At 34.0% G+C, this 49,025-nt stretch carries 39 protein-coding genes, 7 tRNA genes, 1 rRNA gene, 1 pseudogene and 1 riboswitch; of the genes and pseudogenes, 2 read left to right on the forward strand and 46 right to left on the reverse strand.

The window, feature by feature from the left end:
• From PHD84_04250 to PHD84_04260, 3 genes are all read right to left on the reverse strand, one after another.
• Positions 1 to 754, reverse strand: a 16S ribosomal RNA gene (locus PHD84_04250); the annotation flags it as partial.
• A gap of 361 nt (positions 755 to 1,115) precedes the next feature.
• Positions 1,116 to 2,336: a tyrosine--tRNA ligase gene (tyrS, locus tag PHD84_04255; protein ID MDD5637019.1), complete on the reverse strand. Its 1,221-nt coding sequence runs from the start codon at positions 2,334 to 2,336 to the stop codon at positions 1,116 to 1,118.
• A 183-nt stretch (positions 2,337 to 2,519) separates the two neighbouring features.
• The gene (locus PHD84_04260; GenBank protein MDD5637020.1) at positions 2,520 to 2,996 is read right to left on the reverse strand and encodes a QueT transporter family protein; all 477 of its coding nucleotides are present in this window, start codon (positions 2,994 to 2,996) and stop codon (positions 2,520 to 2,522) included.
• A 160-nt stretch (positions 2,997 to 3,156) separates the two neighbouring features.
• Here PHD84_04260 and PHD84_04265 point away from each other — a divergent pair, with 160 nt between their 5' ends.
• Complete coding sequence (locus tag PHD84_04265; protein ID MDD5637021.1) at positions 3,157 to 5,319, forward strand: penicillin-binding protein 1A; 2,163 nt, start codon at positions 3,157 to 3,159, stop codon at positions 5,317 to 5,319.
• Positions 5,320 to 5,329: 10 nt separating this feature from the next.
• On the opposite strand, the gene PHD84_04270 is transcribed toward PHD84_04265, so the two are convergent.
• The 32 genes from PHD84_04270 to hypA all read right to left on the reverse strand — a co-directional run bounded on the left by PHD84_04270 (position 5,330) and on the right by hypA (position 35,003).
• Positions 5,330 to 7,702, reverse strand: coding sequence for an endonuclease MutS2 (locus PHD84_04270; protein MDD5637022.1), 2,373 nt, complete (start codon positions 7,700 to 7,702; stop codon positions 5,330 to 5,332).
• Between the two features lie 126 nt (positions 7,703 to 7,828).
• Positions 7,829 to 8,350, reverse strand: a complete 522-nt coding sequence (locus tag PHD84_04275; GenBank protein ID MDD5637023.1) for a CvpA family protein — start codon at positions 8,348 to 8,350, stop codon at positions 7,829 to 7,831.
• 52 nt (positions 8,351 to 8,402) lie between these two features.
• On the reverse strand, positions 8,403 to 10,841 hold the full coding sequence (gene pheT / locus PHD84_04280; protein MDD5637024.1) for a phenylalanine--tRNA ligase subunit beta: 2,439 nt from the start codon (positions 10,839 to 10,841) through the stop codon (positions 8,403 to 8,405).
• Between the two features lie 29 nt (positions 10,842 to 10,870).
• Positions 10,871 to 11,884, reverse strand: coding sequence for a phenylalanine--tRNA ligase subunit alpha (pheS, locus tag PHD84_04285; protein MDD5637025.1), 1,014 nt, complete (start codon positions 11,882 to 11,884; stop codon positions 10,871 to 10,873).
• Between the two features lie 344 nt (positions 11,885 to 12,228).
• Positions 12,229 to 12,585 (reverse strand): 50S ribosomal protein L20, encoded by a 357-nt coding sequence (gene rplT, locus PHD84_04290; GenBank protein ID MDD5637026.1) that lies wholly within the window; start codon positions 12,583 to 12,585, stop codon positions 12,229 to 12,231.
• 70 nt (positions 12,586 to 12,655) lie between these two features.
• Complete coding sequence (rpmI, locus tag PHD84_04295; GenBank protein MDD5637027.1) at positions 12,656 to 12,853, reverse strand: 50S ribosomal protein L35; 198 nt, start codon at positions 12,851 to 12,853, stop codon at positions 12,656 to 12,658.
• Between the two features lie 187 nt (positions 12,854 to 13,040).
• Positions 13,041 to 13,538 carry a translation initiation factor IF-3 gene (gene infC / locus PHD84_04300; GenBank protein ID MDD5637028.1) on the reverse strand — a complete coding sequence of 166 codons (498 nt, stop codon included), beginning with the start codon at positions 13,536 to 13,538 and terminating at the stop codon, positions 13,041 to 13,043.
• Between the two features lie 201 nt (positions 13,539 to 13,739).
• A complete protein-coding gene (gene thrS / locus PHD84_04305) occupies positions 13,740 to 15,659 on the reverse strand; it encodes a threonine--tRNA ligase (GenBank protein ID MDD5637029.1) in 1,920 nt (639 codons plus the stop codon).
• Positions 15,660 to 15,787: 128 nt separating this feature from the next.
• A tRNA-Val gene (locus PHD84_04310) sits at positions 15,788 to 15,862 on the reverse strand.
• A gap of 25 nt (positions 15,863 to 15,887) precedes the next feature.
• Positions 15,888 to 15,961, reverse strand: a tRNA-Cys gene (locus PHD84_04315).
• A 35-nt stretch (positions 15,962 to 15,996) separates the two neighbouring features.
• Positions 15,997 to 16,071: transfer RNA gene (locus tag PHD84_04320), tRNA-Gly, on the reverse strand.
• 13 nt (positions 16,072 to 16,084) lie between these two features.
• Positions 16,085 to 16,160: transfer RNA gene (locus tag PHD84_04325), tRNA-Phe, on the reverse strand.
• 27 nt (positions 16,161 to 16,187) lie between these two features.
• Positions 16,188 to 16,266, reverse strand: a tRNA-Asp gene (locus PHD84_04330).
• 14 nt (positions 16,267 to 16,280) lie between these two features.
• Positions 16,281 to 16,356: transfer RNA gene (locus PHD84_04335), tRNA-Val, on the reverse strand.
• Between the two features lie 162 nt (positions 16,357 to 16,518).
• Positions 16,519 to 16,995 carry a single-stranded DNA-binding protein gene (gene ssb, locus PHD84_04340; GenBank protein ID MDD5637030.1) on the reverse strand — a complete coding sequence of 159 codons (477 nt, stop codon included), beginning with the start codon at positions 16,993 to 16,995 and terminating at the stop codon, positions 16,519 to 16,521.
• A 76-nt stretch (positions 16,996 to 17,071) separates the two neighbouring features.
• The gene (gene leuS, locus PHD84_04345) at positions 17,072 to 19,567 is read right to left on the reverse strand and encodes a leucine--tRNA ligase (GenBank protein ID MDD5637031.1); all 2,496 of its coding nucleotides are present in this window, start codon (positions 19,565 to 19,567) and stop codon (positions 17,072 to 17,074) included.
• A gap of 106 nt (positions 19,568 to 19,673) precedes the next feature.
• A tRNA-Ala gene (locus PHD84_04350) sits at positions 19,674 to 19,749 on the reverse strand.
• A gap of 674 nt (positions 19,750 to 20,423) precedes the next feature.
• Positions 20,424 to 22,526 carry an elongation factor G gene (gene fusA, locus PHD84_04355; GenBank protein MDD5637032.1) on the reverse strand — a complete coding sequence of 701 codons (2,103 nt, stop codon included), beginning with the start codon at positions 22,524 to 22,526 and terminating at the stop codon, positions 20,424 to 20,426.
• A 97-nt stretch (positions 22,527 to 22,623) separates the two neighbouring features.
• Complete coding sequence (locus PHD84_04360; protein MDD5637033.1) at positions 22,624 to 23,463, reverse strand: sugar phosphate isomerase/epimerase; 840 nt, start codon at positions 23,461 to 23,463, stop codon at positions 22,624 to 22,626.
• 70 nt (positions 23,464 to 23,533) lie between these two features.
• Positions 23,534 to 24,490, reverse strand: coding sequence for a thioredoxin-disulfide reductase (trxB, locus tag PHD84_04365; protein MDD5637034.1), 957 nt, complete (start codon positions 24,488 to 24,490; stop codon positions 23,534 to 23,536).
• An 80-nt stretch (positions 24,491 to 24,570) separates the two neighbouring features.
• Entirely contained in the window at positions 24,571 to 25,320 is a 750-nt protein-coding gene (mobB, locus tag PHD84_04370; GenBank protein MDD5637035.1) for a molybdopterin-guanine dinucleotide biosynthesis protein B, read from the reverse strand.
• A gap of 249 nt (positions 25,321 to 25,569) precedes the next feature.
• Complete coding sequence (locus PHD84_04375; GenBank protein MDD5637036.1) at positions 25,570 to 27,057, reverse strand: hypothetical protein; 1,488 nt, start codon at positions 27,055 to 27,057, stop codon at positions 25,570 to 25,572.
• Positions 27,058 to 27,379: 322 nt separating this feature from the next.
• Positions 27,380 to 27,673: an HPP family protein gene (locus PHD84_04380; protein ID MDD5637037.1), complete on the reverse strand. Its 294-nt coding sequence runs from the start codon at positions 27,671 to 27,673 to the stop codon at positions 27,380 to 27,382.
• Positions 27,674 to 27,900: 227 nt separating this feature from the next.
• Positions 27,901 to 28,263 (reverse strand): PEGA domain-containing protein, encoded by a 363-nt coding sequence (locus tag PHD84_04385; protein MDD5637038.1) that lies wholly within the window; start codon positions 28,261 to 28,263, stop codon positions 27,901 to 27,903.
• Positions 28,264 to 28,302: 39 nt separating this feature from the next.
• Positions 28,303 to 29,292, reverse strand: a complete 990-nt coding sequence (locus tag PHD84_04390; GenBank protein MDD5637039.1) for a PEGA domain-containing protein — start codon at positions 29,290 to 29,292, stop codon at positions 28,303 to 28,305.
• Positions 29,267 to 29,404, reverse strand: coding sequence for a hypothetical protein (locus tag PHD84_04395; protein ID MDD5637040.1), 138 nt, complete (start codon positions 29,402 to 29,404; stop codon positions 29,267 to 29,269). Before PHD84_04395 ends, PHD84_04390 begins: the two co-directional genes overlap by 26 nt.
• A 131-nt stretch (positions 29,405 to 29,535) precedes the next feature.
• Positions 29,536 to 29,709 carry a hypothetical protein gene (locus tag PHD84_04400; GenBank protein MDD5637041.1) on the reverse strand — a complete coding sequence of 58 codons (174 nt, stop codon included), beginning with the start codon at positions 29,707 to 29,709 and terminating at the stop codon, positions 29,536 to 29,538.
• Between the two features lie 376 nt (positions 29,710 to 30,085).
• Positions 30,086 to 31,021, reverse strand: a complete 936-nt coding sequence (locus tag PHD84_04405; GenBank protein ID MDD5637042.1) for an AEC family transporter — start codon at positions 31,019 to 31,021, stop codon at positions 30,086 to 30,088.
• Between the two features lie 436 nt (positions 31,022 to 31,457).
• Positions 31,458 to 32,684 carry an OmpA family protein gene (locus PHD84_04410; protein ID MDD5637043.1) on the reverse strand — a complete coding sequence of 409 codons (1,227 nt, stop codon included), beginning with the start codon at positions 32,682 to 32,684 and terminating at the stop codon, positions 31,458 to 31,460.
• A gap of 187 nt (positions 32,685 to 32,871) precedes the next feature.
• The gene (locus PHD84_04415) at positions 32,872 to 33,567 is read right to left on the reverse strand and encodes a DNA alkylation repair protein (protein ID MDD5637044.1); all 696 of its coding nucleotides are present in this window, start codon (positions 33,565 to 33,567) and stop codon (positions 32,872 to 32,874) included.
• Between the two features lie 245 nt (positions 33,568 to 33,812).
• Positions 33,813 to 34,544, reverse strand: coding sequence for a P-loop NTPase (locus PHD84_04420; protein ID MDD5637045.1), 732 nt, complete (start codon positions 34,542 to 34,544; stop codon positions 33,813 to 33,815).
• Between the two features lie 51 nt (positions 34,545 to 34,595).
• Positions 34,596 to 35,003, reverse strand: coding sequence for a hydrogenase nickel incorporation protein HypA (hypA, locus tag PHD84_04425; protein MDD5637046.1), 408 nt, complete (start codon positions 35,001 to 35,003; stop codon positions 34,596 to 34,598).
• A 559-nt stretch (positions 35,004 to 35,562) separates the two neighbouring features.
• Here hypA and PHD84_04430 point away from each other — a divergent pair.
• The gene (locus PHD84_04430; protein ID MDD5637047.1) at positions 35,563 to 37,164 is read left to right on the forward strand and encodes a Na/Pi cotransporter family protein; all 1,602 of its coding nucleotides are present in this window, start codon (positions 35,563 to 35,565) and stop codon (positions 37,162 to 37,164) included.
• Positions 37,165 to 37,601: 437 nt separating this feature from the next.
• On the opposite strand, the gene PHD84_04435 is transcribed toward PHD84_04430, so the two are convergent.
• The 11 genes and pseudogenes from PHD84_04435 to PHD84_04485 all read right to left on the reverse strand — a co-directional run.
• A complete protein-coding gene (locus tag PHD84_04435) occupies positions 37,602 to 38,150 on the reverse strand; it encodes a hypothetical protein (protein ID MDD5637048.1) in 549 nt (182 codons plus the stop codon).
• A 1,136-nt stretch (positions 38,151 to 39,286) separates the two neighbouring features.
• Positions 39,287 to 40,144: an OmpA family protein gene (locus PHD84_04440; GenBank protein ID MDD5637049.1), complete on the reverse strand. Its 858-nt coding sequence runs from the start codon at positions 40,142 to 40,144 to the stop codon at positions 39,287 to 39,289.
• 202 nt (positions 40,145 to 40,346) lie between these two features.
• Positions 40,347 to 41,114: a class I SAM-dependent methyltransferase gene (locus PHD84_04445; GenBank protein MDD5637050.1), complete on the reverse strand. Its 768-nt coding sequence runs from the start codon at positions 41,112 to 41,114 to the stop codon at positions 40,347 to 40,349.
• A gap of 101 nt (positions 41,115 to 41,215) precedes the next feature.
• Positions 41,216 to 42,421, reverse strand: a complete 1,206-nt coding sequence (locus PHD84_04450) for a hypothetical protein (protein ID MDD5637051.1) — start codon at positions 42,419 to 42,421, stop codon at positions 41,216 to 41,218.
• A 36-nt stretch (positions 42,422 to 42,457) separates the two neighbouring features.
• Entirely contained in the window at positions 42,458 to 43,261 is an 804-nt protein-coding gene (locus PHD84_04455; protein ID MDD5637052.1) for an SDR family oxidoreductase, read from the reverse strand.
• Between the two features lie 28 nt (positions 43,262 to 43,289).
• A complete protein-coding gene (locus tag PHD84_04460; GenBank protein ID MDD5637053.1) occupies positions 43,290 to 44,090 on the reverse strand; it encodes an acetoacetate decarboxylase family protein in 801 nt (266 codons plus the stop codon).
• A 366-nt stretch (positions 44,091 to 44,456) separates the two neighbouring features.
• Positions 44,457 to 44,550: riboswitch (cyclic di-GMP riboswitch) on the reverse strand.
• Positions 44,551 to 44,799: 249 nt separating this feature from the next.
• Positions 44,800 to 45,630 carry an endonuclease VIII gene (locus PHD84_04465; GenBank protein MDD5637054.1) on the reverse strand — a complete coding sequence of 277 codons (831 nt, stop codon included), beginning with the start codon at positions 45,628 to 45,630 and terminating at the stop codon, positions 44,800 to 44,802.
• An 833-nt stretch (positions 45,631 to 46,463) separates the two neighbouring features.
• Positions 46,464 to 47,330 carry a radical SAM protein gene (locus PHD84_04470; GenBank protein MDD5637055.1) on the reverse strand — a complete coding sequence of 289 codons (867 nt, stop codon included), beginning with the start codon at positions 47,328 to 47,330 and terminating at the stop codon, positions 46,464 to 46,466.
• A gap of 181 nt (positions 47,331 to 47,511) precedes the next feature.
• Positions 47,512 to 48,042, reverse strand: coding sequence for a GrpB family protein (locus PHD84_04475; protein ID MDD5637056.1), 531 nt, complete (start codon positions 48,040 to 48,042; stop codon positions 47,512 to 47,514).
• A gap of 23 nt (positions 48,043 to 48,065) precedes the next feature.
• Positions 48,066 to 48,842 (reverse strand): annotated as a pseudogene (locus PHD84_04480) (MFS transporter).
• On the reverse strand, positions 48,841 to 49,025 hold a 185-nt coding region (locus PHD84_04485; GenBank protein ID MDD5637057.1), incomplete at its 5' end, for a PEP-utilizing enzyme. The gene PHD84_04485 and the pseudogene PHD84_04480, both read right to left, overlap by 2 nt.

Below are 49,025 nucleotides of genomic sequence, written 5' to 3' on the forward strand. Positions count from 1 at the left end.
AGCGTCAGGGGTAGACCAGAAAGCCGCCTTCGCCACTGGTGTTCCTCCCGATATCTACGCATTTCACCGCTACACCGGGAATTCCGCTTTCCTCTTCTACCCTCAAGTCCTGAAGTTTCAGCTGACCCTACCAGGTTGAGCCTGGTGATTTCACAGCTGACTTTCAGGACCGCCTACGAGCGCTTTACGCCCAATGATTCCGGACAACGCTTGCTCCTTATGTATTACCGCGGCTGCTGGCACATAATTGGCCGGAGCTTTCTGCTGGGGTACCGTCAAGGCAAAAAGGTATTGTCTTTTTGCTGTTTCTTCCCCCAGAACAGAACTTTACGACCCGAAGGCCTTCATCGTTCACGCGGCGTTGCTGCGTCAGGGTTTCCCCCATTGCGCAAAATTCCCCACTGCTGCCTCCCGTAGGAGTCTGGGCCGTGTCTCAGTCCCAGTGTGGCCGTTCATCCTCTCAGACCGGCTACCCATAGTCGCCTTGGTAAGCCATTACCTCACCAACTAGCTAATAGGACGCGGGCTCATCCGGAAGCGATGGCATTAGAAAGAGGCCATCTTTACCCCGTAGGACTTATGCGGTATTAGCCCCCCTTTCGAGGGGTTATCCCCCGCTACCGGGTAGATTCCCACGCGTTACTCACCCGTCCGCCACTGTACTCGTCTCCCGAAGGAGACTTTCCCGTCAGACTTGCATGTGTTAGGCACGCCGCCAGCGTTTGTCCTGAGCCAGGATCAAACTCTCCGTTCTCTTTAAGGGGATGAAAAAGAGATGAACCGAAATCCGCCTCTTTCCTCTCCCCTTAAAATTGACACCGAAATAGGCTGCCTCTGTGAGTGAGGGCAACCTGATAAAGTTAGATCAAAGCATCTGGCTGGGTGCTATTTGTTTATCAAAGTACAGGACCCCCCGGTTTAAACCAAAGAATGGTTCAACCTTAAGAAGGGCAAATAAGATAGTAACAGAGATAGGGGGAGTTGTCAAGAATTTTTCTAAAAAAATAGATATTTTTTAACTTTAATAATGCTATAGATATTTTAAAGTTAAAACTCTGATGACTAAATTATAATATAAAATCAATATTTTTTCAAGTAGACAAATGCTATAGTATTTAAACTATTTTAATGCGATAAAAATATAATTTACCTATTCTGAGAATATCTCCATCCTTAATTTCTATATCAATATTAGTATACAACACCTTCTCATTGTTGATTTTAATTCCACCCTGTTCAATAATTCGTAAAATATCACCAGTACTTTTAAATAACTTGGTTAGCTTGATAAGTTTTACAATCCACACCTTATTTTCTTTTAAAATTTGATTAGGTAACAACAAATTTTGGATATTTTTTGGAGTTTTCTTTTCCTGAAATACCTTTTGAAAATGTTGTTCTGCTTCATTTGCCTGATCATATCCATGATACATTTTTACTATCTCTTTTGCTAATCTTTTCTTGATAATAAGGGGCGAAACAACATTATCCCTTAATTCCTGTTCAATTTTAGCTATATCAGTATAAGAAGTATCTGTTAATAACTCAAAATAAGCCAATAATAATTTATCAGGTATAGACATTATTTTCCCATACATATCAAAAGGATGCTCATTAATCCCTATATAGTTACCCAGGCTTTTACTCATTTTTTCTACACCATCAGTTCCCTCAATAATAGGCATGGTAATAATAACCTGTGGTTCCTGATGGTATTCTCTTTGCAGTTCTCTTCCTACCAATAAATTAAATTTTTGATCGGTACCACCTAATTCAACATCAGCGCTTAAAGCAATAGAATCGTAGCCCTGCATGAGAGGGTATAAAAATTCATGAATACCAATGGGTTTTTTCTCTTGAAAACGATTAGCAAAATCATCTCTTTCTAGCATACGGGCTACAGTATATTTAGAACATAATTTGATTACCTCTACAAAAGATAATTTCCCTAACCAATTACTATTAAATTCCACTATAGTTTTTTCTGGATTTAGTATCTTAAATACCTGCTCTTTATAAGTTTCAGCATTTCTTTTCACTTCATCTGGTGTTAGCTGTTTTCTGGTAGCAGAACGACCACTTGGATCACCAATCATACCAGTAAAATCACCTATAAGAAAATATACCTCGTGTCCCAGGTCTTGAAAATGTCTTAATTTTCTTAATCCCACTGTGTGACCTAAATGAATATCTGGTGCACTGGGATCAAAGCCTTGTTTAATACGTAAGGGGATTTTGGTCTTTTTAGAATTAACTAATTTTTTTTCTAATTCTTCTTCTGAAATAATCTCTTTTGTTCCTCTTTTAATTATCTTCATTTCTTCAGACAGGTCCATTTTATGTTATTTCTACTCCTTCCTTCTATAAATAATATAGTTAATTAACATCACAGTTGCATAGTGTATGTTGTTAGGAAAATATCCTCCACTAATATCCTGATTTTGAGAACTTTTGGTAAAAAAATAATGTTTAATTAACATATCTTAATCTTTAATGTTAAACCACCTTAGTTCTTATACTCATTTATTATTATTAGTATAAATCCATATTTTTCTCTTTAATAAAATCAACAATAAAGGGTAACCTAATAAATAACAAGCAATTAATTGTCCTAAAAAAATATAACTAACAGTTAACCAATAAGGCAGTTTAAATAAAATATGAATATATAGGCTTACTCCCAGAGAATTTACCACTACCGGTGGAAGAGGTGCAAAAAGTGGCTTTTTCATTTTATAGGTTAAAACTGCTGCTATTAGAGTACATAAACTCCCTCCTAAAACATCAGTAATGCCAAGCCCTCCCCATAAATTTGCTAAAATACATCCTAAGAATAATCCACCAATCGCTGCTGGATCAATAAAGGGCAATACTGCCAATGCTTCAGCAATCCTGACCTGTACTGGACCATAACTAATTGGCGCAAATATTATATTTATGGTAGTATATATTGCAGCAATTAACGCAATACGAACCAGGTAATATGGCTTTAACAATTAAGATTCCTTAAATTTAATAAAAAGTTTTTTTAATTATAGCATATTTCCCTAGAAGTAAAAAAGTTTGACAAATTATAATACAATATATAATGGAGATTAATATCTGTCTTACAATTTTCACAATAATCAAGGATTATAATATTTTTAGGATAATGTTATGAATTCCAGAAAAAAGAATAAGAAATCAAAAAATCACTCACTCTTTCCAAAAATATTCTCCCTATCTCTATTTTTATTGATTTTATCCTTTGTATTATCTCTCACCTTCTTAATCTCACTTTCCAGCCAAAAAATGGGTGAAATAGTAAAAAGTAGTAATTTTATGAGTCCTGTTACCAGTAAGGTATATGATATCAATGGAAAGCTTATCACTGAATTTTTTCAGGAAAATCGTACACCTATTTCTTTATCAGAGATACCATCAAATCTTATTAATGCCTTTATAGCGATTGAAGATACTAATTTTTATAAACACCATGGAATATCAATTCGTGGTATCATCAGGGCTATGGTTGAAAATTTTAAAGAAAGCGGAAGATTTTTCCAGGGTCAGGGTGGCAGTACAATCACCCAACAATTAGCAGTCAACACATTCTTAACCAGAGAAGAAAAATTATCTCGAAAAATAAAAGATGCCCTGCTGGCTTTACAGATTGAAAGAACTTTTACTAAAGATGAAATTCTGGAAATGTATCTGAATCTTATTTACTTCGGTCATGGAGCCCATGGTATAGTCTCCGCCGCAACATTATACTTTGATAAGCCGGCCTCAGAGCTTTCACTTGCTGAAAGTGCTCTAATAGCTGGAATTCCACGAAGACCTTACTTTTATTCTCCATTTATAAATTTAGAAGCTTCTTTAAAAAGGAAAAATATAATCCTAAAAAGAATGTTTGATCTGGGATATATCAAAGAAAATGAATATCTCCAAGCGAGAGAAGAAGAAATAATATTAAACCATAATAGAGATTCTCAGGAGATTGCTCCTCATTTCTCCAGTTACATAAGAACAATATTATTAGATAAGTACGGAGTTAATATGGTATTTAAGGGTGGTTTGAAGATTTATACCACACTTGATCTAAGCTTACAGGAAAAGGCCAAAGATGCTTTCTTAAAAAGTGGACGGGAGGGAGCCTTAATTGCTATTGAACCTTACACTGGCCATATAAAAGCAATGGTGGGTGGGAAAAACTATGAAGAAAGTGAATTTAATAGAGCTACTCAAGCTTATCGTCAGCCTGGATCTTCTTTTAAAACCTTTGTTTATCTGACTGCTATAGAAAAAAGGATTTCTCCTAGTTTAATAATGGAAGACTCCCCGGTTGTATACGAAAATGGTTGGTCTCCTAAAAATTATGAAAAGGAGTTTAGAGGTCCAGTTACCTTGAGAGAGGCTTTTGAAGATTCTATAAATGTAATTGGAGTAAAATTATTAGAAAGAGTTGGGGTTAGAGATGTAATACAAAATGCTCAAAAAGCAGGAATAAAAAGTACCCTACGGCCAGATCTTTCTCTAGCTCTTGGTACTTCGGAAGTAACACCTTTAGAAATGGCTTCGGCTTATGCAACTATCGCTAATATGGGTACCTATATTGAACCAACTGCCATAATCAAAGTTGAAGACTATAATGGAAAGATACTGGAACAGAATCAAATTATTAAGAAAAAGGTTTTTTCAGAAGACATATGTTATACCCTAATTAAATTAATGGAAGGTGTCATTGTAAGAGGTACTGGTTTTAATGCCAGAATTGGTAGACCTGCCGCAGGAAAAACAGGCACAACTGATGAATTTATCGATGCCTGGTTTGTTGGATTTACCCCGGAATTGGTATGTTCTGTCTACATTGGTAATGATGATCGAAAACCTCTTGGCAACAGAATTACTGGTGGCATAGTAGCTGCTCCTATCTGGCATGATTTTATGGCTAATTCACTACAAGATAAACCAATAAGTGAATTTCCCAGACCAAAGAATGTTACAGAAATGTTGGTATGTGCCAAAACTGGACTAATACCCAGCAACAAGTGTGCCAACACTGTTTCAGTGACATTTCTTTCCGGCACCGAACCCACTCAAACCTGTTATGAAGGTGCCGGTTTACTTCCTGAATATGTTGTTGAATCAAGCCCACCTGTAGAGGAAGTGCCAGTTATCTCTGGTGAAAAGAATTTTCCCTTGCTGGAAGAAATAGAAATACTGCAAAAAGATGGTATGGATGATGGAATTACTAAGCCCGAGGAAACAAAAAAAGAAACATTACAGTCATTAGTTAATGAGTTAAGAAAAAGATTAGAGCAAAGAAGTAAAGATTAAACCACTAATTTTAAAAATAAACCACTGTTACTCCATTCCCGCCTTCATAATTTTCTCCATAACGGTAATTTTTTATATATTTAAGCTTTTCCAGGAGATGAGCGACTGTTTTCCTCAAAATACCTTTCCCCTTACCGTGGACAATGTATACAGGGGATATATTCAAGAGAAAAGCATCATCAAGGTATTTTTCCAGTCTAACGCTGGCTTCACCAGCATTCATATGACGAATATCTATTTCATTTTTAAAATAAGCTTTTTTCTCAATATGATCTTCCTGCAGCGAAACTGTTTGTTTACTAAATTTATTCTCTTTTTCTCTTTGTTCTAAACCAGTTTTATCTAATTTTTTTATATCGTCAACAGAAACTCTTAATTTTATATTACCCGCCTGCACAGTATATTGGTGCTTCTTATCATTCTTCTCCAGAATAATCCCTTCCTTCTGCAAACTCTTAATAACAACATAATCGCCTTCCTTAAAAAATCTGGCTTCTTCAGGAATTAAATCATATTTTTCAACCTGATTTTTAATCTCTTTTTTTACATTCTCTAGAGCAATGATTTGCTTTGTATATTTTCCCGGTATATCTTTATTTTTCCTTAGAGCAGAAATTATTTCTCTTGCTTTGGTTTGAGCAGTGGCGATTATCTTCTCGGCTTCTTGATAAGCTGCCAGCTTTATTTTGATCTTCTCTTTGTCCAGAGCATTAATCCTTTCTTCCAGTTCTTTCTTTAACTTTTTTATTTCTAGCTCTTCTGCTTTCATATATTTCAAACTTTCGGCAATTTGGATTCTATCTTTTTCCATTCTCTTAATTAAATTTTCCAGATCTAATTTTTCTCTTTCTAAATATCCCTCTGCATTCTTTAGAACAAGATCGGGTAACCCTAATCTTTGAGCAACAGCAAAAGCACAGCTTTTACCTGGAAGACCAATAGATATTTTAAAAGTTGGTTGCAGTGTTTTTTCATCAAACTCTACTCTAGCATTCCTTATTCCCTCGGTAAGATAGGCATATGCTTTTAGACTATCATGGTGGGTAGTACTTAAGACCTTACTTCCTTTCTCTCTTAATAAATCAAGAAAAGCCATAGCTAAAGCTGCGCCTTCAGAGGGATCAGTCCCGGCTCCTAATTCATCCAGTAATACCAGAGAGCATTGATCAACACTATCCAATATATTTATTATATTTCTCATATGGGAAGAAAAAGTACTTAAATTCTGTTCTATGCTCTGTTCATCGCCAATATCAGCAAATATCTGCTTAAAAATAGCTATTTCACTATCTACTGCTGCAGGAATATGCAATCCTGATTGGGCCATCAAATTCAACAACCCAACCGTCTTAAGAGTTACTGTCTTTCCCCCAGTGTTGGGTCCGGTAATTATTAAAGTATCAAACTTGTCACCTAATTCAATATCAATAGGAACTACCTTATTTTTCAAAAGAGGATGCCTTGCTTGAAATAGACGTATTATACCGTTAGTATTTATTTTTGGCTCAATAGCATTCATTTTTTTACTTATCTCCGCTTTAGCATTTATCAGATCTAATTCGCCTAAATATTTCAGATTAGATAAAATATCCTCTCCACTCTCTCCCACTAAAGCAGTTAATCTTTGTAGTATTCTGTATTCTTCCTTTTTTTCTTCCTGAAATAGCTCTCTTAACTCGTTATTGAATTCCACTACAATTAATGGTTCCACAAAGACAGTGAGGCCGCTTTCAGACTTATCATGTATCACTCCCGGAAATTTACTTTTTTCTTGCTGTTTCACCGGGATAACATATCTTCCCTGACGAATAGTAATAATATCATCCTGAATAAGGGAGCGGTTTTGAGGGTCCCTAATAGTATTCTCTAATCTATCTCTTATTTTCTTTTCAATACTACTTATTTTTTGTCTTATCTTTTTCAGCAAAGGACTGGCATCATCTACAATCTCTGCTTCTTCATTGATACAATCTTTAATTGTTTTTTCTAATACTCGAAAATACTTTAGAGCAAAAGCTCTTTTCTTAATTAAGGGAATTTCTTCTGCAGAATATTTTTCAAAAAACTCCTTCGTTTGATGAAAGCATTCCAGGATTTTAACAATATAAGCTAGAGTTTTGGCACTTAGAATGCTATCCAGTATTTCAGCTTCCTTTATATACGCTTCAATATCTTTTTCTAAAGGGATAATAGGGAAACGACCAAACTGTTCTAACACATTCTTCATCTCAGTTGTTTCTTTTTGCCACTGTTTTATTATAGTAATATCTGAAGATGGCTGAAGTTCTTTTAATTGTTGTTTCGCTAAGAAGGTAAAAAGCTCTTTCTTTAATAATTCTTTTATCTTAAAATAATCTAACACTTCAAAAAGATGTTTATTCATAAAGATCTTCAGGGAAACAATACCCTTTAATCCTTCTATCTATTTTTTGATCCATTTTAATTTTTATAAATCCTATCTGATAATTCTGTTAAAATTTATTGCTTTTAAAAAACTCATTTCCAATTTTTAGATATTAATATTTTGATATAATCTTTCTCTTAAATATTCAGTTTCAAACTGAAAATGTCCTGGTAACCATTCTCGTACAGAATTATATATAATTATTAAGCTATCCAGTAGAGGCTTAGCTAAAATAGAATCCGATATCTGAGTTCTCATTTCTAATGGTAACGGAATAAAATTTACCAGGAATAATAACAAGCTTACTATAATTGCACCCCTGATAAATCCGAATAATGAACCACCTAAATTGTTTATCCAATTTAAAAATAATAACGCTACAATTCGGCTTAATATTGTTTCTAGTATTCTAAAACATAATATAACCACAATAAAAATAATAATAAAACTAATTATATTAGATAAGGCTTGATTCCACTTGAATTGCTTTATGAGAAAAACGCTTAGGTCATGATACCAGAATATTGAAATAAAAATGGCAGAAACTAATCCTATCAATGTTAATATTTCCGCAATAACACCTCTTTTAAAACCTAGACATACATTAAATAAGACAATTATAAGAATGATTAAATCAACTAAGTTAATGATTTCTAAAAGCCTCCTGAAATCAATTAAATTATTGTCTTAAGTTTGCCTGAAAGAGTGCATTCAATCTTATTGTAACATTTTCCATTATTTTGTCGACTTCAATATCCGTTAAAGTTCTATCATCAGCCTGAAAAAATATTGAAAAAGCTATGCTTTTGTTACTTGGTTTAATCTTTTCCCCTCTAAAAATATCAAATAATTCTACTCTCTTAATAATATCCTGTCCTACTTCTAAAACTTCCTTTTTTATCTGGGTAAAATTTACATTCTCAGGAACTTCTATTGCTATATCTCTTTGGGTATAAGGATATTTAGGTAAAGACCGAAAAGTGACTTCTCTATTAATCAATGGATACAGTTCTGCATAATCCAACTCGAATAATAAAATATTCCCTGGTACATCTAAACATTTGGCAATATCCTGATGCAACTCACCAAAAAAGGCTATCCTCTTGTTTCCACTCTTTATTAAGCCATTCTTTTGGGGATGAAAAAAGGGTAGATTCCCGGGTAAATAATCTATATCCCTTATCATTAATGCATCAAAGAGGGATTCTAAAATTCCTTTCAGGTAAAATATATCCCAGTTTTCTGATTTATCCCATATATTCCCCCTGCCTATTTTAGCTATTCCCCCAGCTATCATTAATTTTTCAACAGGCAGAGAATCGCCCTCAAGCTTACTTTGAGGAAAATAAATCCTTCCGATTTCAAATAATTTTATTTTTCCCATACTATGATTTACATTCCATTGAATTGTCTTAAGTAAACCTGGTATCAAAGTGGTTCTCATGATGGTTTGCTCTTGAATTAGTGGATTAGCTAATTTGACTGTCTGACGAAAATAGTGAGAAGATGGTAATTTCAGCCAATCAAAACATTTTGGAGTAATCATACTATAGCTAATTATCTGATGCATACCGCAACCAACCAGAAAACTCCTTATTTTATCCACAATTTTTTGTCTATTGCTTTTACCTTCCTGTATCACCGTAGATTTAAACAAAGTAGAGGGAATGTTTTCATAACCAAATATCCTGGCAATTTCTTCAATAACATCTACATCTCTTTGTACATCACTCCTAAAACTGGGAGGTGTAAGTTCTAAATAATTATCAATCTCATGATTGATTTTAAATTCCAACTTAGTTAAAATATCAACAACTTTTTCTGTAATCTCACTATTGTTGTTAGCGATTGTGGTTCCTAAAACCCTACTTATTTTAGGCAGATAAAGTTTGATTGGCTTTGTCCTGCTCAATTGTTTACTGTATTGGTTTATGACTCCAGAAAGAAGCTTGCCTGAGGTAAGTTGGGTTATAAGATAAGCAGCTCTATTCAGAGCAAAAACCTGGCCAAATGGATCTATGCCTTTTTCAAAACGATTAGAAGCATCTGTCCTCAAAGTAAAATAGTGACTGGTTCTTCTATTATTAACTGCATCAAAATATGCTGATTCCAAAAATACGTCTTTTGTAGTAGTCTTAATTTCAGAATTCTCACCTCCCATAACACCCGCTAAGGCAATAGCTCGATCGCAATCAGCAATAACCAGATTATCTTTTGTTAATATCCGTTCAATGCCATCTAAAGTCCTAAATTTTTCCCCGGGATTAGCTCTGCGAATGATTATTTTCTGACCATGAATAAAATTAAGGTCAAAGGCATGAAGAGGCTGTCCCGTCTCCATCATAACATAATTAGTCACATCAACTATGTTATTAATTGGTCTGATGCCCAGTAAAAATAATTTCCATCTTAACCAGAATGGTGAATGTTTCACCTGCAATTCCCTAATTATTCTGCCAGCATAGCGAGGACAAAGATCTTCATCCTCTACTTCCACTGATATACAATCGGTTATCAATTCCTCTGTTTCTACTAACTTTATCTCCGGTAATCGTAAGGTTTTCCCGGAAAAAGCTGATATTTCCCGAGCAATCCCAATTATACTCAATAAATCAGGGCGATTGGAGAAAATTTCAAAATCAAAAATTACATCATCTACCATTCCTGTTAAATTTTCAATCCTTTCTCCTAAAGGTAAGTTCTTATCTAAGATTAATACACCGGGTGATTTGCTCTTCTCCAATCCCAATTCGGAAGCTGAACAAATCATCCCCTGTGAATATACTCCTTGAATTATTTTCTCTTCAATCTTTCCTAATCCTGGTAAAGCACCACCTTCCAATACTACCGGAACATAATCTCCTACTTTCATATTTCTTGCACCACAAACAACTTCTAATGTTCTACTTTTAATATCTACTGTACAAACCAATAGATTACTATTGTTATGGACAGGTTTAATATCAGCTATTTTCCCTACCAATACTCCCTGAACCTCTTTAAATATTGGAGTAGTATGTTCAGCAACAATACCATTCATAGAAAGCCGTTCAGCTAGTTCTTCCGGTGATAAATTAATATCTACATACTCTTTTAATAAATTATATGAGACCTGCATGAAACCCATCCTCCCTATAAATTTCCATTCTATTTAAATTGAGTTAAGAAGCGCAAATCATTTTCAAAAAATAAACGAATATCATTAATACCATATTTAAGCATGGCAATTCTTTCAGCACCCATTCCAAAGGCAAAACCAGTATATTTTTCAGTATCATAGCCAACCATCTCTAAAACATGTGGATGAACCATACCGGCACCCATAATCTCTAACCAGCCGCTATAGCCACAGGATGGGCAACCTTTACCCTTACACAATCCACAAGATACATCAACCTCAGCTCCTGGTTCTACAAAAGGAAAATACCCCGGTCTAAATCTAATAATTCTATCTTTTCCAAAAATCTGCTTACAAAATTCTGCTATTACACCTTTTAAATCAGCCAGAGAAATATCTTTGTCTACTGCTAATCCCTCTATCTGATGAAACATTGGAGTATGAGTATTATCTATAGAATCCCGGCGATAACATTTTCCGGTGGAAATTATTCTTACTGGAGGTGACTGATTCTCCATTGTTCTGACCTGCATTGGAGAGGTTTGAGTTCTTAAAAGAATATCCGACGTAATATAAATGGAATCCTGATCATCCCTTACCGGATGGTCTTTAGGTATGTTTAATGCTTCAAAATTATAATAGTCAAGTTCAATTTCGGGACCATCGACTATACAAAATCCCATTCCTAGAAAAATTTCTTCAGTAGCTTTCAGGATTAGTTCAATTGGATGAATAGTTCCTGATATAAAGTTTCTACCGGGAATGGTAATATCAATCTGCTCATCTTCTTTAGATTCCTCTTTTAATAATTCCCTATCTTTTTCTGTTATCATTATTTGAAAGTCTTCTTTTATTTGATTGAGCAACATACCAGCCTTGGGTTTATCTTCTGCTGGTAAGGAAGCAATTCTTTTTAACATTTGAGTCACCAAACCTTTGCGACCTATATATTCGTTTTTAATACCCTTCAATTCTTCCTTATTATTTATAGCAGCAATTCTTTTATTGAATTGTTCTATTAAATTTTTAATTTCTTTCTCCAAAGATATCCCTCCTTATAAAAAAAAGAAGTCTATAATTTTTCCCATTAAAGGGACGAAAATTATAAACTTCTCCGCGTTACCACCCTTTTTGACTTATTACTATTCAAGTCCAAACTTATTTTATCTGTAACGGAATAACCCGTCCTGACCTATTCTTCAATTTTCAGTCGGCTTTTTAAAAGTGAAATTCGACAAAGCCAGCTATTTTATGTTCTTAAATAAAATAACACAGGCTTTCTCTACTATCTTTTAATTTTTTTCTTTATATTCTTCCCATACTTTCTCTTTATGGTTGCCATAAATCTGCTTGTTATAAATACATCATCGATATCATAAAGAAATAATTATTTGCTCTCCGCTGTTGATAGTTTTACCAGCTGGCTAAAACCTTCATAATGATGAACAGCTATTTCTGCTAACATTTTTCGATTTATTTGTATGTTAGCTTTCTTAAGTCCATTCGTAAATTGACTATAGGAAATGCCTTCCTTTTTAGCAGCAATACCAATACGGGTAATCCAGAGACGCCGAAAATCTCTCTTTCGAGCTCTTCTATCACGATAAGCATAAGATAAAGACTTTCTAACTGCATCTTTGGCTGAACGTAATAACTTGCTCTTGCCACCCCAGTATCCTTTAGCAGACTTAAGAATCTTTTTTCTTCTATTTCTCGAAGCAACACTACTACTTACTCTTGGCATGACTTTCTCCCCTCATTTAACTCTTGATTCATTTTAAAAATATTATTTTTATAAAGAATAAAGACAAATTTTATAAATAAGGCAATAAATGTTTTATTCTTTTACTATCACTTTGATCAACTACGGTCGACTTAGCTAATTGTCTCTTTCTCTTAGCTGATTTTTTGGTCAATATATGACTTTTATAAGCTTTAGAACGTTTGATTTTCCCTGATTCTGTTATTTTAAAACGTTTTGCAGCTCCACGATGTGTTTTCATTTTTGGCATGAATATTATTCCTCCATCTAATATATACAAGGGGAAAAGGGGGATTCTTCTCCTTGAAAATTGCTTGAATTAAGCTTATTTAATATTTATTTATCCCACCAATTTTAAATATTTTTTAAAATTCCTTTTAAGACAAATGATTTTTTGAAATGTTGATTCTCTAAAATTCTATCATATTATCTTAATTTTAACTATTTTTATTAGAAATAAGAATTAAAGTCATATTTCTTCCTTCTAATTTCGGTTTTCTTTCTACTTTAGAAAACTCACTTGTTTCCGCTACAACTCGGTCTAAAAGCTCTCTACCAGATTCAACAAATTTCATTTCCCTCCCCCTGAACATTACCGTCACCTTAACGCGATTGCCATCCTGTAAAAACTTATGAATCTGTCTTTTTTTGAAATCATAATCATGCTCTCCAATGTTTGGACGTATTTTGATTTCTTTTAGAGCAGTAGCCTTCTGTTTCTTTTTACCCAATTTTGCTCTTTTTTCTATCATATAACGATATTTACCATAGTCCATAATGCGACAAACAGGGGGGCTGGCATCAGGGGACACCTCCACTAAATCCAGGTTGTTTTTTTGTGCTTCTGTTAACGCTGTTTCTCTATCAACCAAGCCAAGCTGTTTTCCATCATGACCAATCAAACGAATTTTTTGGGCTTTAATTTCATGATTCACCCGAAAAGTAGATTTTGACTTTATTTCACATTCCTCCTTTTATAGCTCACTCTATGTAATAAGTATAACAAATGATTAAAAATCTCGTTAAATGAATATAGCATATTGTTTTTTTTTAGTCAACATTGAGTTTTCTGGCTATCACCCTGTCCTTTCAGTAAATAATCATTTTAATATTTATTAGCTAAAACATATCCATTTTTATGGTAGAGATTTTTCCCTAATTTCTTCATTAATCAAGCTAATATATTGTTCAATAGCTGCCGCTCCTAAATCACCTTTCCCTCTCTTTCTGATATTGACAGATGAATTAGCTACTTCCTGATCTCCAAAAATTAACATATAGGGGATTTTCTGCATTTCTGCTTTCCTTATTTTTGCCCCTATTTTTTCATTATTTTCATCAAGTTCCACTCGAATATTCTGCTCAGTTAGTATCTTTACTAAGTTTTTACCATATTCAATATGTCGATCTGCAATAGGTAACAGTTTCACCTGAACCGGAGCAATCCAGGTAGGTAAGGCACCGGCAAATTGTTCAATTAATATACCTATAAAACGTTCTAAACTACCCATAATCGTTCTATGTAACATAACCGGTCGTTCTTTTTCACCTTGAGGATTTATATAGTAAAGATCAAATTTTTCCGGCATAAGAAAATCAAGCTGTATGGTACCACATTGCCAGTTCCTCCCCAGGCAATCCTTAAGATGAAAATCAATTTTAGGTCCATAAAAGGCTCCATCGCCCTCATTAATCTTATAAGAAATCCCTTTATCATCTAAAGCACTTTTCAGATTATTTATAGCCTTATCCCATACTTCATCAGAACCCATGGCATTTTCCGGCTTAGTGCTTAATTCAATATGATAATCAAATCCAAAAGTCTGATAGAAAAACCCTTCAAAATCAATAAGATTCTGAACTTCTTCAATTATCTGAGATGGCATCATATAAATATGAGCGTCATCCTGAGTAAAGGAGCGAACCCGAAATAAACCATGTAACACCCCTGATAACTCATGACGATGAACCAATCCCAACTCAGCTATCCTTAAAGGAAATTCCTTGTAACTATGCAATCTATTTTTGTATATCAGAACGCCACCGGGACAGTTCATAGGTTTTACCGCAAAATCCTGATCATCTATTTTGGTAAAATACATATTCTCTTTATAGTGATCCCAATGACCGGATTGCATCCATAATGATTTATTCAGAATAATTGGAGTCTTAATCTCCTGATATCCTCTTTTACGATGCTCTTCTCGCCAATAATCTTCCAGTAAATTTCGAATAATCATGCCTCTGGGATGAAAAAATGCAAAACCAATACCCTCGTCATGAAAACTATATAAATCAAGATCTTTTCCTATTTTACGATGATCTCTTCTTTTGGCTTCTTCTAATAATTGTAAGTAGTTATCTAAGGCTTCCTGGGAATCAAAAGATATGCCATATATTCTCTGTAACATTTTATTCTTTTCATCACCACGCCAGTAAGCACCAGCCACACTTAATAATTTAAATGCTTTTATCTTCCTGGTAGAAGGAACATGTGGACCACGGCATAAATCAATAAAATCTCCCTGTTGGTATACAGTTACCCATTCCTCTGGAATCTCCTTTAACAATTCTACCTTATATACTTCGCCTTTCTGTTCAAATAAACGAACTGCATCTTCTTTCTTTAAAATCTTCTTTTGCAAAGGAATGTTCTTTTTTACTAGCTCTTTCATCTTCTTTTCAATTACCATAAAATCTTCGGGAGAAAAGGTATGATCTGAATCAAAATCATAATAGAAGCCTTCCTCAATCGCCGGGCCAATAGCAATTCTAGTACCGGGATATAATTCTTGAACTGCCTGTGCCAATATATGTGATGAACTATGAAAAAATATTTTTTTTCCTTCTTTACTCTGGTAAGTAATAACTTCTATCCTATCTCCCTCTTGTGGTTTATCAAAAAGATCTTTTTTAAAATTTTGAGTTTTTACCGCTAAAGCTTGTTCAGCTAATCCGGAATCATATTGTTTTATTAGATCATAGAAGGTTATTTCTGAATCAACATTAACCTTTCTTCCGTCCACGTCCAATAGTATAATGTTAATCTTCCCCATTAATTTCACTCCTAAAACAAAAAAACTCACGTTAACTGACATGAGGTTTTTCTGAAATACTCATTGTTATCGTTATCAAATTTAATAATTTATTTCCTTCCAGGATTATTCAAAAAAGTTATAAAAAATGGTGGGCGGTACTGGGATTGAACCAGTGACCTCTTCCGCGTCAAGGAAGCATTCTTCCACTGAACTAACCGCCCAATCAACCAATGTTATTTTTATAACTGGAGGCGGCACTCGGATTTGAACCGAGGATGAAGGATTTGCAGTCCTCTGCCTTCCCGCTTGGCTATGCCGCCTCAAATATAGTAATTAAAAAATACTATTAGTACAATGGAGCGGAAAACGGGATTTGAACCCGCGACCCTCGCCTTGGCAAGGCGATGCTCTACCGCTGAGCTATTTCCGCAAAACAATATAATTGGTGCCGAGACCCAGAGTTGAACTGGGGACACGTGGATTTTCAGTCCACTGCTCTACCGACTGAGCTATCTCGGCAATAACCTCTTTTTTCATTAAAGAAAATGGCGGGGTCGACGGGATTTGAACCCGCGTTCTCCTGCGTGACAGGCAGGCGTGTTAAACCGAACTGCACTACGACCCCTCTTTTAAATCAAATGGTAGGCGGAACAGGGCTTGAACCTGTGACCCCTGGCTTGTAAAGCCAGTGCTCTCCCTACTGAGCTATCCGCCCACAAATTATCTTCTCATAAACTGCAAGGTTTATTATAACATCTCTTTTTTTCTTTGTCTATATAAACTGACAAAAAGATATATTTTTTGATAATGAATATACTTCTATATATTAAAACTATGATATGATTGGGACAACTAAATTAAATATATCCGTCTATAATTAGAAGGGAATATCTTCTTCATTAGAATCTTCATCAACCAAGCTATTTTCTTCTTCTGCATTCTCTTCACCTGAATCCTCTTCCTTGTACGCTCCTGCCTTGGGATATTTATCATCAGTTGTACTATCAAGATCCTTCAGATAGTCTAAAAATTGAATAGTTCTGGCACTAATCTCAAAAGTAATCCTCTTATTCCCTTCTCTATCCTGCCAACTATTAGACCTTAATTCTCCATTAACAGCAATTCTTCTTCCCTTTTTTAAAAATTGAGAACAATATTCTGCCTGTTTGCCCCAGACTGATATGTTGATAAACAGAGTGTCTTCTACATTAGTTCCTTCTTGATTTTTATAACTGCGATTAATTGCCAGACCAAATCTACAAACTGCTCTTCCAGAAGGTGTATACCTTAATTCAGGATCTCTGGTTAGACGACCGATACCAACAAAGCAATTTAAATCACCAAAAGAAGCCATTTTAATTCCTCCTTATTAAAAAAGATGTTACATCATATCAATATTTTAAAACACCAATGATAAAACATATGGTTATTTAATGAATTACAATATTTACCAGCTTACCGTGTATATTTATAATCTTATCAATATTTTTACCTTTAATCCACTTTTTAATTTTTGGCAATTCTAGTACGGTCTTTCTTATCATCTCATCAGAACTGTCAGTAGGGACTTTAATTTTATCACGTAGCTTACCATTTATTTGTATAATAATTAATATCTGTTCTTCTTTAATTAGTTGGCTATTAAATTGAGGCCAGCTTTCGAAATAAATACTTCGTTCATTTCCAATTTCATGCCATAATTCTTCACAAAAATGAGGAACTATAGGACCGAGCAATTTAATAGTGATCTCAATTGTTGCTTTCAAGATTGCTTTTTCTGATTCATTTATTTGGGTTAATTTTACCTTTAGACCATATAGCTCATTAACTAACTCCATGATGGCGCTTATTGCCGTGTTAAAATGAAATCTTTCTTCAATATCCTCTGTTACTTTTTTTATGGTTTGATGTGTTTTCCTTTCCAATTTTTTAAATTCCTTGCTCACTGTATTTTCAACTATCCTTTTAGGCAAGCCTTCTTCCTGAAATAATTTTCGATATTGATGAACTATTCGCCAAATCCGGTTTAAGAAACGAGAAGCTCCTTCAATACCCTTTTCACTCCAATCCATATCGAGTTCAGGGGGACCGGCAAAGAGAATCATTAGTCTGGTTGAATCAACACCATATTGATTAAAAATATTGCCAGGGGTAACTACATTTCCTTTTGATTTAGACATTGCTGCTCCATCTTTACAGACCATTCCCTGGGTAAAAAGCCTCTTGAAAGGTTCTTTAAATTTTAGATAACCCATATCGTATAAAGCCTTTACAAAAAATCGGGAATATAAAAGGTGTAAAATAGCATGTTCCACCCCACCTATATATTGATCTACCGGCATCCAGTAATGTAGTTCATTTTCATCAAATGGTCTATCATCCAGATGGGGAGAACAAAAGCGAAGGTAATACCAGGAAGAACAGACAAAAGTATCCATAGTATCGGTATCTCTACTGGCATCTTGACCACATTGAGGACAGGTAGTATTTAAAAATTGCTTACTGGAAAGTAATGGTGATAATCCAGTTGGTTTAAAATCAACATCATCAGGTAAATATACCGGTAAGTCCTTTTCTGGTACAGGAATCATTCCGCATTTAGGACAATAAACAATTGGTATAGGTGCACCCCAGTAACGCTGCCTGGAAATCAACCAATCCCTTAAGCGATAATTAATCTCTCTTTTTCCGAATCCTTTCTCTTCAAGGTATTTTATTATCATTTCTCTCCCTTTATGGCTGGGCAAACCATTAAATCTTCCTGAATTAATCATTATACCTTCTTGATCAAAGGCTTCCTGGATACTATTATCTAAAAGGTGAGAATTCTCAGGTTGAATAACTACCCTTACTGGCAGATTATATTTTCGAGCAAATTCAAAATCTCTCTGATCATGTGCTGGTACTCCCATAACCATTCCGGTACCATATTCCATCAGTACATAATTTGCCAACCAGATTGGAACTTTGTCCTGATTTAAAGGATTTATAACATATTGACCGGTAAAACATCCTCTCTTTTCAGTTAGGGTAATATTCTTCTCAGTAATATTTTCCCTAAAGAATTCCTCTTTAAATTTTCTCACTTTTTCCTCATACTCTGTACCCTTAACCAGCTTATCTACTATAGGATGCTCGGGGGAAAGAACAAAAAAGGTAACTCCATAAAGAGTATCCGGTCTGGTAGTAAAGACAGAAAAGGTTTGATTTGTACCCATAATACTAAATTTTACCTGTGCTCCATCGCTTTTACCAATCCAATTTTTTTGCATCATTAATACTCGCTCAGGCCATTCTTCTAAAAGATTCATATCATCTAAAAGTTGTTGAGCATAATGGGTAATCTTGAAGAACCACTGCGATAGTTCTTTTTTTGTTACTTCTGCTCCACATCTCTCACATTTTCCATTAACAACCTGTTCGTTTGCCAATACTGTGGCACAGGAAGGACACCAATTAACTACCGCTTTCTTCTTATAAGCAAGGCCATTTTTATAAAGTTGTAAAAACATCCACTGAGTCCATTTATAGTATTCAGGGCTGCAAGTAGAAAGCTCGCGTCTCCAGTCATAGCTTATTCCCATTGATAAAAGGGTATTCTTCATCTTTTTTATATTTTCCTGCGTCCATATAGCTGGATGAATCTGATGTTTGATAGCAGCATTCTCGGCAGGTAAGCCAAATGAATCCCAACCCATAGGGTGCAATATATTGAAACCTCTATTGCGTTTATAACGCGCTACCACATCTCCGATAACATAATTCTTAACATGTCCCATATGTGGCTCACCGGATGGGTAAGGAAACATTTCCAGTACATAATATTTTTTATTACCAGATTCTATATTGCTTTGAAATAATCCCTGACTATACCAATATTGTTGCCACTTTTGTTCTATTTTCCTAAAATCATATTTCTCTTTCATTGTATTATTTCACTCCTTAGAATAGAAAAATCCCGCCACCTGTAATAACAATATTACCAGGGACGAGATTTACCCGTGGTACCACCCTATTTTAGTAGATAAGTAATGGTGGAGCTGGCGGGAATCGAACCCGCGACCTCCTCCACGCCAAGGAGGCACTCTCCCTACTGAGCTACAGCCCCATCTACCCTTCTTCTTCTTTAACGTGAAAAACGTCCTAAGTTATTGTTTTTAAAACTTTCACTTGGAAAAATTACAGGTGAGTTTCTAGGAATCTAGTATCAGTTTCCACCAACCACTGACTCTCTTTAACTCAATAATTCCAATTATTTGCCTGTAAAAGTTTCTTCTTTATTATCTATTAGAAAAGCTTATTAATTATAATAAATTGTAAAATAAAAGTCAATTAATCGATCAAGCAATAACTCCTTTTAGCGGGTAGTTCGTAACATACCAAAAAGAGGTATAATCTATTGATTTAATTGTTACCATTATCTAATAATGTTATTTTTCAAGTAATATAAAAACTTCATGATGATTGGAATAAATAAGTGCAGGTTACGGTCACCATTTAGATAGTGAAAATCCTGCACTTATTCTGGCGTTACTACCATTGCTACAAAACCTGTATTAATGTTCGTAAAAACTTTTTAATCCTCGCCCAGCCACCAAATTATTCCAATGATAGCTGCAATAATCGCCGCAATCCAGTACCACTCTAAATCTCCAAACATTAATCTTACACCTCCCCCATTACATTAATTTTTATTAATCTTTTTTTATTATAGTTACCAAAAGCTTGGAAAACAAGTATCTACTTAAAATAATTTATAAAAATAGCTAATTTTTTAAATAGTTATGACTCAGATTCAATTTCCTTCTTTGCTTTGTCTATAATTTCCTGAGCAATTTGAGGAGGGACTTCCTCGTAATGGGAAAACTTCATGGTAAATATTCCTCTCCCCTGAGTAATAGAACGTAAATCAATGGAATACCTAAACATTTCAGCCTGAGGTACCTGGGCTTTAATAATCTGTTTACCTTTTCCTGCTTCATCCATACCCATTATTCTACCTCTTTTACTATTTAAATCTCCAATAATATCTCCCATATATTCTTTAGGCACTATTACTTCCAGATCATAAATGGGTTCTAATATTATTGGATCAGCCATTGTGACCCCTTTTTTAAAAGCCAGAGATCCTGCTACCTTAAATGCCATTTCAGAGGAGTCAACAGTATGATAACTTCCATCATATAAGGTTGCCCTAATGTCAACAGTTGGATAACCAGCTACAACACCTTTTCTCATAGCTTCAACAATCCCTTTTTCTACTGCCGGACGATACTGTTTTGGAATAACTCCACCAACAATTTTATCAACAAATTCAAAACCTTTACCCCGTTCTATTGGCTCAAACTCTACAAAACAATGCCCATATTGACCACGGCCACCTGATTGTTTCTTATATTTTCCTTCTGCCTGTACTTTCTTTCGAATAGTCTCCTTATAACCAACTTTAGGGATACTTTTTTCGATTTCTACTCCAAACTTTGTCTCCATAGTTTCTATAACTACATCGAGGTGGGATTCTCCCATCCCGGCGATAATTGTTTCTCCGGTATCTTCATCCCTATAAATCCGGATAGTTGGTTCTTCTTCCTGTATCCTGTTTATGGCAATACTTAGTTTATCTTCATCTCCTTTACTCTTTGGAAATATCGCAAATTTCATAATTGGTTCGGGGTATTCTATTTTTTTAAATTCAATGGGAAATTCTTTATCACATAAAGTGTCACCAGTATTAGTTTTCTTTAATTTGGCAATTGCCCCTATACCTCCAGCAGAAACTATAGTAATTGGAGTTTGTTCCTTTCCCTGCATACGGAATATTTTCCCCACCTTATTTTCAATATCTTGAGATGCATTGTAAATGCTGGAATCAGAGTTCAGTTCACCTGAAAAAACTCTAAAATAAGTCAGGTTTCCTACATATGGATCAGTAACAGTTTTAAATACTAAAGCAGCAAATGGTGCATCGCCTACTGCTCTTTTTAATTGAATATCCTTTTGTTCTTTCAGATTCTTTACCAAAATATCAGGTAATTCAATCGGATTGGGGAAATAATCCTTTATAAAATCAAGTAGTAATTCAATACCAATATTTTTAGTTGCTGAACCACATAATACCGGAAATACTTTTCTTTTCATTATAGCACCTTTTAGACAGGTTAATATTTCTTCTTTAGTTAATTCCTCCCCGTCGAGGTATTTCATAAGAATTTCGTCATCAAATTCAGCAACTGCTTCAATCATCTTCTGCCTAAATTCATTAGCTTTTGCCTTTAAATCATCCGGTATATCCTTCTCTTCAATCTGATTCTTACCATCCTTATCTGCTTGAAAATAATAAGCCTTCATTTTTAATAAATCAACTAAGCCTTGGAAGTTTTCCTCTACTCCTATTGGTAATTGGATTGGCACGGCATTTTGTCCAAAGTTTTCTCTAATCATCTCACTAACACGACTGAAATCAGCTCTTTCCCTATCCAATTTATTAATAAAAAATATTCTGGGAAGCTGAAATTCCTCAGAATAATCCCATACCTTTTCGGTTTGTACTTCCACTCCGGATACACCACAAACCACAATAATTGAGCAATCTACTACTCTTAAACTTGATTTAGTATCAATAATGAAATCGAGATAACCAGGTGTATCAATAATATTAAAGGTTGAATCCTTCCAGTTCAAATAAGCTAAAGAAGAATTTATGGTAATACCTCTTTTAACCTCTTTGGTATCATAATCAGTAACGGTATTACCCTGTTCAATTTTTCCTAAACGGGTAGTCATATTAGCATCGTAAAGCATCGCTTCAGTAAGAGAGGTTTTCCCAGCATCACCATGTCCAACAAGGGCAAATATTCTTACCTTATCCACATCATATTTAGTCACCTAAAATTCCTCCTTGAAATTCTAATTATCTTCATTATTCTATCAAAGAATATAATTTATAGCAAAAAATGTCAAAATAACTCTTCTCCACTTTAAATTAATGATTCTGATATAAGCTTCTTATTTTATCTTGGGCTGCAATAATTCTGTTAAGATAATCTGGTAAATCATCGTTTTCTTTTGGTTCAATAATTAAAGTTCCTTGGTAATTTATTTCCCTTAGAAAGGATATAAAAGAAGTCCACGGAAAAAGCCCTTCTTGTGGTAACAAATGTAAATCATGCATACCGTCATTATCATGAAGGTGAACGTGTAATAAAATAGCCTGCCAATTAATCGGTATTTTATCTAGATTTAATTTCCCCTGCTCTATTTCGCGGTTGTTTAGTAAATAATGACCAGTATCAAGACAGATTCCTAAAGCTTTGGAAGATATTATTTCCATAATCAGTTGAATTTCTTCCAGCTTGTCACCAACTCTTCCGGGAGGTGTATTTTCAAGGGCTATTTTTACGTTCCAATTCTGACAGAAATCCATAATTTCCTTTAAACTCTCAACACTTAAGTATATTCTTTTTTTTCTATCATCAGAATTATTCACTAGCGCTCCGGGATGAACTACAACCAAATCTGCCCTTAAATGGTAAGCCATAAGTATTGCCTTTTCAACTTCTCGAACTGATTTTATCCTTTCATACTCTTGAGGATGAGAAACATCCACTCCATTCATGGGCATATGTATCGCTTTAACTATAATTCTCTTTTGGTCTAACCTCTTTTTTAATTTAAGAAGCTCACTAATTTCTTGGGGCTGAAAATGGTTTTGTCTTGGTCTTATTTCAATAGTATCAATCTTACTCTTAATTAAGTGTGGTAATAATTTTTCAATTGGCTTTTGGTAGTAAACCATGGTTGAAATACCAAAATCTAAATTCATTTTTCCTCCATCTGACACTAATCAGAAATGCAATTATTTTTTGCTTTTATACTTTCCTCCTGGTAGATATCTATCCTAAGAATGCTTCCACAGAAAAGGCAGCGATAGCGCCTTCACCACAGGCGGTAACAACCTGTCGTAAACTTTTGGCACGTACATCACCACAGGCGAAAATACCCTCTATTCTGGTCTTCATATTTCCATCAGTGATAATATAATCACTCTCATTAATTAATTGTTCCTGCATTTCTCCAAAAGAAGGATAAATGGGCTTGTAACCGGTAAAGATAAAAACTCCCTGACAGGGTAAGGTATTAATCTGTCCGTTATTTACATTTTTTAATTGAACTGCCTCAACCTGTGATTTACCGATAATAGAAAGAACGATAGTGCTCCAGCTAAAGTTAATTTTGGGATTATTGAAGGCGCGCTCCTGGAGAATCTTAGTTGCTCTTAATTCATCTCTTCGATGAATAATGGTTATTTTACTGGCAAATTTAGTTAAAAACAAAGCTTCTTCTAAGGCAGTATCTCCTCCTCCTACTACTACAATCTCCTTATTACGAAAGAAGGCTCCATCACAAGTACCACAATAAGAAACTCCTCTTCCTGTTAACTCTTCTTCTCCGAGAACTTTTAATTTACTTGCTTCACCACCAGAAGCTACAATAACCGATTGACAGTAAAAAATACCAATACCAGTCTTGACTTTAAAAATTATTTTATCTCTATACTTCACCCGAGAAATCTCCAACACTGTATTATTCATAATCTTTAAACCAAATTTCCTAGCCTGCTGCTCGAATCTTTGCATTAACTCAGGTCCCATGATACCTTCGGGAAAACCAGGATAATTTTCAATTATCTCAGTTAAATTTGCCTGACCACCGCTAATTCCCTTCTCAAATAATATTGCATCAATTCGGGATCGGCTGAGATAAATACCAGCAGTCAATCCTGCTGGTCCTCCTCCAATTATAATATTCTCATAAATATGATTCTTGGAATTAATCTGTTCCTTTATCATTTTTTACACCTCATTGCTTCGCAATCATCGCCTTAATAACATTGTTAAAGATTTGACCTGTATCAATTATAATATGCCTATTATTTTACGTCTCGGAATAAATTTGCTTTTATTACAATTTCTGCCTGTTCCAGAGAATCAATATCCTTAAGTGGCGCTAACATACCATATATTAAACTCTGATATAACTTAGACATAAATTGGTTAAGAGGAATCTTCTTGCCATTAACCTTAAGAGAAATGTAATCCTGAGTGTAAGAACATTTTTGTATTGACTCTTGTCCTTTGACAATGGCTTTAGCTAAACCATAACAACTTTCATACCCACATTTTCCACAATTTACATCTGACAATAAAAATCCTTTTTCCTCAATATATTCTACCATCTTTTTTAGGTCCTTTTCCTCGTTAATTAAAAAATTAACAATCTTCTTTTCTTTTAAGGTTACTTCTATTCCAGCTGTAAAAAGTTCCAGACCATCAGCGAGTAATTCTTCTTCTTTCTCTTCTTTTAAACAAAGAACTTTGGGGAAATATTTTAAGCTTTTAAATCCCTCTATAATTAAAAAATCAGCTGAGAGTAAAGGCACAATCTTTGTTAAGTCCCATTTTCCACTTATTATTATTTCAGTGCTCTCAGGTGTTATCAGGACTGCTTTTCCAACTTCCTTTAAAAATTTACCAGTATCGCTTTGTTCATGATGGACAGATTTACTGGAATGTTTTATTACCACAACCCTATAATTTTTATTTTTTAATGCCCTGGCAAGCGCTATAGCCAGGGTTGTCTTGCCACTATTTTTAAATCCAACAATTCCAATTGCTTTCATATTATCCTCCGTGTTTACAATCGCTTATACTATACCAAAAGGTAATTTAATTAGCAAGAAGATAAACAAGCTGGTTAAAAATTTATTGAACTTAATTTAAAATAGGAGTAGAAGGGAAGTAATTTTTAAAACTATATCTTGATTATCATCAAATATAATTAAAATAAATTATGGTTGGGGCATGAATATTTTAAAAAAACTTAGTTGGGAGGTTTAACATTCAACTTCCCAACTAAGTACCTCACTAAATTATCTATTTCTATTTCTTAACATATCTTCAGTGACATAGCCTTCAGCAAGGCCATATTCTTGCCATTGCTTCAGCTCTTCATTTATATTTTCCAACAATTCTGGTTGCGTTACTAAACGCAAAGCAACTGCAGCTTGTCTTTTTGCCATAAGAGGAAGAGACTTATGGCCTAAGGGAGTAGTAGTTAGGTCTGCCTTCTCCTGTGAATGTCCAGCAGTAGCAGGGACATCAGCCATAGCTATTGTTGCACAACCTCTTTCAGAACCCAAACCTGGTACACTCCAGGAAGCCCATTGACCAACATCCCAACCACTGGCTAGACTACCTGGTTCATCTAAAGTCATATCTTCGTCACTATACATCTTAGTATAATACCAACCTAAGGCATTCGCCCAAGCAGTGGATACACCATTGACATAATCAGCATAATGGCTGATTTCAACTTCACAGAAGGTCCCCATTGCCGCTGCTTTGGCAATTATATCTATTTGTTCTACCTTTTGATTCAATTCCTCCTGACTTAAGCCGGGATTTGCTCTGACCCAATGATCAAAAATTACATGAGGATTAATAACATTGGGCGCTATTGCTGTTTCAATAACAGCTCCATGGAACCTAAATTCTGGTTTAGAATGTTCTCTTATCATATCAACCATCGTCCACATTGCTCGCAAAGCATCACCGGCATCTCTCCCATTCCAGGGGTCACCAGCTGAATGGGCAGTTTGTCCAAAAAATTCATATAAATTGGCATTAATAAGTTGTGCACCGCCAGTTCCTGCTAACGGCCTTTTTATTGGTCCGGAATTGACACCACCATGAGTTTGAAGTATAAAATCTACTTCATCAAAATATCCTGCTTTAAACATAGCAGTGGGATCAGGAGGAGGTATTTCTTCAGCTGGCAGATGGATTACCCAGATACTACCTGGCAGATTGTATTCATCCATAATCTTGGTCATTGCAATAGCTGCACCAATTGCAACAGGTGGCTGCTGGTTATGAGCACAACCATGGAATGGTGGATCACCACGCAAAGCATCCATCTCAGTTGTGAAAGCAATAACGGGATGTTCCGATTTGCCTTTATATTTAGCAGTAAAAGCAGTAGGTAAGTTTCTGGCATTATGGAGCTTTTCCACTACAGAATTATACCCTTCTTCTAAACCTTCAACACCAAACTGCATCTCAAATCCGTATTTTTCAAGCTCAGCGGCAACATATTTAGATGATTCATATTCATAATATCCAGGTTCTGGATTGTTATACAAATGATCACTCATCTCAATCATTTGAGGTGCATAATCATCAATATATTTTTCTATCTTCTCTCTTAAGGCAGTAATTTCTGGTGTTTCTGGTGGAAGCTCCTCTAGTGAAATTAACTGGGGTGGTGGTTCCACTGCTAAAACTGTAGAAAAGCTAAGAAAACATATATTTAAAAATACTATACCAAAAATTAACCATAATTTTCTCTTCATTTTCATAAATAATAATCCTTCTTTCTTTTAATTCTTTTGCAAATCAGCTTTAATTCTATTAATATTTTCTATTTATTACATTTTTTAATCCCTCCTTCTAATAAATTGTTAATACTGCCATAATTGAATATTAGAAAAGATTATAATAACCACATTCTGTTATGTCAACCTTTTAATTAAAAATTTTTTTGTTCCTTAATATTTTAATTATAGAAATACTGGGTTAATAGATGATGTGAGGCATTTCTTTATTTTATTTTACTTTTGACGAGTGGCAATAAGGTTGAATATAATTGGTTTCAAAAGCCAATTAATTTTTGTTAAAATACTAATACCTACCTACTATTATGCTTATAATAACCCTTATGGAGAAACCAGCAACAACTACCCCTAATGCTGTACCTGCGGTAGGTGGGTGTTCCAGGTACATGATGGTCATAGTAAACATTGAACATGCAACAGCAAGAGCATAGATGGCATCTTGCCCTACTCCTGAGCTCGGATGAATAATAAAAAATAACAAACCAAACACCATGCCAATAATATATCCTCCTAATACATTCCTTTTAGAAGTAGTAATATTATGAGGCATGACAAAAATAGTAAATGCAGTAGCTGTCATTGAAACCACTACAAACAAGTTTTGTAGTCATAAGGTAATGAGTACTAATAAGGGTAAGGCTGCTAAAAAACCAATAGCGCCTTGAAAAAAATAATTTATCCATCTAGACCTAAAGTGTAAGTCAAATATTTAATTTAATCTTCTTGTCATATTTATCGCTATAATAATACTTTTTGTCTATTCAAATATAAAAAATATTCATTAACGTCATGCATTTCCTCGAATTATCATTTTTCAACTTTAACTAAATCTGCAAAAACCGATGTTGTCTCTCCGACATTAACAACGACTTCTTTCTGCCAAATTTGATATTCTTCTTTTATTACTGTAATTTCATAAACATTCTCTTCTAATTCACCAATAATTTCTGCCCTGACAGCTGAAGTAATAGTGTGGTAAGCACCATTAACAAATATTCTGGCATCATTCTCATTACAGTAAATAGCAATAGCTCCTTCTGCTATCTCCTGATCTTCTCTGTGCAAATCTACATTAACTCGCGAGATACGGTCACTATAAACTCTCACAGTAGAGATATAATCATAATAACCATCTTTAGCAATTCTTAATTCATAGCTACCTTCTTGAATATGAGCGATAATAATACGCCTGTTGGAGTAGGTCCTTTTTTAATAATTTCCATCTAAATAAATCATTGCATTATCTACATTACAGCTAATTTCCAGACTTCCATTTTGCATGATTTTTTCCAGATTAATAGTTAACTGGAGTCTTTGATTAGGTCTCACCTCTACTCTTTGAAACCAATCGTTGTATCCGCTTAAAGTAATCCCAACATCATGAAACTCGTCAGATACTTCTTCTAAGACAATATCTCTATTCGCCTGTGTTAAACGCTTAAATTGACCATCAAGATAGATTCTGGCAATATCCTCATTACATCTAATAGCAATTGAACCATATTGCACTGTTCTCTGTAAATCAGCACTGAGGAAGGTAGTTCTGTTATCAATAATCTGAGTTTTTCTCTCCCATGATTCATAACCACTAAGTTCAACCCAAACTATATATTCCCCAATTTCTAATTGTTCCAAGGTCAGAGGGGTCTGGCCTGCATAGCGCTCATTAAGAAAAACATCAGCTCCTTCAGGTTGTGTAGTAATATATAATTGGCTGGTTCCTGGTCTGCGCTCAACTACCTGGTAATGTAATATTTCACTACTAATCCATAGGGGTAATGGCAATCCTGTTAAAATACCTCTGATTCTCGGGATAAATAGATCTGTATCCTCTTCAATTACGGGCATAAATTCGACTTCCAAGCTTCTTTCCATATCTCTGGTTATGAGAATAGGATTTGTGGTAGCAAATCCCTGGATATATTCAATTCCCGGTGTTGTACCTCGTTCAATAATATAATCGATATAATATTCACGATTAGCTTCTAACAATGAATATTTTTGATTTTGATTGGGAAATAACAGCCGTATATTTCCCCGACTATCATACCCAAACAGAGTTACATAAGAGGCGTTACTGGTTCTGAAAGAAATCCTGACAATCTCACCAGGTGCATAGGTGGCACCAATACCTTTATCCAATCTGAGAGATAAGGAGAAATCAGGTCTAGGATTAATTATCTGTATAGTCCTTTTCATCTCTTCCTGTCCTGTAGATATCACCATAGCGGTTGTACTTGCTAATATCACTAAAATAAGTAGATAAAAAAGTATTGCCCAATCTCTTATTGTGCAATATATATTTTCTCATGGTTTAATCTCCTTTATTCATTAAAAGATTAAAAAAGTAAAGATATTTAATGGCCTTCCTTCGTTATGCTAAGGGACACAAAAACTATTGAAATATGTTTTCTTAATCATTATAGATAGCAGCTTTTTTAATCATTCCTTATCCTCAATATCATTTTCTAAATCATCCCATCTTTCTGGTTTTCTAATAAATTTCTTAATAATTAATGCCACTAAAAACCATACTAATATAATAACACCCAACAGTATGAATAATTCTCTATATAAAGCAAAGATGTTTTTTAATTCTTTAATAAAAATTTCCATAGGTCCCACTCCTAATTATAGTAAAATGATACTCGCATATCAGTTAGATTTAAAACCTCTAAAAGGTTCTGCTTCTTATTTTCTAAATTTTATAATCTTTTTCTTCCATTTTTTTATCTCTATTTTAACAGAATATTCAAGTAGAGCTCTTTCCCTTAAGAACTCCTAACATTAACCTTAAGCTTAATATATCTATTAATACCTTGAATATCTCTTGCTATTTTAATCCTAATTTAAATCATAAATCCAGCATATATTGTTCCTTATTTTGATAATAATATAACTTCCTACTTTATGCTGCAGCATGATGATATTTAGTTATTATTTCTATATCTTTATGCTTAAATAAATAACTCCATAAATAGAAAATTACATCTTACAGATTTGTTTGAAAATAAAAAGATATGATGGTGAAAATTATTATAGTTATTACTGTTCCTAAGGATAAGGTATTTAAAACATAGGGCTGGATTCTTTCTTTAGGTATAAAAAGTGGGATAACAAATGGTGGTGGGAGTATGAATAGAGAATATAGCGCTATATGATATATTGGATCTAATTTTAATTGGGAATGAAATAAATACCGACTTATTATAACGGCGATAAACAGTAAGCATATAGTTCGCAAAGCAATAATTTTCAATGGTAGTATAAAATTATTCAGTGATAATTTTATTTCATACCCAATAATAATTAAAATGAGGGGAATGGTTACATTAGACAACAATCCCAAAGTCTCCAGAAAACCTTTCCATAAAAAGTTTTTAACCATAATTACCTTTAAACCAGCAACATTGATGAATAGACCAGCAATTATGGCTATAATAATTGGTGAGGAAAAGAATCTTTTTATCAGCCAACAATAATTGGCAGTTTTTTGATTGAGATAATACAATATGGCCATTAAAACAAACCAAACATATAGTTCCTGTCCTAAATCCAGTAAAGCAAAATATCTGATGTTATCAAGTCCATAAATAGCTCCAAAAAGCGGTATACCCAGCATTCCCACTTCAAATCCAGTAAATAACAGAGGGCAATAAGGATCCTCTATACTAAAATAGAGATACAATATTTTTCCTAAGAATAGCATCACCAGATTAACTAAAAAGATAGTAAGTACAATCATCCAGTATTCTGCTTTAATTTGCATATTTAAAAAGGCAATAAACAAAAGGGAAGGAAGTGGAAAATTAATAATAAATTTTTTTAACTCTTCAATAGTAGTTTCTGAAACAATTTTTTTAATTCTAATGGAATATCCCATAATTAAGAAAATAAATATGGGAAGAATATTTTCTAGAATATGCAATTGAATTACCTTCTTGTTTTCTTATTTTTAGAACTACCATTTAAAAAAATAATACTACTTATCTGATTTTATGAAACTTCTACCATTTATACACTAATACTAAGTTAATGATAAACACCGACTTTTCTAACATATAGCTTTAATAAACTCTAGCAATCATTATTGTTTCCTTTTCCAAACAGTATAAAAAGCAACTGTAAAACAAATTCCAGCTCCAACCAAGGCTATAAAGATAGCCACGCCAGATGAATCCTACCATATTATTAAAAAATCCATTCCCTTGATTGTAATTCTTTCTTTCAATTTGTTACATTTAATATTTTTACTCAAATAAACAGTCATATTCTAGGCCATCATTTCAAATGTTATTTAGATTAATTTTTATTGAGTATACCATACCCAACAGATTAGAAGAGTCTGTAATATAATCTTATATTTATTCCTTAACCACTAATTCTACTCTTCGGTTTTGAGCTCGTCCGGTAGATGTATCATTTGATGCTACTGGTATAGATTCTCCATAACCTTCAGTAAAAAGTCTTAAAGGATCAATCCCTTCAGAAACAAGGTAGTTTTTAACTGATTCTGCACGTTTCTGTGAAAGAAGCAGATTGTGTTCGGAAGATCCAACTGAGTCAGTATGTCCTTCAATAACAATGCGTAAATTTAACTCAGAATTAAGTAAGGTAACAATCTTATCTAAGATTGGCCTGGATTCCTCGCGAATAACATCAGAATCATAATCGAAATTAATACCATAGAGCCTTATCCTGCCCGATTCTAAAAGGTCTTTAGTCATCTGTTCCTGAATTCCACCACTCCAATGAGGGCAACCGCCCACTTCCGAGAATATCTTCGTACCATCCCATATTTTTCCTTGAGTAACATTTGTATCTTCTCCCTCATACCACCAAAATCCATAAAACCTTCTTCCATCAGAAGTAAAAACCATAACTGCCGGGCCTTGATGAACATTTTCCTTCCAGGTAAATTTCATAATACGACCTTCAATACCTCCAGTTAAAACCCCTTCATTATATTCATAACATCCCGTAATAGAAAAACCTTCTTGTCTGAGATGAAAGTTATTATAACTGGTTTCATAAGTTCCAGAGACATCAGGTAAAGGGGTATCAGTTAATTGTTTGCCATACGCTCTAAAATCCATCAGTTCGGTATATTCATTAGAACCATAATTATCTTCAATTGTTAGTTTAAGCCATCTTCCAGATTTATTATGCTCAACTGGGAATTCTTGATTGTTCTGTTGATCAACTAAAGTTACCCGGGCAATCTCCTGAAAACCTTCCCTAGAATTATTATTGGATATTGCTACCGTAACATTTTTAGCTGCACTTCCATCCGTATCCACATAAGCGGTATCAAATTCCAAACGTTCCAGGATAGTCTCCTCCGCAAGTTCAATGATTAGAATATTGTCAAATATTTGACCTTCTGCACAACACCAACCAGTTTGTGGATTTTCATCATTAATCCACTGACCTCCCCAGTCTTCACTGTAAGCTGAAGATTGATGTATTACTAATGCTCCTGAAGAAAATGAGACTAGTGACTGCTCTACCTGAATGGAAATACCATATAAAGCTGAAGAAAAGAAAAAGATTATTACTGATATTACCTTTAGAATCAAATTTTTACTCATTTTAACACCTCCTAATGCTTTATAAAAATATAGAAATTACCAACAAATGATTAAATGAAAAATAAAAAATTATTACAAAAATACTTGCACTTAATAATAATTATAATGGTTATGAAATATTATAGTATCACTTGCATTGTCTTTATGTATTAATTTTATTATTTTTTTCTTAAATAATCTTATTTATTCATTTTGTTAGGTAGCTTTTCCGTTTTTCTTCGGGAAATTTTTCTATAGCATAACGCAACATAGTTCTGGGCATTTCTTTATAGTATTTTTCAAGAAAATCTTCTTCTATTTCTAATTCTCTTTTGCCAATTTCTCTCAGCATCCATCCCACAGCCTTATGAATGAGATCTTCCTTGTCATGCAATAGTATTTTTACAATATTAAAAGTATCATCAAAGCTGTTATGATTTATAAAATAAGAGGTAGCCATAATTGAAATTCTGCGTTCCCATAGATTTTTCGATTTTGCTAACTTATATACTGGAGTTCTGTCTCGGTTAAATAAATAGGCCCCCAAAATTTTCCCCGCAGATAAATCAACTAAATCCCAATTATTAATATAATTGGTATTTTGTAGATACAGGTCAAATATCTTCTTTCTATCTTCCTCATTACCTCTTTGGAAAACATTATTTAATACTAAAAGGGCAAATAAACGTTCTTCGTGAAATTGCGATGGTAAGAATTCAGCTGCTTCTCCTATGCTTATAGTATTATATTTTTTGGCAATTTCCCTTGTATCAGGAACTCTAAGACCTAAAAAAATATCTCCTTCGCCATATTCACCCTTTCCCGTTTTAAAGTACCTTTGCAGCAGTTCAGCTCTTTCCTGATTACTAAATTTTTTAAATTCTTTTTTTATCTCTATAACTATTTCCCCCACATTTGCTCCATATCATTTCTTAAAAACCTTTGCTTCCTTTGTTCTTTTAATAATAGAAACAGTAAGCTGGCTAACCTCGTCTATACCTGCCATCATATTTTAAATCTTCTCTGACAATGTTCTCTGGTATATCTACTATCTTAGCAATTGAACTTTTTTATCCTGCTGTTATATTCTTTCCAAATTTATTTATTTTATATAATTGGAGGTAAAGAAAATTAAACCTCTTGTAAAACTTATATTTCTAGACAGGAACCTATCATTTTTATTTTTTGGAAAAAATCAGTCAATATAAAATCCTGTAAAGCATCCATGTGGTCATCAAGATTCTGATAATAGGGAATGTACCCTAAATATTTTACTTTATAGCTTTCAATCAAATCACTTATTCTTTTACTATTATGTTCAGTTGTGTGCATATTTTCCATCAAACCAATAATCTTTAAATCTTGTTCCTTAAGTATTTCCAGGGTCTTAGCAACAATATTGACAGCAAGTCTGGAAGGAGTAGTAATAATTAGGAAATTACCATTTCTTACATACTGTAATAAATCAAGAAAGGGATCAGCCATTCCTGGAGGCATATCAATAACTAAACACTCAGTATCGTCCCATCTCGTTACAGCCATAAGTTCTAAAAAAACATTAGTATACTCCATCCCTCTGATTGGCAAGGGATTCCCCTGGGTATAATAAGCCACAGACATAAATCTAACCCCCATCACCTCCTCAGGCAATATTCCTCTTTCCTCTTCAGGAAACTGATTTTTTGTATTCAGCAAAATATGATCCGAAGCACCCCAGAAATCTAAATCAAGTAAACCGGTTTTATACTTTTCAGCCAATGCTAAACTTAATGCTGTAGAAATTATTGATTTACCCACTCCACCCTTTCCGCTTACTACCGGAATAATAGATTTGATAGTAGCAAATTTTTCTCTTACCATAACCTCTCTTGGATCAATCATTATATCCTCCTAGAAATTTCTTTCATAAAAATCCAAAAATCATTAAAGATGTTATGAATCTTCGCCACTAATCTCTTCAATATAAATTCCTCTCCCCTTGACTACTTCAAAATCACGACTGCCGCATTTAGCGCATTTCATAAAAGAATGAACAACTTCAGGGACAAAGTGAATAGATTCTTTAATGGAATGATTGCCTAAATCTTTCTCTTTCAACTCCCAGATATTATGACAATTCCTACATTGAAAAGAAGCATTCTCTTTTAAAAAAATATATTTCGCCTCTTCTGCAATGGTCCCCTTCTTTAAATTATCCAAACCAAATTTCACAATCTCTTCTTCAATTCCCTGCAATTCCCCTAGAACAACTTTAACTTCGGTCAATTTCTTTATATTTCTTTTTTTTGCCTCTCTAATAGACGATTTTAATACAGCCTCAGCTAAAGACCATTCATGCATTTTTCTTCCTCCCAATTAATAATATTAGAAATTTAGAATATTATTTTCTCTTAAAATCTAATGCCTACGTCTTGCATTCCCAATTTTCTACTTAGCCTTTTTATTTTATCATATAACCTAATAATTTTTTCAAAATGTTTTATATAAACTAATTACAACTTTCCTTTTACTTTCCTGATTTACTGTAATTTATTTTTACTTCACTATTCACCTTCCCATAGAAACTATTCTTGCAGGTATAAAGGTAAAATAAATTTTTCACTAGAATTAAATATAGGAAATAAATACCTTTTGCTTAAAGAATAATATTTTGAGATAGTATCGCCACCAGACTTCAATTAAGAGAAAGGAGAGAGAAAGAAATTCATTAGATTATTTTTGTAAGATTAGCTAGAAAGTGTTAATATATTTAATGTACTCATTATTATTATGGTAATATAAAATATAGGAATAGATAATTAATAGAAAATAATGCATGAGACAGCAGAATATCTAATCGTAAAAAAGTTTTATTAACTTCGACAGCGTTGCTTTAAAGTTAAGGAGCATTTTTTATTAAATGAGTGTTATTTTTTTTAACCTTTTAGGTGGATTAGCCCTATTTCTCTATGGTCTTTTTATCTTAAGTGACGGATTAAAACAAGTTTTCTATAAAGAACTTAAGGATATCTTAAAAAAAATTACCAGTAGCACTATCAAGGCAGTTGGATTTGGAGCCTTCATTACTGCTATTATTCAAAGCTCAAGTATTACTGTAGTTACCCTTATTGGTCTTTTAAATTCCAGCATGATAAACCTAGTGCAAGCTATTGGAGTAATGCTGGGAGCAAAAGTAGGTACAACAATTACTGCTCAGATAGTGGCTTTTAAAATTGGTCTTTATTACTTCCCTTTTATCATTCTGGGTTGTTTCCTATTTTTCTTTTTCAGACACAAAAGATTACAGAATCTTGGACAGATTATCCTCGGATTTGGAATCCTGTTTTTGGGGATGCAGACTATGTCTCGAGGAGCTCAAGCCATTCAGGAAATTACTTTTTTTGTGAATATCCTTCATTATTTCAGTCATAATGTATTCTTAGGAATTCTAACCGGTGCTATATTTACAGCAATCGTTCAATCCAGTTCAGTAACAACTGGTCTGGTAATTGCAATGGGCATGGAAGGAGCACTGACTTTGCCAGTGGCTATATCTTTAATAATGGGAGCAAACGTTGGTACCTGTATTACCGGTTTTTTAGCTTCCCTGGGATCCTGTAAATCAGCTAAACGTCTTGCCGTAGCTCAATTTGCTGTAAATATTGTCGGGATTCCAATTTTTGCTTTTTTCCTTATTCCTTTTAGTCACCTTATTTCCTTAACCAGCTTTGATTTGGGTCGTCAAATTGCTAATGCTCATACTTTTTTTAATGTCTTTCTTGTAATCGCAGCTATTCCTTTAATTAATTGGCTAAAAATTTTATCTATTAAGATTGTACCCGGTCGAGTAGAAGAAGTTGATAGAGGGATAAAATTCCTGGAGTATAAGATACTGAATATTCCCAGTTTAGCTCTTTTACAGGCCCAGAAGGAAGTTTTGCATATGGCGAGTATAGCCAAAGGAATGCTGGAAAAAGCCCATAAAGCAATGTTTTCAGGAGATAAGGATCTGATTTACACGGTGAAAATAGAAGAATCAAGTGTAGATGAACTCCACCATATTCTTGATGATTATTTAACTAAAATCTCTTCTCAAGCATTTTCTAAAGAGGAATCTCAAAAATTGGCTATTTTAATTCATAGTGTTACTGATATTGAAAGAGTAGCAGACCATGCTAATAATTTAGTAGAAATTTCAGAATTTAAATTTCAAAAAAATATTGCCTTTTCAGACCTGGCAGAAGAAGAATTAAATCAGTTATTTTTAAAAGCCATTGACTCATTTGCTTATTCTATAGATGCTTTGGAAACAAATAGCGAGGAAATTGCCCAAAAAACTATTTACCTGGAGAATGAAATTGATCTTATGGAAGAAAATATGAGGAAGAATCATTTTGATAGATTAAAAGAAGGCATCTGCTGCCCAGAATCTGGACCAATGTATCTCGAAATCATAATGAATCTGGAACGCGTTTCCAATCATTCGGAAAATATCGCCAGTGGAGTAATAATGGGCTTTTAAAATACTTAAAAACAATTTATAAATGCCTTAATTTAAAATAACATTTAATTTTTTTATCAATGCTTTTTCTAATTTTTCAATTATCCTAAAAACTTATCTCTCTAAACTTTGGTCCTCTCTCTTCTGTGGTAAAATATTTCATAAACAGCAAAATGAATGAATTTAGCAATATCAGCATTCCTTGCCTTTTGGTAAATATATTTTAAAAATAACAATTATTATTATATTAAAATATTTGTTTTATTTGTTACCATTAACAATCTTTTTCTCTGGAATTTTTTGGTCAGCGATATCCTTTGCGGTTATGCCGGGATAGTAATATCTTCCATCTTTGCGTATATAATTTTTAACTAGAATGGATTGTTCGGGACAAAATTTAAAACAAGCATAGCAGTAGTAACACCTGACATTATCTTGCCATAATGGTTTATCATTGGTTATTCTAATTTTTTTTGAAGGACATACACTTTCACATACTCCACAACCTGTACATGTTGTATCAGTATAAAACCTATTTTGTCATCAAGACGTTCAATATACCATTGTAGTGGCAATTGTAAATATTTACTAATCATTTCAACTAAAGCATTAGTAGATTTTGAGTTACTTTTACCAACATTCTTTTCTTTGTTGATGATTGCCTTAACCACTATCTCCAATTCTTTTTGCACATTCTCTTCCAAAGCTATAATATTCTTATCTGTTATGGTATCTACCCAGTTCTGGTCAATTCTAAACGATGGCTGTAATCCCTTAGGGGAATTGGATGCCGTTTTTAAGGTATAATAAAAATCTAATTTTTTACCTCTATTTGCCAGTAACCTTTCCAGGTAATAATCTACGTTCCCCAGGTAACCACAATTAGTAGTAATAGCAAAAAAATATTGCTCAGGTTTAAAATCAATTTTCTTAATAAACTCTCTTACTGGAATGGGCGTTGAGTTAAGATAGACCGGAAATATGAGGCCAATTATATCTCCTTTCATTTCAATGATTTCTTCATTCAAAAGACTTAATAATGGTATTATAGTAGCATCAGGGATTCGCTTTTGAATTTCTTGGGCAAAAGAAATGAATTACCCGTTCCTGAAAAATAACAAATTTCTACTTTACTCATACAAATAACCCCTTTTTTCTTTGAATTAAATAGTCTTAAGAAAAACTATTATTGATAATTCTAATGAAAAATCATAAAAAATGAATTTTGCTAACATAGGGATATTTTTTTATTATCAGAAAATGGGAAATTATTTCCATTTCATTGAGCTAGTATAATAGTGTTTGTCCATTACTACCTTTTACCTATTTCTCTTCATAAAAAACTCTCTTGTTTTTTCATTTTTTCAAAAACAACAATGTCAAAAGAACAATGAATCATACAATCACTGATGAACTTCATTCGGTAAGAATATCTAATTGGTTAAAACTATTTTTATATATTTAAAGATATTGTTATTTGTTTCTTGAGAACATCTTCCCAGATATTCAATACCAATGGAAATCTCGCCTATATTAAAATAAGTCTTTCCCAGTTATCTATAATTCATTCTTTTCTCCTTATAGTTTTCTTTTTATCTGACTAGCAACATGAGCAGAAATAGTGCCTTAGCTAAGACAATTGATAATTGGGAAATTGGTCAGTTATGAATCAAATAACTAAATATTTTTTAATCACATGCCTCCCATATCTCCTAACTGGTTGAAATATTATCACATTACAGATAATTCTTTGCTGGATTACTGATTTATTTTTTGCATCATCTTCTCCTTTTAGCTGTTGAGATGATAATTACAGTTTCCACTGTTTGCTTCTTTTTATCATTATTCTTAGTTTCAACTAAATGTCTTATCATTATAATAAAAGCAAATTATATTAATATTTCAATGATTCTGGCTTAAGTAATGACGACTACTTATCTAAAAGACTGGATTATTATCTTTATTATAGTATTTAATACCAATAAATTAGATACCATATAAAAATAAAAACTTTTATTAAAGAAAAGTCCCTCAGATGATACTTAGAGGCTAGGATAGCCAGTTTCCCTAATTGAAAATAATTACTGCTAGGACAAATACACAACAAAAAAGTTCATTCATTGATTAAATAATTATTATTAATCTACATCTTGACCAATTCTACCCGACGATTTTTTGCCCTGCCTTCCTCAGTGTCATTGGAAGACACCGGCTGTGATTCACCATATCCTTTGGATAGAAGTCTTTCTGAACTAATTCCGAATAATTGTAAATATTGAAGTACAGTATTAGCCCTTTTATCTGATAGGGTTAAATTATATGCTTCTTCTCCTTCATTATCGGTATGACCCTGTATCTCAACCTTTAATTCAGGATTTTGCAATAGTAATGTAACGATATGCTGCAACTGTTTATCAGATTCCTGTTTTAAGGTAGTCTTGTCATAGTCAAACAGGATATCATATAGTATTATTCTACCTTCACTGTCCAATACTTCTTTTAATTCAGCAGGACCGAAGGTAAGGGATTTTTTAAAACCTTCTTCATCTATAATAACCAATTCCTGCTGGCCTAATCCCGCATTACCGCTAACCCGGCACCAGGTAATTCCTCCATCATCCCTGGGTATGGTCAGAACCATCTGTCCCTGGTCCTCAAAGACGATCTTGCCGCCTCTTTCCAGGGCTGCAGCTTTATAATTTTCAAAAAACTCTAATTTTGATATATTCCGTACTCTTTCTCCGGAAGGTGTGCGAACTTCATATAACAGTTGCCATTTTTTACCCTTAATCTCTACCTCTTCCCTCTTTTGGGTCTGTGCATTTGTGACATAAAATTTGTAAGAATCAAAATTAGCATATTTAGACATATTCTCCGCCAATACTGAACCGGGGAAAGGTCGGATAAAGGGATGTTCAGGTATATCAGCAGCAGAAGCAGGTATGGTTGTTATAAGCAGGAAAAGAGTAATAAAAAATAGTAATAGCCTTAAATATTTCATTATTTAACCTCCAAAGATTATTTTAAAACACAATACCTTGTTTAAAAATTCATTGTAAAATTTTGGATAAATTAACCCCCTCTCTTTCCATGAAACGCACATGAAATATTATATGTTATTCTTAGCCTATCTTTTCTGAAATACTTTTAACTTATCTTTATTTAAGTTCTTAAGTCGGAAAAATTAAGTTATGTGATTTTTATCACTTTTCAGCAATAACGAGCATTTCAAAATCTTCGGTAGTTAATTTGTCATTTCGCGAATAAGCCCCTAATTTTGCCCCAAAAATATCAATTTTTTGATAACCAAGACATTTTAACAGCCAGGTAATTTCACTTGGAACATAATATCTTTCATTACTTTTGATAGTTTTCTTGTGACCATCATCATCTTCGATTTCAGTAATATTGTAATCGCGAAAAGTCATTAAATCAAAGGTATTGCTATGGTAGATGACATTCTCCTCTTCGGCAGTGGAAGCGCAAAGCTGTTTAATCGAATGGTATAATGGGAATAATCCATTTAACGTAGTAAAAATAAATTTAGCTTTACTTTTCAATACCCTGATAACATTCTGAAGTATTTCATAATTCATCTCATCAGTTTCCATCAGAGGGAAACCGCCCTCACAAAGCATGATTGCCACATCATAGCAAGTATCTAAATGAAGATCCCTGGCATCCTGCTGCTGAAAAGCAATTACGACACAATTAGCATTTGCTTTTTCTCTTGCCCTTTTTAATTGGGATTCGGATAAGTCTATCCCGGTAATATTGTATCCTCTTTTAGCTAATTCGACAGAATGTCTTCCAGTTCCGCATCCTACATCCAATATTTTTAAAGATTTATTATACCCTAGTTCCTGTTCGATAAAATCGCATTCACCAATTGTTCCCTGGGTAAAACACTCTTTATCATATTTTTCCGCATAATTCTCAAATAATTTTTCATACCATTGTCTTTTGATCATATTTTTGCGCTTTTACCTGTTTTATTTTCATGTAATTTACTTATTCTATTAAATTTAGCAAATATCTTTTATGTCCTACATTATCAAGTAATATTTCCATACTATTCAGTCTCACTGATGACCTCATTATTTTCTATCCTGTCTAAGAGAATCAGGATATTAAAAAGGTATAAAAGAACACATCCATTGGCAGATAGAACCACCCCAACAATCAATCCAGGAATGAGATTGGAAATAAGCATGGAAGTTCCAAAAAGAATTGATAGTAAAGCCAAAGCCAGCTGGGCTGTAAAGAGCTTTACTAAAATCGGGGGTGTGGAATGATATAATTCCGTTGGTTTTTTCCAAAGAGGAACAAGTAATTTTCTTAATGAAATTATTCCACCAATAATATTAAGTAAACCAACAAGTATAGTCAACTGGTAAACTAAAATCCCCGGAATAATACAGGATATTATTCCTAAAGAGGCAAACAAAAAACCCAGCAAAATCATCACCCAGGTACGGGGAAAAACACCAATTGGCGTATTACCAAGGGATAACATCTGGATAGCAAAAATGACCATCAGCAGTCCCAGCTGGGCGTTGGCAGAAAAAGGGAACAATCCTAAGCTGACCGGAATCAAAAACAATCCCAGCAATAACATAAAAATGCTCAATAATAATATCATGGCTTTGTCAGTAGAAAGCTCTACACTTCCCTTCTTATTATTTTCTGCTTCTGGGAATTGGAGATAAATTACTCTCAAGATACAGGCAAGGTATGCAATCGCCAGTCCATATATGAAAACTATAACTGCTGTTGTTTTTGTGGTAATCAGAGAGGGGTTCAATACCAGAATGCCAATCAGTATTGACAACAAATAAACAGACCCACACCCTATGATTAACTGATGAAAAATCCCACCATATTTAACCCAGGTTTGATATTTTTCTTTAGAAAAAAATTGTAAAAGCAAACAAAATCCGCCCAGACCAAAACAGATAAAAAGCAGGATACGGGGAGCCTGCCCTAAAAGACCTGGAATAAAACAGGTAATAACACCTAATGCCGCAATGAATAAACCTATCATTATTAAAAAATTTGACCTGCCTGCTTCTCCAAAAGGGGTTTTCCCCAATGTTATCATCTGTAAAGAGAATAGAACCAAAAATAATCCATACAGGCCATTTTCATGGTAAGGGAGCATACCCATAGAAACCGGAAAAAGTAATATCCCGGTAATCAGCGAAACCAATCCTGCAACAAGCAGGATAACTACCTCCAGCGGAATATCCACTTCTTTTAAGGTATTGTATTTTAACATTTCTTACCCTCAACCTTCAATCAATATTTCCTGAAACTAATAGTAAGTCCCTTTGGTACGATAGTTTTCACGCCGCTCTGCAGCAAGTTTCCGGGCAAAATGATTAAATTCTGCTCTATTTTCCCGATATAAAATATCAACATTACGCATAGTCTGAGGGAAGATAATTATCAGTGATTTTTTCTCTAATTCCTGAAAAATATAATCTACCGCCTCTTTGACTGTAATTGCATCTGGTGGAGGCGTATTTCCAAAAATTCCGGTTTTTACATTGCCGGGACAAAATACACTGAACTGTACTCCTTCTGTTTCCAGTTCATATTGCAAGGACTCAGTCATGGATATGACTGCACTTTTGGAAGCAGCATAGACTGCCTGGTAAGGCACAGGAACACGTCCGGTAATCGAGGCAGTATTGACAATATGCCCAAATCCCTGTTCCCGCATAATAGGTATTGCAGTATAGGTACCATAAATAATCCCCATCAGATTGATGTCAATAACAGTTTTCCAAATTTCAAAGGTAACTTTCTCTGTAGGTAAAGTCACCCCTATTCCAGCATTGTTGAAGACAAAATCCAAATGTCCATTAAAATCCCTGGCTTTACTAATCAGGTTCTCAATCTGTTCTAATTTAGTCACATCAGTTATTACAGAATAGACTTTACCAGGATAATCCTTATTGAGGCGTTTAATCTCTCTGGCAAGGTTTTCTTGATTCAAATCACCCATAAATACTGCGCTGGCTCCCGTTGCCGGTAAATTTTCAGTTAAACCCAGTCCAATCCCAGAAGCAGCCCCTGTCACCACTGCTACTTTATTCTCAAAATATTCAGCCATTTCTTTCTCCTTTTCTCTATCTGTATTGTTAAGGTAAAATCTTAGAATCCCCAACATTAAGCTGGGCTGACCCTTTTAATATCATTGCATTGGCATACCTTACAATTGGTAATTCAGCCAGGGCTTTAATAATATGCCATTGCATAGGATTTTCTTCTTTTACAAGCTGGTTCCATTGTATATTACCATCCCCTATCCAGCCTTGAATGAAGGTCGCTTCTTGAGGATAGAGAGTGGCATGGCTTAGAGTAGCTCCACCTTTACCCAGGTTAGGTAAATAACGCCAGCCAAATAGATTTATTTTGGGGTTTTCATTTAACTTTTCAATGTCAGCCTTTGCTAATTCTGCCTTCTTATAAAAATCCATCTTTAGAAAAGTATTGCTTTCATAACTGGCAGTAGTAAACCAATGATCATTCAGATAACGTTCATTGGCAATATCGGCAAATATTTTGGGAACCCCATCCTCTTCCCGTCCTCCGATAATTGGACAGGTTTTATTTTCCCATACAACCAGAGCATATTCTCCTGTAAGACCTTCAGAGCTACCTGTATATTTTACCGGTGCTGTAACCTGGATGAGCCGGTATTCTCCACCCGCCATCCAATCCACATCCCGACAGTTACTATACTGTACATTAACCAGAGGTTTAAGCAAGTCAAACTCCTCAGGAATGTATTGCAATAATACTTCCGGTTTGGTTTCATACTGTATGACAATATTGGTTATATCATTATATTTAACTCTTACTGGATAAAACTGATACCCTCCAAAATGAGCAGGCATTTTGTAGACAAAACCATCTTGAAATTGAAACTTTCCTTTCATTATTTCCCCCTATTTATCAAAAATGAAAAATGTATAATAATGTTTTTCGAACTGATATCATCATTTGGACTTTTAAACTGTTAGCAAAAATATTAAAGCAATTTAACTAAAGGTTTATTTATCATCTTGGCATATTTTATCTTTTTTGCCTGTCATCACCTTCTTTAGTTTTATTGGAGAAAACAAACCGTCCATGTTCTTGTTAGAGGTATTTTAAAAAATCTAAAATACTATTTTTTAAAAAATATGTTATCATGTAAGGGCCATAATCCATTATTTTTTGAAAGTTCAATTCAGGATTATTTGTACCTGCTGATTGCTTATTTTTAGGCAAAATAATCAGCTAGCTTATAATGAAGGCAGAAAGCAGGCAGTCCGGCCGTCCCAAAAGGGGAAACTCATTGAGTTGGGATCCGTAACTTTGTGTCCCATTCTTGCGAATGGTAAACCTTTATCGGCTTAGAGCTTTAATTTAGAATAGAAAAAATATTTATTTTTTTATATATTATTATTTATTATATATTTTTAATTATAATTATATTTTTTTCTTACTGTCAATATATTTTATGTAAAAAATACAGTGTCTTACATAGGTATTAATTTTTGTAATTCTTAAAGAAAAGAAACAAGAAACGCATCAAGGACATCTTTGCCTTATAATGAATTAAAGGAAAGCAAAATAAATAATCAATATAGAAATATTGATTTACTAATCGGAAGGTGGCTGACAGTCAAGACACCAATATATTGCACCACCCAGATAAGAAGTCTTTTTAATAACAGCTCCACATACCGGACACGGCTTCCCGACGGTATTTTTACTGAGTATTGTCCTATACCCGCCTGCTTTTCCAAATAAATCTTTTTCGGTGTCACGTCCTCCAAGCCTCGTCATTTCCGCCAAAGTATCTTTGATTGAACTGAACAAACCGGTATATTCTTTTTCCGTGATTGACTTCATTTTCCGCCTGGGATGAATGCCGGCATAAAAGAGGATATCCTGCAGTACACCGTTACCCAGGCCAGGGATACGCTGCCCGGTAGCAAGAAAGGCTTTGGCTGAGAGTTTACCAAGTGCTTCAGTATACAATGAATGAAAGTAGGTTTTGTCAAAATCATCACTAAGCGGGTTGGGTTTTTCTTTAGCAATGAGATAGTATTTGTTGTCATAGGTTCCCTTCCTGAATGCCAGGACGGTTCCATACATCTGAACTGAACAAACTAAAGTGCTCTTATCATCAAATTCGAGTAAAAGCTGGTGTTTTGTTGAGGTTTTACTTGAATTATCATAATAACGAAGGTTAGCTCCATCACCGAGAACAATCCGGCGGTCACCGGCAGAAATCTCAATCATTGCCCCCATACCGATGCTGTTTCCTATGACTTGTCCGATAAGCAGTGCATGATAACCGGCAGGGTCGCCATGATAGAAAGCAAACTTGTGTGGCGAAGCATTGGCAATCACTTTGTAAATTGTTTTTCCCGGTACTGTTTCGTTAAGCTGTCTGGCAATGGTCATACTCTCTGGTATCTCCAGCATTGTATTAAAACCTCCTAATACTGATAATTAATAAATATTAATCTGATTATATCAAAAATCTTCTTCACTAATGTGTATGATACGAATAGAAATCTAATATTTAATTTATCTATCTAACCAATGTGAAAAACTTGTCTCTGTATTTATTCTTTACTCTTCTTATTCGTTATTTATATAAGTAAATTATAAAACCTAAATATAATATCTTCCCCAAATTTAAACTCTCAAGCTAATTTTCTCAAGAATCCTGTCTCTGATCTACTTGCCTGAAAATCATTACCAACGATTAATCCAGGAATGAGATTAGCAATAAGTAAAGATGATCCAAAAAGAATTGACAGTAATCCCAAAGTTAGCTGTGCTGTAAAAAGCTTCACTAAGACTGGAGAGTGGAGCTATGCGGTTGTATCGATTTTTTTAGAATAGTAATAAGAAATTTCCCTAACGAAATCATACCACCAATACTATTAGGCACCCCAACGAATACGATTAACTGCAAAACTAGAATTCCCGGGATAAGACAAAATATAATTCCCAAAGAAGCAAATAGTAGTCCCAGTAAAATCAGGAGCTAGATGCGAGAGAAAGCGTCTAAGGGGGGAGTATTTCCTTGCTCAGCTTTGAGCTTCTATATACACTAAATATTCCCTATTCTTTTCTTATTAATTGTTATCTTTTTTATGTTTAATAAATAACTCTTTTTCCCCTTGCTGTCAATTAAATTCATTAATAACGATAGCAAGAAATCTTATAGTCTAACCAATATTTTCTATTCTTGAAGTGCTTTTCATTTACTTGGAATCATAAGAAGTAAAAACATTATTTAGTTTGTCCTACTTTAACTTTTCCTTCATTATTTTAGAATAACTACTGGAAAGAGAATACTTATCTCTTAGTTTATTGACCATCCTATACAATGAATTCTTATATTCTTTATTGGCTCCTCCAGTCTTATAAAGATTAATAAAGTCCAGGTAGAGATGTGGAAATTTCTCTTTAATAAATTCAAAAAATAACTTTCTTGTTTTACCTCTTAAATATAAGGTTCCAGTTAAAACATAATGCACATCACTATCTTTTGCCCAATAAAAAATTGAATTAATATTGTCATAATTATCTGTAAGATATGGGATAATAGGCATTGCATGCAAGCCTACAGAGGCATTAGTTTTTCTGAATGTTTTCAGCATTTCAAAACGTCTTATTGAATTGACTGATCCAGGCTCAATTAACTCTCTTAATTCTTCATCAGCTGTAGTAACGGTAGCTGCTACATTAATATAGGTTAATCTTGACAGCTCATCAATTAAATCAAAATCTCTTAATATCAGATCTGATTTGGTGGAAATAATCACCGGATTTTTAAACCGGATAAAAAGTTTTAGTATTTCCGGCATAAATTTATAATATTTCTCTGCTGGCTGATAGCTGTCAGTAACTCCACCAATGTTAACAATCTCTCTTTTCCAGTCAGGATTGCTGAGTTGTTTTTCCAGCTTTTCAATGATATTTGTTTTGATAAATATATCCTCATAATAGTTCTGTGAGCCAAGATACTCATGAGAATAAATTGCATAGCAATATTTGCAGCCATGTTCACAACCACGATAAACATTCAAGTCCCACCTGTAAGGCATCTTTCTTTTAAGCTTATTCAATGCTGTTTCACAATACATTTCCTTAAACTTTTTTTCTCTCATAATCATATTTTTATGCAAATCCCCTATTTTAATCAAATAACTCTGCAAAAGATTCTCAATTAAACTAATTTATAGTGTAATAAAGATAAATAGAAAACCATCAATCTTATAGCTATAGATGTTACTTATTAGTACTTGCTCGCTCCATAATCTCTAAAATTATCTCTGTTTTGGCATCTGCCTAGTGCTGTACATGACACCATTTATTCTTTGCCAGGGATTTTTTGACCCAGGCATATTTATCCCGGTCAGGTTTATGGGTTTGCAACCAATCCTGGAGGAGTAACATTCTATCAATTTCAGAGGTACCTTTACTAAAAACATATAGATTAATATCAGTAACAGGTCCCTTAAATACACGATGTTCTAACCAATCAGGTTCCCGTATGTGTAAAGTATAACCTGCAGTTTCTAATATTGGTAAATATGATGATTCATCAGCCGAATCTTTCACAACTAGAAGCATGTCAATAATTGGTTTGGCACACAATCCTGGTACTGAGGTAGAGCCGACATGTTCTACCTGTATTACTTTTTTACGAAGCACAGAAATAAGCCGGTTAGCCTCCTGTCTGAATAACTCAGGCAATTGTAGGTCATATTCAACCAGAGTTATTCCTGCATTATGTGATTTTAAATTTCCAACTGTAACCTTTTGAAGGTCTTCGTCGCTTCTTATGGTGAAGTTTTTTCTATTTGGTGACAAGGTCATTATAATAAGTTCCCTCATTATTTTTATTTATCATCGAGTGACTTAACAGCTGGGACAATCGGGCAAATTAAAGCAATTACCATAATTAATATGCCCGATATGAAAAACCAGGTGTTAACACCGATCAGATCAACAAACATCCCTGATAGTATCAAGCCAACAGGCATAGCCAGAGAGATAATACTCCCTGTTAGAGAAAATACCCGCCCTAAGTATTCCGGTTGTATCTTTTCCTGGAAAAGAACTGTTTGGACTCCACTATAAAAAGGGACAGATAGCCCCATAATTATACAACAGATAACAAATATTAAAAACGCCTCTGTAGGAAGCAGTCCTGATATGGCTAAACTGATACTCATCGCAAAAATAGATGCTGCAATTAAAACAATACGTTTTTTATAATTACCTGCTAACCCCAGGAGTATTCCACCCAGCAACATCCCGGATGCATAGGCAATTTCTGTAATTGACACATGTAGAGGAGTTCCTTTAAAATATTCCATGCTGACTCTCATTTCTCCTGCAAAGTTGTGATTCAAGCTTTTTTGCTCCATAATAAGTATAGGAATCTTTACTGCTGTTACCGTAATACTGGCAATTATTACACCAAGCACATCCAGTGCAATAATTGTATCTAATTCCCAAACAGAATACAAAAATGCCGCTGTAGCTGGACTGAATATATAAATTATTGATTGTAATGACTGACTGTAACCGGCATATTTGGTGAACATTTCTTTTGGCACCAAGAGAGGCGTAACCGCATTTAATGCAGGAGAATGAGAAGCAAATCCAATGCTATAGAATCTCTACATATCCTTCTGTTCCATTTACGCTGATCTTCTGCCCATCCTTTATCAGCTTCATTGCATTTTCCACCCCAACCACTGCCGGTAGACCATATTCACGGGTAATTACTGCACCATGAGACATAGCACCGCCTACCTCGGTGACAAGCCCTGCAATAGTTACAAATACAGGAG

The organism is Atribacterota bacterium, assembly GCA_028717805.1.
Classification (GTDB): Bacteria; Atribacterota; Phoenicimicrobiia; order Phoenicimicrobiales; family Stramentimicrobiaceae; genus Stramentimicrobium.

Coding starts and splice junctions, on each gene's coding strand:
- PHD84_04475 (MDD5637056.1), bottom strand. CDS start 48,042: ATGACCTTGTCACCAAATAGAAAAAACTTCACCATAAGAAGCGACGAA.
- ssb (MDD5637030.1), bottom strand. CDS start 16,995: ATGGCTTCTTTTGGTGATTTAAATTGCTTTGTTGGTATCGGTCGTCTA.
- PHD84_04395 (MDD5637040.1), bottom strand. CDS start 29,404: ATGAGAAAATATATATTGCACAATAAGAGATTGGGCAATACTTTTTTA.
- PHD84_04430 (MDD5637047.1), top strand. CDS start 35,563: ATGAGTGTTATTTTTTTTAACCTTTTAGGTGGATTAGCCCTATTTCTC.
- rplT (MDD5637026.1), bottom strand. CDS start 12,585: ATGCCAAGAGTAAGTAGTAGTGTTGCTTCGAGAAATAGAAGAAAAAAG.
- PHD84_04455 (MDD5637052.1), bottom strand. CDS start 43,261: ATGGCTGAATATTTTGAGAATAAAGTAGCAGTGGTGACAGGGGCTGCT.
- rpmI (MDD5637027.1), bottom strand. CDS start 12,853: ATGCCAAAAATGAAAACACATCGTGGAGCTGCAAAACGTTTTAAAATA.
- mobB (MDD5637035.1), bottom strand. CDS start 25,320: ATGAAAGCAATTGGAATTGTTGGATTTAAAAATAGTGGCAAGACAACC.
- PHD84_04470 (MDD5637055.1), bottom strand. CDS start 47,330: ATGAGAGAAAAAAAGTTTAAGGAAATGTATTGTGAAACAGCATTGAAT.
- PHD84_04410 (MDD5637043.1), bottom strand. CDS start 32,684: ATGAGTAAAAATTTGATTCTAAAGGTAATATCAGTAATAATCTTTTTC.
- pheT (MDD5637024.1), bottom strand. CDS start 10,841: ATGCAGGTCTCATATAATTTATTAAAAGAGTATGTAGATATTAATTTA.
- PHD84_04360 (MDD5637033.1), bottom strand. CDS start 23,463: ATGAATTTAGATTTTGGTATTTCAACCATGGTTTACTACCAAAAGCCA.
- hypA (MDD5637046.1), bottom strand. CDS start 35,003: ATGCATGAATGGTCTTTAGCTGAGGCTGTATTAAAATCGTCTATTAGA.
- PHD84_04435 (MDD5637048.1), bottom strand. CDS start 38,150: ATGAAAGGAGATATAATTGGCCTCATATTTCCGGTCTATCTTAACTCA.
- thrS (MDD5637029.1), bottom strand. CDS start 15,659: ATGGGGAAGATTAACATTATACTATTGGACGTGGACGGAAGAAAGGTT.
- PHD84_04440 (MDD5637049.1), bottom strand. CDS start 40,144: ATGAAATATTTAAGGCTATTACTATTTTTTATTACTCTTTTCCTGCTT.
- PHD84_04270 (MDD5637022.1), bottom strand. CDS start 7,702: ATGAATAAACATCTTTTTGAAGTGTTAGATTATTTTAAGATAAAAGAA.
- PHD84_04465 (MDD5637054.1), bottom strand. CDS start 45,630: ATGCTGGAGATACCAGAGAGTATGACCATTGCCAGACAGCTTAACGAA.
- PHD84_04375 (MDD5637036.1), bottom strand. CDS start 27,057: ATGAAAATGAAGAGAAAATTATGGTTAATTTTTGGTATAGTATTTTTA.
- PHD84_04445 (MDD5637050.1), bottom strand. CDS start 41,114: ATGATCAAAAGACAATGGTATGAAAAATTATTTGAGAATTATGCGGAA.
- PHD84_04450 (MDD5637051.1), bottom strand. CDS start 42,421: ATGTTAAAATACAATACCTTAAAAGAAGTGGATATTCCGCTGGAGGTA.
- trxB (MDD5637034.1), bottom strand. CDS start 24,490: ATGATAAAGGAACAGATTAATTCCAAGAATCATATTTATGAGAATATT.
- PHD84_04400 (MDD5637041.1), bottom strand. CDS start 29,709: ATGGAAATTTTTATTAAAGAATTAAAAAACATCTTTGCTTTATATAGA.
- leuS (MDD5637031.1), bottom strand. CDS start 19,567: ATGAAAGAGAAATATGATTTTAGGAAAATAGAACAAAAGTGGCAACAA.
- PHD84_04380 (MDD5637037.1), bottom strand. CDS start 27,673: ATGACAGCTACTGCATTTACTATTTTTGTCATGCCTCATAATATTACT.
- PHD84_04265 (MDD5637021.1), top strand. CDS start 3,157: ATGAATTCCAGAAAAAAGAATAAGAAATCAAAAAATCACTCACTCTTT.
- PHD84_04420 (MDD5637045.1), bottom strand. CDS start 34,544: ATGATTGATCCAAGAGAGGTTATGGTAAGAGAAAAATTTGCTACTATC.
- PHD84_04460 (MDD5637053.1), bottom strand. CDS start 44,090: ATGAAAGGAAAGTTTCAATTTCAAGATGGTTTTGTCTACAAAATGCCT.
- tyrS (MDD5637019.1), bottom strand. CDS start 2,336: ATGGACCTGTCTGAAGAAATGAAGATAATTAAAAGAGGAACAAAAGAG.
- PHD84_04390 (MDD5637039.1), bottom strand. CDS start 29,292: ATGAAAAGGACTATACAGATAATTAATCCTAGACCTGATTTCTCCTTA.